Raw genomic sequence first — 57,671 nt, 5'->3', positions numbered from 1 at the left:
CGCGGTCACCCAGCGGCTCGACCGCCTCGAAGAACGCGGCCTGGTGGTCCGCGCGCCCGACGAGACGAACGGCCGCCGCGTGCTGGTCGACCTCACCGAGCGGGGCCGCGAACTCATCGACCGGGCGCTGCCCGACCACGTCGACACGGAGCATCGTCTCCTGAGCGCGGTCAGCCCCGGGGAACGGGACGAACTGGCCGTCTTGCTGCGAAACCTGTTGCAGTCACTGGGAGACGTCGCCCTGGAGGACTGACACCCGCTGCTCTGAGGGAACCCGTTTGACTTAGCGCTAAGCATTGAATAGCTTAGCGCTAAGAGGTTCGCGGGGCTGTCCCGCTTGCCGCAGGGGTTTCTTCGTCATGCTCGTGAATCGAGAGAAAAGAAAATGGTCAACCGAACCGAAAGCGCGCATTCCACCCTGAAGGGCTGGGCCGGGGTCGCCGCGATCACCGCCAGCCTGTTCGTCTTCCTCACCACCGAACTGATGCCCGTCGGCCTGCTCACGCCGGTGAGTTCCAGTCTGGGCATCTCGGTGGGCGTCGCCGGCCTGATGGTCACGCTCTACGGTGTCTCGGCAGGCCTTGGCGTGCCGTTCATCGTCGCGTGGACGCGGCGGATCAACCGGCGCGTCCTGCTCTCCACGTTGCTCGCGATCCTGGCCGTCGGCAACCTGATCACCGCCCTCGCGCCGAGCTATCCGCTGGTACTGGCGACGCGGCTCGTCATGGGCTTCGCCAACGGGGCGTTCTGGGCCATCGGCGTCGGCATGGCGATGCGGATCGTCCCGGACCGCCACGCGAACCGGGCGGCGGCGGTCGTGATGTCCGGTATCTCGATCGCCACGGTGCTGGGCATGCCGCTCGGCACCATCCTGGAAAGCCTCACCGGGTGGCAGACCACGTTCCTGATCTGGAGCGGGCTCAGTGTCCTGGTCTTCCTCGCCGTCGTCATCCTGGTTCCGTCGCTGCCTTCGGCGAACGCCGTTTCGGTCCGCGAGGTCTTCAGCCTGCCGCGGGTGAACGTCCGCCTGCGCTCGGTCCTGATCACCGTGGTGTTGTTCGTGCTCGGGCATTTCGGCGTCTACACCTTCATCCGTCCCTTCCTGGAAGGCGATTCCTCGGCGTCGCCCACCTTCATCACGGTGTGCCTGGTCGTTTTCGGCCTCGGGGGAGCGGCAGGGAACTTCGTCGCCGGCTATTTCGTGTCGAAGAACGTGCTGGCGAGTTTCACGGTCGGGGCCGTCTCGCTCGTGGTGTCGCTGGTACTGCTGCTCACCATCGGCCATGGCCAGGCCGGGGTGATGATCGCGCTGGTGCTCTGGGGTTTGTCCTACGGTGTCGTGCAATTGAGCCAGCTCACCATGACGCAGCAATCCGCACCCGACACGTTCGAGGCCGCGATGTCGCTCAACACTCTGGCGTACAACACTTCCATCGCACTCGGCGCGTTGTTCGCGGGACTGCTGGCGGACAACGCCGGCATCACCAGCGTGGTGTGGTTCGGCGTGGTGCTGACCGCGGCTTCACTGCTCTTCACGGTCGGCACCCGCCGGGTCAGGACCTAGCGTCAGAACCAGTGCAGGCAATGCGGGGAACGTTCGGCACGGAAGAGGGCGTCGGCGAGCGCGGGTGCGTCCGGGCGGTGGGCCCGGACGTGTCCGGCGCGAATGAGCTTGCTCGGGGTGGTTCCGCCGAGATAGATCGAGCCGAGGTCGCTCACGTCCAGGGACAGTCGGGCTCCAGGTTCGTCGGGACGCACTCGGCCTTGCCCTCCCGGCCGGGTCAGCAGACAGCGGCCGTGCTCGCCGAGCGCCGGGTCGTCGACGTCGAGGACGAGCTCGCCGTCGGTGAACCAGCCACGCGAGGTGAGCGCGCGAGGGATGTCCAGCAGCCGCACCCAGAGCCAGTCGGTGTCTTCGCTGACCTCCGCGGCACGGAAGTCCTCGAGCTGCCAGAGCAGCGCCTCCGAGGCCAGCAGGACGGAGACGTCGTAGTCCTCGTCGGTGGTGGCACGGATCTCCCTCGGCACAGTGCATCGCCGTCCCGTGGCCGGGTCAAGCGCTTTGCCGGGCCCGGCGCGGGGTTTCGCCGAGTTCGGCGAGCAGGGGATCGGGAAGAGTGTGGCCATCGACCTGACCGAGCCAGGCGGCTCGACCAGGCCCAGGGTCGGCCTCACCGCGTGGCGCCTGCGCGGCGGGTGAGGCACTACTCAATGATCTTCGCCGGATACTCAAAAAACGCCTTCGGCCGTCATGAACATAAATAGGTAGCCAACGCGAACTTTCGTCGGTTTCCGGCTTCCCTTGGCACGACACAGAATCAGCGCGTTCGTCCCCACTGACGCGGCTGTGAACCGGCCGCAGAAATGAGTCGGAACATGCGACTGCGCTCCCTCGTCCTGCTGGCCGGCACCGCCTTCATGGCGTTGCTCGGCTCGACCGCCCCCGCCGCGACCGCCGCCGAGCCTTCCGGCGCGCAGCCGATGATCATCGGTGGCCAGTACGCGCAGAGCGGTCCCTGGGCGGCCCGGCTGTTCGTGAACGGCCAGCAGAACTGCAGCGCGACGATCATCGCGCCGCAGTACATCCTCACCGCGAAGCACTGTGTCGCCGGCAGCGGCAGGTACACCTTCCGGATCGGCAGCCTCGACCAGCAGAGCGGTGGCACCATGGCCACCGGGTCGACCATCACCCGCCACTCGGGCGCGGACCTCGCCATCGTCCGGCTGACCAGTTCGGTCAACGCCACCTACGCGCCGCTCGGCACCACGAGCAATGTCGCGGTCGGCCAGAACGTGCAGGTCTACGGCTGGGGCGCGACCAGCCAGTGCGGTTCCGAGATCAACTGTCAGTCCCGTTACCTGAAGGTCGCCACCGTCCGGGTGAACTCGGTCAACTGCGGCGACTACCACGGCGGCGTCGCGGTGTGCGCGAACCGCGTCGACGGCATCACCGCCGGCGGTGACTCGGGCGGCCCGATGTTCTCCGGCGGCCGCCAGGTCGGTGTCGCCTCGACCAGTGACCGGTCGAACAACACCGCCTACACCAACATCACCCGCTACCGCTCGTGGATCCAGCAGGTCGCCGGCGTCTGACCCCGGTGAAAACGGAGCCCTCCCCGGCGCGGTCGGGGAGGGCCCCGTTCGTGGTGAGGAAATCACCGGCACGGTAATGGCTGACTTATTTGTCATCTGATACCCAACTCGGGGGCGATCGACGCGATAATGTGGCGGTCGGCGCCGGTGGGTCGGCGCCGTGGACCTTGGGAGGGGGCCAGTGGCGCAATCGACGCAGGCTCTCGACCGCACGATCGTCGTGGTGGACGTCGAGGGCTTCACCTCCCCGGACCGGAACCCCCTCGACAGGCTGGCCGTGCGCCAAGGCATGTACGAGGTGCTGAAGACCGCGTTCGGTGAGAGCGGTGTCGATTTCGATTCCTGTGCGGCGGAGGATCGCGGCGACGGCGCGCTGATCCTGTTACCGCCCGGCACGACCAAAAGCCTCGTCGTCGACCGGCTACCGGACCGCATGTCGGTCGCCCTCCTCCGGCACAACCACACGCGGACCCCGCAGGCGCAGATCAGGCTGCGAGTGAGCCTCAACTCCGGTGAAGTGCTGAACGACGGGAACGGATGGGTCGGCGAGGCGGTCGACACCGCTTTCCGCATCCTGGACGCCCAACTGGCGAAGGACGCGTTCGCGAGATCCGGCGGTATGATCGCTTTCATCTCTTCGAAGCGGTTTTTCGACGACGTCATCGCGTCGGATCCTGGCCTGTTGCCCGAGTTGTACCGACCGATACCGGTTTCGGTGAAGACTTTCACCGGAACGGCTTATTTGCGACTACACGGCGAGCTCGTCGAGCCGGTTCCGAAACTGCGCGCTTTCGAACCCGAACCGTCGGTTGGCCGGCTTCCCGTCGACCCGAACGGCGATGTTCTCGATTTGATCCCCCGCAAGGATCTGGTGGATTTGCACCGCCGGTTGACCCAAATGGATGTCCCCCATCTGGCGGTCATGATGAGTCGTGCGCTCGGACCCGCTATTCCGGTGCCCCGGTTGGACGGTGTCACCGACGCCTGGAGCGCGTTCCGTCTGCTCGCCGACTTCAACGCCGGCCCGGACGGAATTCCGCCCTCCGTAACGTTTCTGAGACTGCTGGCCGAACACGTCGGCGGCGAGGTGGGGGCCATGATCCTCAGCTGGATCGACGGCCAGGCTCGGTCGTTGCGCATCGTGCCCGCACTCGGTCATCAACGGCAGAGCAGGCCGCCGATTCCGGAAAACCCCCATCTTCATTTACTGATCATGCTGGAACCGGTTTCCGCGGATCCGACGCGATGCACTCTCGCATTCTGGCGTCAGGATGACCCGGAAGTGTGGCCTCCCGCGCTGGCCGGAGTTCGGGAAATCGCGATAGACAGGGTCGAGTTCGAGGTCGATGACGTCATCCTGGAGACTGAGAGAGTCTGGTCCGGTCAGAGCGTGTCCGCGTCGGTGGAATTCCTGTTGCCGCGCGCCTTGATCACCTTGCCGGTCCAGCGGTGGTCCAAAGAACACGGGACCGGCAGGCCACAGCCGCTGCGGTACGGGTACCGGCTGGGAATAAGATCACTGGAGAGGATGCGGGCGAAGCATTGGCATCGCGAATGGCGCGTTCGCTGGGACTCGATGGCGAAAGACCCCTCACCCGACCGGCTGCATTATTCCGGGGGCGCGGAGTCCGGGGATCACCCGATCGACGCGATACTGAGCGACGAACACTGGGTCGGAGTGGTGCTGGCGAAACCACCGTCCCCCCAAGCGGAACCGGATGCCGCACCGGACGAGTTGACGAGCGCCCTCCGCAGCGGCCTGCCGGTGATCCTGTGGCATCCGGACGCCGAGCCGGAGAGTCTGCGCGAGCTGCTGGACTGGGTATTGGGCACGAAGCACGGTTTGCGGGAACTGCCGCATCGCCGCAAACTCGCGAATTCGGGCGCGGCCGTACCGGTCAAGAAATCGCTGGCTCACGATCTGGTGGTAATATGGGACGATCCGGAGCGTGTAATTGTTCTCGACCAACCGTTGATCCCGACTCGACCGTAGGGGGATACCGCGGATGAGCGTGAACGATCAGGACGCGACCGTGCACGGCCGGGCGACGACACCGGACGCACCCGATTGGTGGATTTATCGGGGCACCGGCAGGCCGATCCACGACATCGACCTCGCGCAGATCCTCCCCGCACCACCACCCTGGCGTTCTTACCGCGGTGACCCGCCGCCGGAGCACGACGTGCCGCCGCCGGACGACGGTGAGGCGGAGCGCCGGCTCGGCACCGCGTTCACGCTTTCCGAGCAGGACATCGACGCGAGCGAATTGAACATGGTCAACGCCGCCCTCTACCTGCGGCGCCCGTTGCTGGTCACCGGGAACCCGGGCACCGGGAAGTCCAGCCTCGCCTATCGGATCGCCAGGGAACTCGGTCTCGGCCGGGTGCTGCGCTGGGCGATCACCAGTCACACGGCCTTGAGTTCCGGTCTGTACGGCTACGACGCGATCGGCCGGGTACAGGCGGCGGCGACCGAGCAGGCGCAAACCGGTGAAGAAGCGGAAGAGCCACCGATCGGGGATTTCGTCCGGCTCGGCCCGCTGGGCACCGCGTTCCTTCCCAGCAGGCTGCCGCGCGTGCTGTTGATCGACGAACTCGACAAGTCCGAAGCCGATCTGCCCAACGACTTGCTGTCGATCTTCGAGGACGGCGAATTCGCGATCGAGGAACTGGCGAGGGCGCGCAATCGCCATCCCGAGGCGATCGTGCACACCGCCGACCCGCAGCGCACCACCGTCGTCCGCGACGGCCGGATCGCTTGCCGCGCCTTCCCGATCATCATCATGACCAGCAACGGGGAGCGGGAGTTCCCGCCCGCGTTCCTGCGCCGGTGCCTGCAATTGCGGATCCAGAACCCGGATCACGACCAGCTCGCCGCGATCGTGGCCAGTCACCTGGTCGGCGAGGACGGCGAACACCGCGACACACTCATCCGCGACTTCGCCGAACGGAGCAAGGCGGAAGGCGGCCTGCCGACCGACCGGTTGCTCGATGCCGTCTACCTCGCGACGTCTGGCGCGTATCAGCCGGATCAGGAGGCGTGGCCGCGGTTGGTGGACGCTCTCTGGCAACGACTGACGGTGCGGTGACATGGGCGGGCCGGGCGGTGTCCCCGACTCGCGTGCTGCCGGTGCGGCGCGAACAGTCGACTTTCCCAGCGGTGCCAAGCGGTTCGAGTTCGAGGACCTGAGCTGGACCGATGTCGCGGACATCGTGTGGCTGGCCGCTGCCATCACCCCCGCGGACACGCCCGCGCCAGGCCCCGCCGAGGAACCGGAGCCCGCTGTCGAGAACGACGTTCGGATTCGCAACTCGCCTCCGGAACGCCGGGGCGACCCACCGCCCGCACCCAGACGATTCCAGGCTCCCGTGGTCCAGGAGACAGGATCGGGCGAAGGCGACGGGGTCGTGGAGATCGGCACCGTTCCCGCCGACCTGCCCGAACCGACGGTGGACGGCATGGGAACAGGCGGTGTCGCGCTACCCGAGTCGTTGAAGTACTTCCGCGCGCTGAGAACATTGAAACGCGAGACGATTTCCCGGCGATTCCACAAGGTGGTCCTGGACGAAGAGGCGACCGCCGTCCGGGCAGCCGAGACCGGCCGGTGGTGGCCGGTCACCCGACCGAAGACAGAGCGCTGGCTGGACCTGACGCTCGTCCTCGACAACGGGCCCTCGATGGCGTTGTGGCACCCCCGGGTGTCGGCGTTCATCGAATTACTCAATCGGGTGGGTGCTTTTCGTACCATTCAGGTCCGTCTGTTGGAAACCGCGAAGGGAAATGGCCGGGAGGATCTCGTTCTCCGTGGCGGCACGCCCGGCGCACCCGCCCGCGACCCGAACGAGATCCTGGATTCCTCGGGGCGGCGCGTGGTCCTCCTGCTGACCGATGGTGTCGGCGATGCCTGGCAGAAGAAGGATGTGCTGTACCCGCTTCTGGCCCGCTGGGGCCGGACGATCCCGGTGAGTATCGTGCATCTGCTCCCGCACTGGCTATGGGGACGCTGCGGCATGAGTCCCCGCAAAGCCCGGTTGCGGGTGCCGAACCCGTTGGCTCCCAACGATCTCTGGGGCCTCGACCTCGCCGACGCCTGGCTCGAACCCGATTCGGCGGTGCCGGCCGGGACCGTGCCGGTACCGGTGCTCGAACTGCGGCCGAGCGCGCTGGCCTGGTGGGCCGGGTTGATGACCGGCGAAAACGCCGGCGTGGCCGAAGGTACGGTCGTGCTTACCACGGAACGGATTTCTCCCGCCGAATCCGATGACCCGTCGGTAACTTTGTCATCTTTCGAGAGGGTTCGGCATTTCAGGAGCGTGGCTTCGCCCGCGGCGCTACGCTTGGCGCAATTGCTCGCGGCCGTACCGGTCCGGCTGGACGTCGTCAAGGTGGTGGGACAGCGCTTTGTGCCGGAAGCGGGCCTCGAGCACCTCCTTGAACTCCTCGTCTCGGGCATCATGTACTCTCCCGGACTTAAGGAAGGGCAGTCCACTTGGGACAAAGGTGGACTCTTCGCCTTTCCCAAGGCAGTCCGTGAATTGTTGCTCAGCGGTGCGAGGCGTTCGGAAACGGCGAGTGTCGTACGAGTGGCGGCCACCCATTTCGGTGAACGGATTCCGCTGCTCGGCCACCTCCGAGACGCTATCGCCGACCCGCACAACACCCCGGATCCGGTACTTACCCACGAGTCGTCGGCCGACGTTGAGCTGGAGAGCGCGCTCCTTCGCGCTCTCTCGGGCCCGTATCTTTCACGGGCCGATCGGATACAGCGGCAAGGTCCCCCTGCATTCGAATCCGAACCAAACAAGACCTCAATGAAGACTGAGAGCCCCAAGATGCCTGAGCTGGCCGAAAGTCCCCCCGTCTCGACGCAGAGGACGGAGGGTCGGTCGTCCCATCTCGGCGAACCCGATTCGAATGAACCGACGACCAGGATCGCGCATCCCTCCGCTTCGGACACGACTCGGAGTTTTCCGGCGCGTCAGGCCGATGATCCTCCCTTGGTGTTCGGGAACGTGCCTCCGCGTAATCCGAACTTCACCGGTCGCGACGAGTTGCTGGAACAACTGACCAGGCGGCTCAGCAGTGGCACCACCGCCGTACTGCCTTCGGCGCTCCACGGACTCGGCGGTATCGGCAAGACGCAGATGGCCGCCGAATACATTTATCGACATCTACAGGACTATGATCTCGTCTGGTGGATCGACGCCGCACACCCCACCCAGATCCGCGCCGGGCTGACGGAACTGGCCCGCCTCCTCGGCATCCCCGGCGCGTCGGAGGCCAACATCGCGGTGCCCGCGGTGATCGAGGCACTGCGCACCGGACGCCCGTTCCGCCGCTGGCTCTTGGTCTTCGACGCCGCGGAAAGCCCTGACTCCGTGCTGCCGTTCTTCCCCCGCAACGGGCCCGGCGAAATCCTGATCACCTCCCGGAACTCCGACTGGGCCGGTATCGCCCGCCCGCTCGAACTCGCGGTGTTCAAGCGTGACGAAAGCATCGAACTGCTCGGTCGCCGCGGCCCGGAAATCGCGCCAGGGGAGGCCAACGAACTCGCGGAGAAGCTCGGCGACCTGCCGCTGGCGGTCGAACAGGCGGCTGCCTGGCGAGCGGTGACCGGGATGCCCGTGCGGGAGTATCTGCGGCTGTTCGACGAATCGGTCGAAGAAATCCTCGACACCGCGACGGCGCCTGACTACGAGGTGTCCGTCGCCGCGGCATGGAACGTTTCGTTCGAGGAGCTGAAGACCCGCAACCCGGCGGCACATCAGATCCTGCACATTTGCGCGTTCTTCTCCCCGGAGCCGATCTCGCGTGATCTGCTCACCGGGGTCAGCCGGGTGTCCATTTCCCCGGAGCTGGACTCCGCGCTTCGCGAGCCGATCAAACTCGCGAGGGCCATCCGTGACATCAACAGGTACGGCCTGGCGAAGATCGACCACGGCAACAACACCCTTCAGTTGCACCGGCTGGTCCAGCTGGTGCTGCGTAACCGGGTGATGGCCCGGCAGGTGCACGCGCAAATGCAGCACGGTGCCCACCAGCTGCTCGCCGCGCTGGATCCGAACGACCCCGAGTCGAGCAGGCATTGGCCTCGCTACCGCGAATTGCTCCCCCACGCGTATGCGGCGAACGTGCTGGACTGTGACGACGGCTGGCCGCGTCAGCTCTACATCAACCTGATGCGCTATCTGTTCGATTACGGGGACCACGAGGAAGCCGCCCGGCTCGGTCTCCAGGCGCGGGAGCGACTCACCGAGACCCTCGGCCCCACGCATCCGCAGACACTGGACGTGTCGTCGAGGCTGGGGCTCTACCTGTGGGCGATCGGTCGCTATGTCGAGGCCGCGGAGCTCAACCAGCGGACCCTCGCGCTTCGTCTCCAGGTATCCGGCGAGGAGAACGAGGAGACCTTCGCACTGCAGCGGAACATCACCATCGATCTTCGCGCCAAGGGCGACTTTTCCGCGGCCGCCAAATTGAGCGAAGAGATCTATCACAAAGCCGTCCGCATGTTCGGCGAAGACGACCCCGAGACACTCAACGCCGCGTACCAGCACGCGATCAGCCTCCGGCTGTCCGGTGCCTACCGCGCGGCCGCGACATTGGACGAGGACACCCTCCGCAGGCGAGGCGAGGTGCTCGGCCGTGACCACGACCGCACTTCCAACTCGAACAGTTCGCTGATCGTGGACCTGCGTGAGGCCGGTGAGTACGGCCAGGCCCGGGTCCGGCAGGAGAGGCTCACGGAGAACTACCGGGCACGCCACGGCGAGGAGCGGATCGGCTGGGTGGTCAACTCCTTCCTGCTCGCGGTGACCCGCCGGAAGGACGGTGACCACACCGGTGCGCTCGCCCTGTCCGCGGAAGCGTTGCGGCGGCTGCGGCTCGCCTATGGCGACAACCACTCCGTCACGATGTGCTGCGCGCTCGCCCACTCGATCGATCTCCGCCACACCGGCGATCTCGCCGCGGCGAAGGAGCTAGGTGAACAGACGTTCGATCGGTACCGGAGTGGTCTCGGTGAGCGCCACCCGCACACCCTCACCACCAGCGTCGACCTCGCGGTGACGTTGCGGCTCCAGGGTGACGTCGCGGCCGCGCGGGACCTTGACGAGCGCGCTCTGGAGTACCTCCGGGCCAGTATCGGCCCGGATCATCCGTACGCGGTCATCACCACGATCAACCTGGCGAGTGATCTCGCCGCGTTGGGTGAGGTCGGCAAGGCGATCGAACTGGGCCGGGACGCGGTCGAGCGTGGTGGTCAGGTGCTCGGCGAGGAACACCCCACCGTGCTGGCGGCGATCTTCAACCTCGGCTCGGACCTCGTAGCCGACGGCCGGGCCGATGAGGCCGCGTCTCTCCAGGAATCGATCGTGGCCACGTACCGCCGGGTCTTCGGCGAAGCACACCCCGCGACACAGGGCGCGATCCGTGGTGACCGGGCGAACTGCGACATCGACCCGATGTTGATGTAGCGGCGGAGGCGGCGGTCAGCCCGGAACGAGCTGGCCCATCCAGGAGGCGAGCCGCTCCACGGCCGGTGGTCGCGGAGTGGTGCCGCGCAGATGCCGATGCACCGCCCGGACGAGTTCAGGACGGTGGAGCAGGGCTCGGGCGGCCGGGTGCGGGCCTCGTGCGGACAGCGCGAGGCCCAGCCCGGACAAGGAGGTCGGCCTGTCGGGGTCAACGGCCAGTTCGGCACGATAACCCTCGATCGCTTCACGGAAGTTTCCGCGTACGTAGGCGAAGTCGGCGGCCGTGGCATCGGGGACCGCCCGCTGTTCGTCCGGAGACAGGGGCGGGGTCGCGGCACCGACCGTCAGCCGGATGAGGTCCATTCGTGCGTGGGACCAGGATCCGTCCGGCACCGGCGTCGGTGGCAGGCCGGTCTCGTCGGCGGTGACGGGTGGCCGGGAACGGCCACTCAGCCAAGCCTCCGCCACTTCGGCGACCGTCGCCGGGTCCGGGCGCAGATGGCGGGCACGCCAGCCCGCGAGATGATCACGGCAGGCGGCCGCGGCGAGTTCCTTGGCCTCGGTTGATACGGTCTCGTCCTGCCACGGACCCAGGCGCTCGGCCACGCCATCGAGGAAACGACGTCCGGCATCGGTCAGGACCGGGTCGGCACGCAGTGCTCGCAGGGTGTGCCAGGTCTGCCTGCGCCAGTAGGCGAATTCGAACTCCGCGCGCCGGGAATCAAGGCCGGCTCTGGCGAGTGCTCGCCAGAACGCGGTGACACCGAAGAAGGCGTAGACGCCCTGCAGCGCGCCGCTTATGGGCCGCGGATCATCCCGCCACGCCACATAGATCCGCTCGCGGGGATCCGGCTCGGACAACTCGACCAGGTGCAGCAGACCGCCGAGCGTGATGTGCTGGAATTCGTGGATCAGGGTGGCGGCGAGCGCCGCGCCATCGGTTGGCAGGCCGACGACCGCGCTGCCGAACGCCTCCCCGGTCGACGCGCTCGGATTCCGGAACAACTCCGGTGGCTTCGGCACCAGCGACACCAGCCCGACCGGCATGATCCTGGCCAGCCCGGGCAGATGGACGGCGATCAGACGGCAGGCCTCGTCGATCAGCAGCTGCCATTTCGCGAAGTCCTTACCGGGGATCCGATCCGGTGGGATCGGTTCGTAGAGGCCGCGATAAGGGTCGAGATCGTCCAGCCACAGGGTGAACCGGCGTGAGCCCGCTTGGCTCCGCACCCGCCGGATGCTCCGCCAGCCGGGGCCGTCGGCGCCGGGATTGCTCGGAAGGCGGACCGTGGTTTCGGCGGCGGACACGAAGTACCGGCCGCCGACGCCGCGGACCGTGGCCACGGAGAACGGCTCGGTGGCGGGAAAACAGGCCATGCCGAGAGAAGGAAGTATGGTGTCGCCGTGCCACATCGGGACGCGGGCCTCGAAGTCCAGCTCCGCCCGGATCGCCGCGGCGGCCGCGATCGCGTGCGCGTGGCCGAGGTGGATCCACAGTGGACCGACACCGCCCGTTCCGTTGCGCAGCAGGCGGGTCGTATAGCCCGCCCAGCTCCCGGTGTACGGATTGGTGATCATTCTGTGCACTGCACGGGGCGCTCGGGCTTCGGCCCGCGCCAGGAGTTCCCAAGCGGAGTCGAGCGGTGGCAAGGGCCGCAGTTGATCTGGATTCTTCGCGGCTTCGGTCAGTAGCGCGTGGATCAACAGTTTGCGTCGGCTTCTTTCGGCGCGACGCAGGCGGCGAGCCATGTCCTCGTCGCCCTCGAGTCGCGCGAACGCGTCGAAATCACGCCAGGGAAGCCGGTGGAAGGCGAGGCGAGCCTCGGCCGGTGGAACCATCAGTCGATCCGCTCACCGCCGGAATTGCCCGCAGACCGATAACGCGCGCGAGATCGCGTTGTGCGTTCGACGACGTGGTGCGCCGAATGGCGGAAGGCTTCACTGTCCAGATCCCGTAACGCGGTGAACGAGACCGCGTCGAGATCGATCACCGTGGATTCGATGTCCGGTTCCGTGCTTGTCGAGAAAGAACTCATCGTGCCGATTCCCTCCACCCCGTGAAACGGTTGCGAGAGTCGAACCTTGACAAGGATAGCCGAGATTCCGTGACTGTTCAGGCCCCTCCTGCCGGTGGTGGCCGTCCGGCGGCCAGGTCTCGGAGTGCGCGAGGGCGGGTGATGGTGACGCGCTGGCGGGCGGTGCGCACCACGCCCAGTCGCCGGAGTTCTTCGAGGCCCCGGATCAGGGTGCTACGCGAGACACGGGCGAAGCCCGCCAGTTCCCCTTGGTTGAAATGGAGATCGACCTGTTTCTCGTCCGTCCAGTCGAGGGCGTGCTGGAGTGCCAGTTCCAGGAGTACCGCCGCGAGGCGTTGCGGGAAATCCGGCCCGCCGGATTCGAGACGCAGCCGATCGGACTGCTGGAGGCGGATCGCGGCGGTACGGAAGATCTCTTCGGCGATACGCGGCCGGTCGCGCAGCACGCCGAGGAATTTCTCCCTCGACACGACGAGGGTGTGCACCTCGTCGATCGCCGACATGGTGGCGGAACGGGGGAGTCCGCTGATCGGCGCCAGTTCGCCCACGATTTCCGCGGGCCCGCGGGCGGCGAGGGGGGCGTCTTCGCCGCGGTAGTTGGTGGCGCTGATCTTCACCCAGCCGCGCAGGACGATGAACATACTGGTGGGCGGACTGCCTTGGAGGGCGAGGATCTGGCCGGGGCGCCACACCTTCAGATGGCCCGCGTCGCGGAGAGCGGCTTGCTCGGTGGGCGTCAGCCGTCGCCAGATCCCGTACTCACCCGTGGCGGAACCGGTCATCCCGGCGCCGTCGGTTCCGCGGGAACCGGATCGGCGCTGTGTTCCATATGACGCATCAGTCACTCCCCCGATTCGTCAGCATGGTCAGTAGGCAGAACGACCCGGAAGTTTCGAACCGCAACCGGTAATTGTGCCAGGCAAGAGGTGACTTCACCAGGCCTCGGGCCGGCGACGGGGGAGGATGTCATGCGTAGTGCCGAAAGTGTCATGAAACGGCCGAAGGATCACCGCCACGCACCGGCCGGAGAGGATTTGCGGACGCCCAAGGCGTTCGGGCGAAGACCGGCTTTCTTCGCGCCGCACCCGCCCTTGATGTCCGGCGGGTGGTACCAGGGCGCCGACCACGAGGTCGCCGGCCCTGGCCGGTACCCGGTTCCCCGTCCGCCGGCCAAGTCCGTGAAGGCGGCGTTGTTGTGGGCTCTGTTCTTGGGGCCCCTGGGACTTTGTTATGTGTCACCCGTCGGTGGGTTGATCGCGACGGCGGCCGCGGTCACGGCGATCACGTTCGGGGGTGCCTCGATGGTGGCCGTGATCTGGGCGCTCGTCATGGCGCTCTCGCTGACGGCCTTGTCCCGGCGATCCGGGAATGGGAAATGAGTGCCACGAAGAGCGTCCGGCCGGTTTCGGCCGGGTGAAACCGGGTGGGGGCCGTTCAAGGGGGGCGGCCCCCACCGCGGTGTCGTCAGTCGAAAGTCGCGTCTTGTTGCTCCGATCAACCGAGTAGGCGACTGTGTTCTATCTGCTCGATAGTCGTGCTAAAGCCGCAGTTTCGAACACGATCGAACGGGTTCACGCAGCTTCTGGAGGGCCGGTCGCCACCAGAACCTCCCCCGACGACGGCGTCCCGAAGACCCTTCGTTTCTGGCCGGCGCGAGCCCGCTATGTTCGCTTCCGCGCCCTCACCGAGGCGGGCGGGCGCGGCCCGTGGACTTCCGCGGCGGAGGTCGCCCCGCTCGGCTGGGCCTGACCGATCGGGCAGAATTCCGTGCCCCAAAGGAAGATGCCTGACGACACTGAGGTTGCTTTTGTGAGGGCAGCGTCATCGTGACGCCTCTTTCCGGCCAACTGGCCGTCGGATCTGCCCGGCCGCGCCAGGACGCCGCCACCTAAGGCCCGAGAACGGAGCGATTTCGCGACGATGTGGAAGTCGGGAGATTTGACGTTCCGATTCCTGCATCGTCAACCCGCCAGTAGCTCGCCGGTGATGAAAGCTCATCCTGCCCCGTACCCCGCTCCCTTGTATCATGAGCTTGATACAAGGGAGGTTGATCGTGCCGTTCGACAACATCGTGGCCGTGGCCCTGTTCATGGGCCTGCTCGGGCTGCTGCTCCTGATCTTGCTGTGGCCGGGCGAAAAGCAGGGCGAGAAGGTGCTGCACCGGTGGGGCGTCGACGATCCCTCGCCGTCCGACGTCGCCGAAGCCGTGCGTTATCTGCGGCGCCGCCGGTTCTGGTACCCGTGGCTGTTCCTCGGTTTGCCGGTGCTGGCCGATCTCGCCGGAGTGCGCGGCGACACCACGTCGTTCTTCCTCTCCACCCTGCTCATCGGCGCGCTGATCGCCGAGGTGCTGGCGCAGCGGCCGCGGAAGAGTGCTCGCCGTGAGGCCGGGTTGGACCGGCGTTCGGTACGCGGGCTCATTCCCGTCTGGGGTCTGATCACTTACGCGGCGATCGTCGCGGCGGCTGCGGCCTGGCTCGTGGTCCATCGGTGGTGGGGGCTGCTCGGAATCGCCGCGGCCGTCTCAGCGGTCACCTGGCTGGTCATCCTGCTCGCGGTGCGCCGACCGTCCACAGGGGACAGTGTGGCGGACGGTGCGTTGCGGGTGCGCAGTGCCAGGGTGGCCGCGGGGCTGGGCCTGGCCGCCACCGTGACACTGGCGATCCCGGAAGTGACGAACCTGGTCTCGTGGATCCTGGTCGTCGCCGGCTTCGCCGGCTGGTACAACCTCGCCCACCGATCGCGGGCCGAAGCGGTCTGATGTCGCTGAAGGTCGTCGTCGACACGGATCTCGGGATCGCGCCGTGGCGGCAGGTCCGGGACCAGATCGTCCGGTTGATCACCACCGGCGCGCTGGCCCCGGGCACCCGGCTGCCGCCCATCCGGCAACTCGCCAGGGATCTGGCGCTGGCTTCGGGCACGGTGGCCCGGGTCTACCGGGAACTGGAAGAGGGCGGCTGGGTGCGCACCGCTCGCGCCAAGGGCACGGTCGTCGCCGAAACCGCCGACCGTCCCGGCAAAGCCGCGCTCCTGCGGGCCGCGGCGGACGAGTACGCCCGCGCCGCTCGTGAACTCGGCGCCGACCCCGCCGCCGCGCTGGCCGCTGCCGCCGCCGCGCTGGACGAGGCCTGAACCCGGCGTCCATCGAGTTGCACTTTCCGCTTGGAGACAGCAGATCACCGCACTCGCCCTGGCCGTTCGCGCAGGAGCTCGGCGAGTTCCGTGACGGTCGGGTGGTCGAACAGGACGCGTGCGGACAGCTCCAGTCCGGTCAGTCCACGGAGCCGGGTGGCCGAGGACCTCGGCGAGTTCGACGCGGAGCAGGTCCCGTAGCTGCTGTTCCGATGGCTACACGGTGGTTGCCCGATCGTGCAGTATTCGGTGACTCACGGCTCGTGCACGAGCCTCAGGCCCCGGCGCTCTCTGGAAGTACATGAGGGCCCCCTTCCTCGCGCCTGGCGCCAGGGTCCCGGCAAAGTCGCAGAGCTGCTGGTGGTGATCCGGGTTTGGCATCGCTAGTGCCGGTGAGGGTCGCTCGCGCGTAGGCCGGAGGGGGCATGTCCCTGAACCTCTGTTGATCAAGCTCCGGGATCGCATAGCGACGAATAACGCCTGTCCCGCAAGACCTGCGACTTTGCCGGGACCCTGCGCCAGGCGCTAGGAAGGGGCCTTCATGTACTGGGGAAGGAGGGTCTTCACGTGGCCCAGGTCACCGGCAATTCATGGACGCCGTAAATGTTCATGTCGGTCTTGAGTTTCACCTCGTCGGCGGGGACGGCGAGCGCGAGGGACGGAAAACGGCGCAGCAGGCCCTCGAAGCCCGCACGCATCTCGATCCGCGACAACTGCTGCCCGAGACACTGGTGGATACCGTGGCCGAAGGACAGGAGACCGCGGGCGTTGCGGTGGATGTCCAAGACGTCGGGGTCTTCGAAACGCCGCGGGTCGCGGTTGGCGGCCAGCAGCGACACGATGACGGTCGAACCCGCGTGGATCGTTTCGCCGCCGAGTTCGAGATCTTCCGTGGCGTAGCGGAAGAAGATGTCGGCGACGGACAGGTAGCGAAGAAGTTCCTCGACGGCACCGGGGAGCAGTTCCGCGTCGGCACGCAGTTCGGCCAGCTGCACGGGGTTTTCCAGGAGCGCGAAAGTGCCCAGCGCCAGCATGTTCGCGGTGGTCTCGTGGCCGGCGAGCAGCAGCAGGAACGCGGCGCCCGCCAGCTCTTCGACGGTGAGGTCGTCGTAGCGGCCCAGGTCGGACAGGATGTCTTCGCCGGGCGTCTCGCGTTTGCGCGTGACCAGTTCGGTGAGAACCGTGTTCATCCCGATGAACGCGGCCATCTTCTCTTCCAGCGTCTGGTCCCTGACCATGAGCTGGGCGGAGTTGGCCTGGAAGTTTTCCCGGTCCTCGTAGGGGACCCCGAGCAGTTCGCAGATCACCAGCGATGGCACCGGCAGCGCGAATTCCTTGACCAGGTCGACCGGCGGGACGAGGGCGGCCATCGCCTCCAGGTGCCGTTCGGTGATCTCGACGATGTGCTCTTCGAGCTGCTTCATCCGCTTCACGGTGAAGGCACCGGTGAGCCGCTTCCGCAACCGGCCGTGGTCCGGCGGGTCCATGGCCACGAACATGCCCGGCATCGGCGGGGACGGTTCGGTCTGGGCGGGCATTCCCGGGGTCTCGTACGGCAGGTGGAGGATGCCGATGTCCTGGCGGGAGCTGAACCGGGGGTCGGCCATCATCTGCCGGACCTCGTCGTAGCCGGTGACGAGCCAGCCCTCGTGACCGTCGGGGAAGACCATGGGACTCACCGGGCGGGCTTCACGCAGCCGGGTGATCTCGCGGGGCGGGTCGAAGGGACCCGCGTCGCGCTGCATGGGGAGGCCCTGCGGGACGGGAACCGGCTGAGTCATCGGGTCGCCTTTCGTGGTGGTTGTGACGACCACGATCACCGAGGGGCCTGACACCGGGCTGACACGGCGCTGACGTCGGCGCCGCTCGTGTCAGCGCCGTGGCGGGGGCGTGTCAGACCCGCCGTCCACTGTTGCTCCCATGACAGAAACAGCGATCGCGGTCTCCGGGCTGCGTAAGACCTTTGGAGACAAGGTCGTGCTCGACGGCATCGATCTGGAAGTCCCCGCGGGCACCATCTTCTCATTGCTCGGTCCGAACGGGGCAGGCAAGACGACCACGGTGAACCTCCTGACCACCTTGATGAAGGCCGACGGCGGGGCGGCCAGGGTCGCCGGGCACGACCTCGTGACCGAGGCCAAGGCGGTGCGCGCGGCGATCGGGGTCACCGGCCAGTTCGCGGCGGTGGACGAACTGCTGACGGGGCAGGAGAACCTGCGGCTGATGGTGGACCTGAACCGGAACTCCCGCGGTGGCGAACGGGTCGTGACCGAGTTGCTGGAACGCTTCGACCTGGTGGAGTCGGCGAAAAAGCAGGCGTCGACCTACTCCGGTGGGATGCGCCGGAAACTGGACTTGGCGATGACGCTCGTCGGGAACCCGCGGATCATCTTCCTCGACGAGCCGACCACGGGACTGGACCCGCGCAGCCGCCGCACGATGTGGTCGATCATCCGCGAGCTGGTGGCCGACGGCGTGACCATCTTCCTCACCACCCAGTACCTCGAAGAAGCCGACCAGCTCGCCGACCGGATCGCGGTCCTCGACCAGGGCCGCCTGGTCGCACAGGGCACCGCCGACGAACTCAAACGCCAGATGCCCGGCACGCACGTCCGGCTCCGGTTCACCACCGTCGCCGAACTCGACACGGCGGCGCGGATCTTCCCCGGCTCCACCCGGGACGACGAGGCACTGGCCTTGCGGGTCCCCAGCGACGGCGGGACGAAATCCCTGCGGGCACTGCTGGACCGGCTCGACGAGTACACGATCGCCGCCGACGAGTTCTCCGTCCACACCCCTGATCTCGATGACGTTTTCCTCGCCCTGACGGGCCACAGCAGCACGGAGGCAGCACAGTGACAACTCAGAACATGACCACTCGGACGAGCACCCCGACCAGGCGCGCCAAATCCCCCTCGATGGTGATGTTGCGCCGCAACTTCAAGCACCTCGCCCGCAACCCGACGTCGGTGTTCAACGCGATCCTGATGCCGGTCGTGATGATGCTGATGTTCGTGTACGTGTTCGGAGACGCGTTCAGCGTCGGCGTCGACTACGTCGACTACGCGACACCGGGATTGATGCTGCTGGCCGTTTGCTACGGGCTCGGGGCCACCGCGACGGCGGTGAACTCCGACATGACGAAGGGCATCATCAATCGCTTCAAGGTCATGGACGTCTCGCGGGGCGCGGTGCTGACCGGGCACGTCGTCACCAGTGTGCTGACCAACCTGGTCGCGATCGTGGCGCTCACCGGTGTGGCCTTCCTGCTGGGTTTCGCCCCGGCCGCGGGCTTCCTCGACTGGCTCGGCGTCGCCGGGATCATCGTGCTGCTCGGTTTCGCGGCGGGCTGGCTCACGGTGGCACTGGGCTTGGCGGCGAAGTCCCCGGAAACCGCGGGCATGGCCTCGGTGCCGCTGGTCATGCTGCCGTTCTTCAGCAGTGCGATCGTGCCGGCGGAGAAGATGGGGCCCGGACTCCGGGAATTCGCGGAGTACCAGCCCTTCACGCCGATCATCGAGACACTGCGGGGGCTCCTCGACGGGGCACCGGCCGCCGGCGACGTGATCCCCGCCCTCGGGTGGTGCGTCGGGATCGCGCTCGCCGGGTACCTGTGGGCGTCCTCGACGTTCAAGAAGCGAGCGTGACTTCGACCAACTCGGTCCAGCTCGTCCGTGCGCCCTCTCGCGCCGCCTCCGCGAACTTCGCTTCGCCGAGGCGGCGCAGCACTGCCTGCTCGATCCGGGCCACGTCCGGGCGCGAACGATCCGGCAGCCCGCGCAGCTCGTCGGCCGCGCCGAGCAGCCGCGCGGCCTGCCAGGGTTCGTCGCGGCGCAGCGCCAGGTCCGCGACCCCGACGAGCATGTGGGCGACCAGGGGAACGTGCCGCACCTCAGCCGCCGCCCGAAAAGCCGACTCACGGTGCGAGCGGGACTCCTCGACGTCTTCGGCGAGGTAACCCAGCAGGTCGTGGGTGATGGCGCGGACGTGCCCCAGATCCGCTTCCTCGCCCATCACGGTCGTCGCGAGGGCGAGTTGCCGCGCAGTTTCTTCCGTTTCGCCGCGCCAGTGGGCGAGTTCCGCCCTGGAAAGGGCCAGCATGCCCAGCGCCCCCGGCCAGGTGACCCGTTGGGCGTGCCGCTCCGCCTCGGCCGAAGCGGCCGCGCAGGACTCCTCATCGCCCATCAGCCAGTACAGCTGGGCCTGCCGCGACCACAGCCGGATGAGGTCCTCGACGGAACCGACCTCGGCCACGACCGCGACCGCCTGTTCGTAGTACTCGCAGGCGGTGGCGAAGTCTCCGCGCGTGGCGAGCCGGTCCGCCAGTTCGGTCAGCGCGAACGAGATCCCGAACCGTTCGCCGAGGGCACGGAACTCGGCGAGCGCCTGCTCGAGACACGTTTCCGCGTCCGGCCCGGGGTAGCCGAGCGTGATCCGCATCTTGCCGAGGTGCAGCCTGCCCAGCGCGCGGACCCAGGCGTTTTCGTCCTCCAGCACCGGTTCCCAGGCGGACAACGTATCGCCGCCCCGCAACATGCGTTCCAGCGGGACGATGAGTCCCAGCAGCGGGTGATTCGCTTCGTTGTTCCGGCCGAGCCGGTACGACTCGTGGATCCACTTCGCCGCGGTGTTCTCGTCGGCGAAACCGGAACTCACGAACAGCGAGACGAGTCCGTACACCACGGCCCTGACCTCGTCGGATACCTCGCCGGGCGTTCCGACGGCCGCGCTGACCAGCTCCATGCCTTCCGACCGGTGCCCGCTGAGCCACCAGTACCAGCCACAGGCCGCCGCGAGCCGCATCGCCGCCGGCGCCTCGCCCGCCGCGAGGGCGCCGCGCATCGCGGAACTGATGTTGTCGTTCTCGGCGTTGAGCTTGGCGAGCCAGTCCAGCTGCTCGGCACGGCGGAGCATCGGTTCCGCGGCCTCGGCGAGCTCGGTGAAATAGGCGAGGTGCGCGTGCCGCGCCAGCAGTGTTTTCTCCGCCTCGGCGAGCCGTTGCGCGGCGTACTCCTTGATCGTGCCGAGCATCCGGTAGCGCGGCGCTTCGTCGCCCGCGGCCACCAGCAGCGACTTTTCGGTCAGCGCGGTGAGCAATTCGAGTACCTCGTACTGCTCGACGGCTTCGCTGACGCAGACCCGCTCGGCCGCTTCCAGGCTCGCCCCGCCCGAGAACACCGAGAGCCTGCACAGGACCGTCCGCTCGGCGTCGGTCAGCAGCTCCCAGCTCCAGTCGACCATCGCACGCAACGTCCGGTGCCGGGGCAACGCGATCCGGCTGCCGCCGGTCAGCAGACGGAAGCGGTCGTCGAGCCGGTTGGCGAGCTGGTCGATGGACATGGTGCGCAACCTGGCCGCGGCCAGTTCGATCGCCAGCGGCATCCCGTCCAGGACCCGGCACACGCGCGCCATCGTGGCCATCGTGGCCTCGTCGGCCACGAAATCCGTGCGCACCGCGCTCGCCCGGTCCCGCAGCAACCGGACGGCGGGGGAGGATTCGATCTCGGCGGGATCCGCGTGCCGGTCCGGCAGGGCCAGCGGCACGACGTGCCACAACGCCTCACCGGTGATACCGAGCGGTTCCCGGCTCGTCGCCAGGATCCGCAGACGGCGGCATTCCCCGAGCACGCGGTGCGCGAAGGCCGCGGCCGACTCGATCACGTGCTCGCAGTTGTCCAGGATCAGCAGGACTTCCCGCTCGCGGATCGCGGCGATGACCCGGTCGGTGGGTTCGGCGCTCGGCGTGTCGCCGAGCAAGGCGTCCCTGAGCCCGAGTGCGGCAAGCGTGGACTGGGCGATATTGTTCCCGCCCCCCTGCCCTTCGGGCCCGCTCCCCGTGTCACCGTCCGCGCCGATGGCCGCGAGTTCCACCAGCCAGGCGCCGTCGGGCAGATCGCCGAGCAGAGCGCGCGCGGTTTCCGTGGCCAGCCGGGTCTTTCCCGAACCGCCGGGCCCGATCAAGGTGGTGAGGCGCTGTTCGGCGACCAGTTCGCGAACCCTGGCGACATCGGCGTCCTTGCCGACGAAGCTGGTCAGCTCGGCGCGCACGTTGGTCTTGCGGTTCTCCTGCCGCCGTCCCAGCTCGCCCCGCAGCAGCGCGACGTGCACGGCGGACAGTTCCGGCGAGGGGTCGACGCCCAGCGCGTCGGCCAGTGCTTCCCGTGTGCGCTGGTACACGAGCAGCGCTTCGGTGTCGCGCCCTGTCGCCGCGAGAGCCCGCATCAGCGCGGCGACGAGCCGCTCGCGCAAGGGATGCGCGGCCACCAGATCGGTCAGTTCGGTGACCAGTTTCGCACCGTGGCCGAGGGCGATCTCCGCGTCGAACCGCTCTTCCATGGCCGTCAGGCGAAGCCCTTCGAGCCGGGTGACCGCCGCGTCGAACGCGCCGCTGTCGGGCAGGCCGACGTCCTGCATGGCCGCGCCGCGCCACAACGCGAGGGCTTCGCGCAACCGCCGTGTCTCGTCGCCGCCTGCCTGGCCGAGGAGACGTTCGAACCGCACGGCGTCGACGGCGTCGGGGTCCACCATCAGCCGGTAGCCGTCGGTCTGAGCTTCGACGACCCCTTCCGGAAGCACCTTCCGCAGCCGGGAAACCAGGCGCTGCAAGGCATTCGTCGCGTCGGCGGGTGGTTGCTCGCCCCAGATCCAGTCGACGAGCGCCGACTTCGGGACCACCCGGCCCGGTTCGAGCGCCAGGGCGATCAGCAGCCCGCGCAACCGGGCGCCCGGAACGTCGGCGAGGACGCCGTCGGCCGTGCGAACCTCGAAGGGGCCGAGCATCCCGATCTGCATTGCGCCGATTTTGCCACGGGTGATCAGCGGGCCTCCGGCCGCGGACGTGGGATGGCTCTGGGTATTCCGCCGACGCCACCGCGCTACGACTCGCCGCTGATCCTGGCCGAGCCGATCGAGGCCGCGGTGATCGCCCTGGCGGCCGTCTGGGTCGACGAACTGGAGTTCAGGCCGGTGAGCGACGTCTGGTTGAGGGCGTGCGCGACGAACTCGTAAGTGTTCACTGTCGAGGGTGAGCACGGTCCCTGGTAGCCGTAGAGGCTCGCGCTCCCGCGGTAGTAGATCTGCCTCGCTCCCGCGGGAACCGAAGGCCGGTAGGCGTGCTGGACGTTCTGGGGGAGCGAGGCCGTGGCCACCGGGATGTCGTAGATGACCCAATGGATGAGGTTGGCGTTGTCGAGGTCGCGCATGACGATCGCGTAGCTCTTGGCCGCGGCGGGCGCGCCCGACCAGGCCAATGGCGGGGACTCGTTCTTCTTGGCGGGGTCGTTCCCGCCGCCGCTGGTGCACTCGTGGACCTTGGGCAGCACGCCGCCGTTGGCGAACGCGGTGCTGGACAAGGTGAACGCGTGGTGCTCCGCTGACGCGGACGGCGCCGAAACAGCGGCCAGGCCGGTGACGAGTAGAGCGCAGAACACGATTCTCGTGCTTCTCACTGAAGTCTCCCGACGATACGTGGTCCGTGAGGCGAAGGGGTGCACGCGCGCTCAACTCAGCGTAGGCACTCCGGATTCCGGCGGCTAGCGCACTTTCGGGGCCGAACGAGGTGAATTCACCGGCTCCCGGCCCCGCCGCCCACCGGCGAACGGACGACACGCGTGATCAGACGGACGACACACGTGATTAGACAGACGACACGCGTGATCAGATGGATGACACGCGTGATCAGGCGCGTCGTGACACTGCGGGGCTGGACGCTCGACGACGTCCCGATGGGCACCGCGCCGGACTACTTCGCCGCGTGGAAAGCCGCCCTCGGCGAGGCCCGGAACCTCTGACCGGCTCAGCCGGCGGGGAAGCCGACGACCGGGGCATCCCCGTCGCGGGCGGCGACCAGGGCACCAGGGGCGGGGACGAGCGCGTGGCGTGCCCTTCCGGTGAGCAGACCGACGGTCGTTTCGGTGGGCGGCGGCCAGCCGATCGGGAGGGTCGACGGCGCCGAACCGTCGAGTTCCTGCCGATGCAGCACCATCCCGCCGCCGGGCGAGGCGCACAGGCGCAGGTAGGCCGTCGGCGTGGTGGCGTGCGCCCGCCGGTCCGGGCACGCGGCGAGGTCGACCGCCATCCCGCCGTCCAGGGTGGCCGAGGTGACCTTGCCGTTCTCGTCGCGTTCCGAAACGGCCACCGGGCCGAGCGTGATTCGCTTCGGCGCCCTGGGGTCCATTGTGGACACGATGGTGCCGGTGGCGGCGTCGAGGACGACGTCAGTGTTGGCGCCGGTCGCCAGCCCGGCATACCGCAGCGTCAGGGAAACGGTGCCGCCGCCGGGGGCGGAGCGCAGGTAGTAGTCGGCCTTCTCGTCGGAGGGCCGCGTCACCGGCAGCCGATGCTCCCAGCGCGGCGTGCCGGTGCGTTCGTCCAGGCCGAGCACGCTGAGCCGGTCCTGGCACAGCAGCGGCGCCAGCACCACGTCGCGGCCACTCGCGGGCAGCGCGAACGGCGAGACACAGCCCTCGGGCGCCTGCCAGGACCACCGCTGGTTCCCGCCGCGAAGGTCGAGCGCGTCGACGCGGAAGTTGTCGTCTCCCAAGTTGGCGAGGCTCGGCAGCACGGTGGAGGTCGGTGCCACCGGATCCGCGCCGTGTACGTCCTCGATCAGGGTCTCCCTGACCGGTTCGCCGGTGAACGCGTCGAGAACCGCGAGGTGGTGGCGGTCGGTACCGCCGTCGCCGGGGGCGTGGACGGCCAGCAGCAAGAGCCGGTCCGGCGTGGGGACGAGCGCGCGTACGTGGGCTCCAGGGCGGGCGTAGGTCCAGCGCACCGCGCCGGTCGGCCCGTCGAGCGAGGTGACCTCACCGCCCGTCCCGGCGACCGCCACCCCGGCGCCCGCCGCGACCACGTCCAGCACCTTGGTCGGCGAGGTCCAGGTCCACGGTGAGGGCACCACCCGGTCGGCGAGCGCGGGCGCCGCGATGGCAACGGCCGTCGTGGACCGCACCGCCAGCGTGGGCACGACCGTCACCGCGGTCACCGTCCCCGCCGCGAGCACGACGACCAGCGGGACGGCGAGCCACCACCGAACCGGTCGGGGGAGCCCCGTCGCCACCAGCGACACGATGGCCGCGACCGCGAGTACCGCCGTCGAAACACCCGGTGTGCCGCTGCCGAGATCGGCACTGAGGCAGTAGATGGCCCAGCCCGTGGCACCGGCGGCGAGAACCACCGCGGAGATCTTCGCCCCTTTGGACTTCCCGAATGTCAGCAGTGCCGCGAGTACCAACGCCGCCGCGACCAGTGCCACCTCGAGATCCGGCCGGTCCGGGCGGGCCGCCCCGCCGGAGAGGAACACCGCCGCCACCGCGCAGCCCGCGGCGAGCGCCGCGACCACCGCCCCCATGTTCCGCCCCTCAGCCTCCGCCTGCCTCGACCGGGAAATCCTCCCTCGGCCGGACTCCCGGCGGGACCGTCGAAATGACCACACCTCGCGCCGACTCGCTCACCCGCTCTGCTGTTCCTCGATGGGCTCCACCCGGCGGCGGGTGCGCGCGACGCCGATCCACAGCAGAACGGAGACGACGGCGCTCGGCACCGCCGTCAGATAGACCGGCCACGCTCGGAATCCCGACACCCACAGCATCGTGGCCAAACCGAGGGTGATCAGCGTCCAAGCCAGCGCGTGAGTGTTCCCTCTCCGCTTCCAGCGCGCGATGAGGCTACGCATCCTGCTCCCTCCTCGCGATACCAAGGTCACGGTGGTGGGTACCCGTTCAGCGCCTGGTCAACCCACGAAAATCAGACGCGCGACGACATCGGTGCGCAGCCGGGGCGAATGTACTGCCGTGTCTCCCGCCTCGACCTCTGACCCGGCGTATACGGTTTGTCGGCACCGCGTGGCCAGGCTCGGACGGATGGTGGAGCCCGCACACGATCGAACTCGCCGCCCTGCTGCCCGTGTCGGCGGAGCAGCTGGAGCGCTATCGGGCGATGGAGTTCCCGTCCATCGGGGAGCAGGTCGGTGCCCGGTTACGGCGCCGAGCAGGGTCTCGGTCCTCGCGCGTGCGGGTCACCGCGGCCGCGGGCTGGGGATCTACCCCGTGCACGGCGGCGGATGGTGCGTCGGTACGTCGCTCACCGAATGGGTGATGAAGTACGACGCCGTTTCGGCGGGAGCGGCGGGGCGCACCCGACGTCTCGCCGTATGCCGCCGCGGCCCGCGCCACGGATCTCGGCGGGTCGCCACCGATGTTCATCGACGCCGGCGCGGTCGAGGTGTCCCGCGACGAGGCCGTGGCCTACGCCAGTGCCATCTTGGCCGCCGGAGGCGAAGCGGAACTGCGTGCCTGGGGCGCTTTTCACGGCTGTTACGACCTCGCCCCCGAACGGCTGTCACCCGAGCGTGTCTCACCGCGAAGAAATCCTGGCTGGAACGGCTGCTCGCCAGACATGAACGAAATTCCCGAATTGCCACGGCAACGGGCCGGTGTAACCCTGGTCATACCGAACGACACCACCACCACGAAACACAGGAGTCGTTATGACCACCACTGAAATGCCCGCTGTCCACGAATGCACGGTCAGCGGATGTTCTTACAACCACGACGGCTGTCACGCTTTCGCCATCACGGTGGGCGGAGGCAACGGGTCGGCCGATTGTGGAACCTTTGTCCCGCTGAACACGAAAGGCGGGCTCGATCGGGTGACCGCGCAGGTCGGCGCCTGCTCCCGGTCCGATTGCCGTCACAATTCCGCCCTGGAATGCACCGCGTCGAGTGTCCGTGTCGGACCCGGCGAAGGTGACCACGCCGCCAATTGCCTGACCTACGCCCCGTAACGGCGCCGGTGACTCGTGCGTGAAGGCCTCGTTCCCTCGATTCAGTCGAGGGAGGAGGCCTTCACGCACGTCAGGCCTCAGTGGGGAACGCGCAATTCGGTGTTGCCGTTGTAGAACACGCATTCGCCGTTGGGGAAGTAGAGAATCCTCAGGCCCTCGCAGGTTCCCGCTTGTTCGTTTCCGGTTCCGGCCCACCTGCCGACGACCGTGTAGGATTCCTCCGCGGCGGAAGCCGGCGCGGCCACGGAAACCGCGGCGCCGAACGCGACGACGGTAATGCCGAAACCGGCTGCAAGCTTGCGCAACATCACTGTTCTCCTTGGTCATAGGGTTTGTTTTCGCTTGCGTGGAAACGTAACAAGGTCACGCGCCGGGCTTCGGATGGAAGGCGTTTGCGGGCAGAGGGGCTGCCCGAACTACCTTCGCCGGGGAGGGTCAGCTACCGGCCTGGGCGCAGGTCGCGGCGTCGGCACCGAGCACCGGGTCGGTGACCGGGCGGGAGGTGATCGGCAGGCTGCGCTGGGCGGTCAGCGCGCCGTCGCGAAGGGTGTAAACGGTGCGGGTTCCGCTGTAGGTGAGCGGTTCCGCGCTGACGTCGTCGGCCTCGGAGGCGACGATTTCCATGGTGCGCCCGCCGCCGTTGAGCGGGGTGCACTGGTAGCCGAGGTGGGCGGCGACTCCGCCGCCTTCGGCGACCGAGAGAGGCTTGCCGTTCTCGTCGACGACCTGGCTGAGGTTACGGCCGTCGTAGTGCAGGGCGGTGAAGAAGGTGGTGTTCGCCCCCACCGACTGGGTGACGATGAGTTCCGCGCGGCCGTCGCCGTTGAGGTCGGCGACGCGCGGGGCCGCGAGGGGGACGGAGCCGTCGGCGCCGAGGTGGATCGAGGTGAACGCCCTGTTCACGGTCGCGGAGATCACCTGATCGTTTTCGCCGGTGAGCTGGGCGGAGACCGTCTCGATCTCGCCGTCGCCGTCGAGGTCGGCCACCGTGGTGACCGGGTCGGCGGCCGGGGCGGCCGACGGGTTGGACAGCGGGCTGGGTTGCGGAGTGGCCAGGGCCGGGACGATGGCGGCGAGGCCCAGGGCGGCGGTGATACCGGTGATGGTGGCGGTGCGGACGATGCCCGTGCGGTTCATGATGATCTCTCCCTCCACTCGTCCGGTGAACTTTTCACCGAAAGTGTTCTCGTAAGGGGAGACGGCCACGAGGCCGGGAAGTGCAGTGAAGGTGTGATGGGCCACACAGACGCAACCCGAGGCTGAAGGACGCGTGTGGCCCGCCCCGGATCACAACCCCTTTCAAGAGGGAGTCGCGCGGGATCACGCGGCCACTAATTCCTGCGTCGACACGCGGGCCATCAGCCTCGCGGATCCTGGTGTTCTGGAATGTCCAAGGTGCGCGAAGGGGACTTTCCCCGGATGACATGCGGGGAAAGTCCACTTCGCGCCTCAGGAAAGTGGGGACCGGTACGCCGTCCGCCTCAGGCCGGTCACCGTGCTCGCCCACCTCGTCGCGACACGACCTCCTGACGCACAGCGAAATCCATTGCCGGGGTCCGGTGCCTGCGACACCGCCGGAAGTTCCGGTATACAAGGTCATTTATCCGGAACTCGGCTGGTCACCCCAGTAGCCACGACGGCGAGTGAAGGCTCCTTTCTTGCGCCAGGCGCAAGCAAGGAGCCTTTATGTACTTCAGGTGGGCAAGGCCGCGCCGGGAACTGTTCACTCGATCCGGTCACCAGCGCCATCGTGCGGCGGTCCGTGGGTACTCATCGGGAAACGGAGGAGGCAACGATGCCCGACAACGAGCTTCCGGGGTTCCTGATCATCGGCCTGATCTTCATCATCGCGGACGGCCAGATCCTCTATCGCGGCGCCCGTCGCTTCCTGAGCGCGCCGGACGCCCGCGAGGGAGGCGGATCGGTGGCCTGGATGGTGGTGACGGTCTTCCATCTGGTCGCGATCGGGGTGCTGGCCCTGCTCTCGGTCGTGGCCCCGGACTGGTCCGGTTCGGCCGCCGCGTTCATCGGCAGGCTGGGCGTCTTCCTGCTGCTCATGGCCGTGGCCCACGTCCTCACGCTGTCGGTGCTCTCCCGCCGGCGACAGGACCACGTCGTCGAATCCCGCTATCGCGGACGCAAGACCGAGCGGCCGGTGCGGGCCGACCGGTCGGTACGGGCCGACGCGGCCGCGCAGCCGACGGTCACCCCGGTGCCGGGGCAGGACGGGCGGGCTCCGCAGGTGAGCCCGGATCTCAGGGATCAGGGTCCTTATCGAGCTTGAGGCCGAGCGCGAGGTGGAGCTGGCGCGCCCACCAGCGCACCTGGGCGGCTGACTCGTCCGAAGCGGGACCCGTGACTCCGGCACTGCGCCGAAACGCGCCTCCGTACTGGGCCTCCATCGCCATCGCCTGATGCAGGGCCGCGACGGCCAGCCGGGTGTCGTCGATGGAGTAGCCGGGTGGCCGGAGCCGGTGGAGGGCGTCGACGACCGGGGTGAGCATGCCGCTGCCGGGGTCGCGCCATCCCGCCGCGTGCAGTGCCACCGCGAGTTCGCCGTATCCGTGCCGGTAGAGCGACTGGAGAGCCTCGACGAGTTCGAGCAGGTCGGCGTCGCGGTCCAGCCAGCGCGCGAGGAGGTCGTGGAGCCCGTCTCGAAGGCGGCGGCCGCCGTGCCGGAGCAGTTCTGCGAGCAGCTTTTCGCGATTGCCGAAGTGGTGGGCGACGCCGGCGTCGGTCATGCCGACCCGCGCGGCCACCGCGCGCATCTGGACGGCGGCGACACCGGACTCGGCGAGCAGCGAGGCCGCGGCGTCGAGGATCAGGCGTCGCGCCTCCTCCGGAGTCCTTCTGGCTCGAGGTGTCGTCACGATCGGCATCGTACCTTGATGCGCCAAGGTATGTGGGTTACCTTGGCATCTCAAGGTAACTGGGGCAGGAGAAGACAATGACCGAAATCAGCCTCACGCTGGGCGATGTGACTCTGCGGGGTACGGTGACCGGCTGCGGCCCGACGGTCCTGCTGCTCCACGCGGGCGGGGAGCGGCGGAGCGTCTGGGAGCCGGTCGCGGCGATATTGGCCCGGCAGGGGCTGCGGACGGTGGCCTACGACCTGCGTGGTCACGGTGACAGTTCCGGCAAGGCGACCACGCTCCGGACCCTCGCCGACGACGTGGTCGAAATGATCGGCCGCGAGCCCGTGCCGATCGTCCTCGTGGGTGCCTCGATCGGCGGGATGGCCGCCATCGCCGCCCTCGCGGAACCTGCCGTCGCGAAACGCGTCGCCGGTCTCGTGCTCGTCGACGTCGTACCGGACCTCGCTCCGGCACGGGCGCGCTCGTGGCTCGACTTTCACGGACTCGGCGGCTGCCACACCCACCTCGTGGACGACGTCCTCGGGTCGGGGCCCGCCCTTTTCGCGACGGCCGGGGCCTTGGACCTGCCCATCCTGGTGGTGCACGCCGGGCGGGAATCGCCGCTCAGCGAGTCGGATGTGCGCCGTCTGCGCGCGGCCAACCGCCGGGTCACGGTCGCCAGGGTTCCGGCCGCCGGTCATCTCGTGGCGCGGGACGCGCCGGAAGAGCTCGCGCGCCTCGTATCGGCACACGCCGTCGCGTGGCAGAGCGCGGTGCCGACGGTTGAACGGTGCTAAGGTTGCCCTGGAGCGAGGGTGTCCTCCGTCACGGGACGGTTCCGGGACGCGGGCCGGGCGGGCAAGATCGGTTGTCAGCGGCCATCGCGCAGGTGAGCGGGGACGCCGGGCAAGGGTTCGCCTCCGGGGATGAGCACAGCGTGCACGCGGCGCTACCTACCGGTAACCTACCGTCGGCGCGTCGAAAACCCCGTCCAAGGCGACCTCGGCACGCTGCCTACAATGTCCGCCATGACCTACAGCGAACCAGCGCGATCAGAGGCACGTCGCACCCGATCGCTGGCGTCCGCGTCCTCCTCGGCCGAACAGGCCTGTGGGATCACGATTTATGGATGTGGGCAGGACGAGGCCGTCCTGTTCAAGGAGATGGCGCCTCGTTTCAGCATAACGCCGACCATCGCGGAAGCGCCGGTATCCGAAGCAAATATCGAATTGGCGTCCGGTAACCGGTGTATCAGTGTCGGTCACAAGACTCCGATCTCGAACCCCCTTCTTCTCGCACTCGGCGAGGCAGGCGTGGAGTACATCTCCACGAGGAGCATCGGGTTCAATCACATCGATGTGAAATACGCCGAAAGCGTCGGCATCACCGTCGGAAACGTCGCGTACTCGCCGGACAGCGTCGCCGACTTCACGCTGATGCTGATGCTGATGGTGGTGCGCGACGCCAAATCCATCATCCGCCGTACGGAAGTTCATGACTACCGGCTGAACGCCGTACGCGGGAAAGAGCTGCGCGACCTGACCGTCGGGGTGGTCGGAACAGGGCGCATCGGTGTCGCGGTCATGGACAGGCTGAAGGGTTTCGGCTGCCGGGTACTGGCCTACGACACGATGCTCAACGCCTCCGCCGATTACGTCCCGCTCGACGAATTGCTGCAGCAGAGCGATATCGTGACACTTCACGTGCCACTCAACACGGACACGTATCACCTCCTCGACCGTCGGAACATCGAGGAGATGAAGGGTGGCGCGTACATCATCAACACCGGGCGCGGCCCACTCATCGAAACCGAGGCCCTCATCTCGGCCCTGGAAAGCGGAAACCTCGGCGGCGCGGCGCTGGATGTCCTCGAAGGGGAGGAAGGAATCTTCTACGCCGACTGCCGGGACAAGACCATCGACGGCAACAAGCCCTTGCTGCGGCTGCAAGAGCTGTCGAACGTGATCATCAGCCCGCATACCGCCTATTACACGGACCACGCTCTGAGCGACACTGTCGAAAACTCCATCATCAATTGTCTCAACTTCGAAAGCGGGAAGTAGTATGGATAGGTTGAAAATCGGAATTCTGTTCGGCGGCCTTTCCGAAGAGCACCCTATCTCCATCAAGTCTGCGCTGGAGGTCCAGAAGCACCTCGATCTCGGTAAGTACGAGCCGTACTACATCGGGATCACGCAGGGTGGCGCCTGGATGCTCTGCGACGGCCCCGCCGCGGATTGGGAGACCAGCGGGAACTGCCGTCCGGCCGTCCTGTCGCCGGACCGGGGGGTGCACGGGCTGCTGGTCCTGGACGAGGGCAAGTACGAGACGATCGCCCTCGACCTGGTGCTGCCCGTCCTGCACGGCAAGCTCGGTGAAGACGGTGCGATGCAGGGCCTGCTGGAGATCTCCGGCATCCCCTACATCGGCTGCGATGTCCAGAGTTCGGCCCTGTGCATGGACAAGTCCCTCACCTATTCCGTCATCAAGGGCGCGGGAATCCCCACGCCGAACTTCTGGATCGTCACGGACGACAACGACGTCGACCCCGGCGAACTCAGCTACCCCGTCTTCGTGAAGCCGGCCCGGTCGGGTTCGGCCTTCGGCGTCAGCAAGGTGTCGAGCAAGGAAGAACTGTCCGCCGCGCTGGCGGAGGCACGCGAGTACGACTCGAAGGTGCTGATCGAAGAAGCCGTCATCGGCAGCGAGATCGGCTGCTCCATTCTGGGCAACGACGACGATCTGCTGGTGGGCGAGTGCGACCGGGTCGCGCTGACCCACGGATTCTTCAAGATCCACCAGGAAGAGAGCCCCGAGACCGGCTCCGAGAACTCGAGCTTCATCGTTCCCGCCGACATCTCGGCGGAGTCGCGCGCGGTCGTCCAGGAGACCGCGAAGGCCATCTACCGCGCCCTGGGCTGCCGGGGACTCGCGCGGGTCGACCTGTTCCTCAAGGAAGACGGAAGCGTGGTCCTGAACGAGGTCAACACCCTTCCCGGCCTGACCTCGTACAGCCGCTACCCGCGGATGATGGCGGCCGCCGGCCTCTCGCTCGGCGACGTGATCGACAGGCTGGCGACGCTGGCCTTGGCGGGGCGCAACGGATGAAAGACGATTTCGTCTTCGTCGACGAGGTTGTGCCCGGGATCCGCTGGGACGCCAAATACGCCACCTGGGACAACTTCACCGGTAAACCGGTGGACGGCTACCTGGTGAACCGCGTCGTCGGTACCCGCGCCTTCTGCGCGGCGTTGGAGAAGGCACGAGAGAAGGCCGAGGCTCTCGGCTTCGGCCTGCTCCTTTGGGACGTCTACCGTCCGCAGCGCGCCGTGGATTGCTTCATGCGCTGGGCGGAACAGCCCGAAGACGGCCGGAAGAAGCTCAGGCACTACCCGAACATCGACCGGCCCCAGATGTTCGAAAAGGGTTATGTGGCCACCAAATCGGGCCACAGCCGGGGCAGCACGGTGGACCTGACGCTGTACCGCCTGGACACCGGCGAACTCGCCGACATGGGCGGCGACCATGATGTGATGGACGTCGTTTCGCACCACGGGGCGGCGGGAATCACGCCGGAGCAGGAAAAGAACCGTGAGCACCTGTGTTCCATCATGGTGGACAGCGGTTTCAATCTGTACGAGTGCGAGTGGTGGCATTACAGCCTGAAGGATGAACCTTATCCGGACACCTATTTCGACTTTCCCATCGCAAGCTCGTGAGTGTTCTGGGCCGTTAGAACGACCCGGAACACGGGTTTGAGTACATGAAGGACCCCTTCCTTGCGCTAGACGCAGTGAAGGGGTCCTTCGCGTACCTGCCCGGGGATGTGCCACGGACCGGTTCGTGAAGGCCGCCTTGCCTACCTTGAGGGTGCAGGGTTCCGGCGAACTCGCGGAGATGTTGGTCAAGCGGGTCGCGTGTGGCGATTCGGGTTCTGACGGACCTGTATTTGCCTACGGGGACGTTGATCGAGGCCCGACGCCCTGCGCCGTCGGGCTGACCATACGTGGGTACGCAACTACCACCCCCGACCGAAGCGTGACTCAGACGTCAAGCGCGGCCGCCCCCCGGTGTCGCGAAAGCCACTTTCGCGACGTCAGATGTCCCGAAAAGTGGCTTTCGCGACACCGGCCAGCCGATAGTAGGTACCCAAGCCACCCCTTGGTTCTACCCGAATTGCCACTCAAGGCCACCCCGACCCACCTCCTTTCGGGCACTTGACGAAGGCGGGCCCGGTTCGCCAAGAGCGGACTGAACGGCAGCTCTGCGACTTCGCCGGTCGAGGTAGGGAAGGGGGCCTTCACGTGCTTCAGGCGAGCAGCGCCCCCGCAGTGTTGCCGTGGGCGGCCTCCTCAGGCGCGTCGCCGCACTGTCTGACTGGACGCTTGACGGGGGCCGCCCACCGCGTTCGGCACCCCTCCCGCTACCGCGCCGAGCGGGTTACCCGTCGGCTTCGCCGCTTTGTCCTCGCACGGCAAAAGAGGTGTGCGGTAGTGGGATTCTTTTTCAACTCGCGTCCAGGTGACGACCTCACCGCCGCAACCGCCATCAGGATGAAGGCGCTCTTTTTCTCTTGGCGAGTCCATTTGTGTTGGCTACCCACTAATGGGCCTTGACGTCGTACTTCGCGGTGAGTAACAGGTGACGATTGAGAGAGCAAAAGGAGAACTTGTCGATGGCGAATGCCCTTAGTTGAAATTCCCCATACCAGCCGCCTCGGCTTCTCTGTATCACCCACACGGAGGAGACTTCCGCAAACGTCGACCGGGAACCGTTCGGGTGGACCAAGAACGCCGCGGCCGAATCCGCGAGAGCGGAAACGCGAGCTGCGAACGGACTAGCTGGATCGGCGAACAGCCTAGCCCGTTTCCCTCGTGCTGATACGAAAAGCGTAGGTTCGCGAGTCGATCTTGAACGAAGACCTTGGACGGCGACCTTCACTGTGAGGTATCCCCATTGTTCGTCAATTGCCGACAAGGATTGGTCGTGCCATGCTGACCAGGTGTGCACTCACTGGGGACTGAGGGGGCGCGAGGTTCACTCGCGACCACAAGGCAATCGCGGATTCCGACCGGCTGAGCGACTGAGCCGATCCCGACATGTCCCCACCTGGTGCGTCGAAGTGGACCTTGGTTTTGTTCTGGCCGAAGTCGTCGAGCAAAACTCTCGGTAGTTCGCCGGAGCACACGCCACCGCCGGTCATCTCGGAGGCGGCCCGCCGTCAGGCGGGCCTGCCGGTGGCGCTCATGGGGATCCTCAGTGTCGAGGACGCCCGCCACACGGCACAGGGCTGGTGCGGACGGGCTCGTGGTGTCCAACCATCGTGGCTAAGCAGTTGGACGGTGCGGTTCTCTGCCGTATCGCAAAGTGGACGGATAAAGATCCAATGGGGCTAGGTGGATCCGATGAGGGTTGACATATTCGCTCTCCCGGTCGTCGAAATCGAGCTGTCCCGGCTGTCTTCCGTATCTTCGCCGAGAACTTCAGGTGAAGATCCGGAGCACGTCGAGACACTGTTGTCGGCCGAGGGGGAACTTCCGCCAATTCTCGTTCACCGACCGACGATGCAGGTCGTCGATGGCCTGCACCGGCTCAAGGCGGCGCGGGTCAGAGGCGACACGACGATCGTGGCGAGGTTCATCGACGGAGCCGAATCCGACGCGTTCGTCCTGGCCGTCGAGGCGAACATCCGGCACGGTCTGCCGCTCTCACTCGCCGATCGCAAGCGTGCGGCCCTTCAGATCATCGGGACGCATCCTCAGTGGTCCGATCGGCGGGTGGCGTCGGCGACCGGTATCTCCGCCGGCACGGTGGCCGACCTGCGCAGGTGTGGAGGAGACGCCGGAAACGAGGCCAGAATCGGGCGGGATGGGCGCATCCGTCCCGTCGACAGTTCGGAGAGGAGAAGACACGCCGCCGACCTCATTCGCAGTGATCCGGGCCTTTCGCTCCGGCAGGTCGCCAAGCAGGTCGGCATCTCGCCGGAGACGGTCCGGGACGTGCGCGGCCGGTTGGAGCGTGGTGAGAGCCCGACTCCGGACGGGGGCAGGAGGTTACGGACCAAGCCGCTTCCGCTGGGCCGGACGGAACCCGACATCGGCCGTGCCGTGGATCGAGAGCGTCTCGCCGTGCTGGAGCAGCTCAAGGCCGACCCCGCGCTGCGGTTGAGCGAAGTCGGCCGAATCCTGCTGCGAATGCTCTCCATGCATTCCATGGACGGGCAGGAGTGGGAGAAGATCCTCCACGGCGTACCGCCGCATTTGTACGGTGTGGTCGCCGGGTTCGCCAGAGATCACGCCAGGGTCTGGGCGGGGTTCGCGGATCACTTGGAGAACCGGGCGACCGATCTCGCCGCGGGATGACCCGGTGAACGGTATAAGGAGCAGAGGTGCCCATCGAGAAGGCGCTTGTGGTCGGCACTGGTCTGATCGGTACCTCGGCCGCGTTGGCCCTTCGCGAGAAGGGCGTGGCGGTCTACCTCTCCGACGTCGACGCGCACGCCGTCCGGCTGGCGTGTGAACTCGGCGCGGGCCAGGAGTGGGCCGGTGAGGAAGCGGACCTGGCGTTGATCGCCGTGCCGCCGCATCTGGTGGGGGAGCGGCTGGCCGGGCTGCAGAAACAGCGGGCCGCGCCGGCGTACACCGACGTCGCCAGTGTCAAGGCCGAACCGATCGCGGACGCGGAGCGGCTTGGGTGTGACCTGACCTCCTATGTGCCGGGTCACCCGCTCGCCGGCCGGGAGCGATCCGGACCGGCCGCGGCCCGCGCCGATCTGTTCTTGGGTCGTCCCTGGGCGCTCTGCCCCGGGTCTGAGACGGGAGCGGATGCCTTGCGGCGGACGCGGGAGCTGGTCTCGCTGTGCGGGGCGAACGTGGTCACCGTCGGCGCCGGCGAGCACGACTCGGCGGTGGCGCTGGTGTCACACGCCCCGCACGTGGTGGCGTCGGCGGTGGCGGCGAGCCTGGTGAGCGGGGGCGACGTCCCGCTGAGCCTCGCCGGGCAGGGGCTGCGCGACGTGACGCGCATCGCCGCCGGGAATCCCCTGCTGTGGCGGAAGATCCTTGCCGGGAACACCCTGCCGGTGGCCGGCGTGCTCGAGCGGATCGCGGCCGATCTCGCCTCGGCGGCTTCAGCCCTGCGGTCCGGTGAGCTGGATGACGTGCTGGATCTGCTGCGGCGGGGTGTCAAAGGCCACGCCCGGATCCCCGGCAAGCACAGCGGGCCGGGGATCCGGGCGTTCGCCGTGGTACAGGTGGTGTTGCGGGACAGGCCGGGAGAGCTGGCCAGGTTGTTCAACGCGGCGGAGCTGGCGGACGTCAACATCGAGGACGTCCGGTTGGAGCACTCGACGGGTCTGCCGGTCGGTGTCGCCGAGATGTCCGTGCGCCCGGAGGACACCGGCAGGCTCGCCGAGGCACTCCGCTTCCATGGCTGGCACGTTCCGCCCGTGCCCGTCGGGACCCCTGCGGGGCGTTAGGTTCCTGTGCCGGGCAAGGTGCGAGACCGGCGCTGCCCTCGTGACGATGTGGGCGGTCCGGCGTAGGCAGACGAACACCAGTGTCGCTTGTGGACGGTCATGGCCGCGGATCCCGAGTGCTCGCGGAGATGGTCGCTTGGACCCACTCGTGGACATCGACACGATTCAGCACGATTGAGATCGCGGACTTCGCGCGTGGGAGGAATGACGGTATGGACGTAGTGATGCGCTTCGGCGCACCGAACCCGAGGGATGACGACCCCGATCCCTGGTCGACGAAAATCCGCCGGGGGACGGTGCGCAGAGTGCTCGGCTACTTTCGCCCGCATATCGGGAAGGTGGCGCTCTTCGTTCTCATCGCCGTGTTGGAGGCCGTCGTCATCGTCGCGACCCCCTTGATCATGCGGGAGCTCATCGACAACGGCATTCTGAAGAACGACCTCGATGTCGTGCTCTGGATGGCGGGCCTGACCGGCATCCTCGCCCTACTGGCCGCGGGCTTGTCGCTGGTGTCGGCTTACATCGCCGGGAAGATCGGGGAAGGGGTCACCTATGACGTCCGGACCCAGGTGCTCGACCACGTCCGGCGGCTGCCGATCGCGTTCTTCACCCGGACCCAGACCGGGGTACTGGTGAACCGGCTGCACACCGAAGTGATCATGGCGCAGCAGACGTTCGGCCACCTGCTGCTGGTAGCGACCAGCGCGGTCGCGGTCGTGCTGGTACTGGCCGAGCTGATCTACCTGTCGTGGCTCGTCGCCGTCGTCACGCTGGTGGTGGTCGCGCTGTTCCTCGTGCCATGGGTCTACGTGGGACGGCTCATCGGGCAGCGCACCGGAAAGATGATGGATGCCAATGCCAGCCTCGGCGGCCTTCTCCAGGAGCGGTTCAACGTCCAGGGGGCGATGCTTTCCAAGCTCTACGGCCGTCCGGACGAGGAGATGGCCGACTACCAGCAACGTGCCGGGGGGATCCGCAAGCTCGGGGTGAGCCTTTCCGTCTGGGGCCGGATGTCCTTCGTCATGATGACGCTGATGGCCTCGCTCGCCACGGCGATCGTCTACGGCATCGGTGGCGGACTCGTGCTCGACGGTGCGTTCCAGCTCGGCACGCTGATCGCCATCGCCACCCTGCTCGCGCGGCTGCTGGGACCGATCACCCAGCTGTCCGGGATGCAGGAGACCGCGCAGACCGTCGTGGTGGCCTTTTCCCGGTTCTTCGAGTTGCTCGATCTGAAGCCGCTGATCAAGGAAAAGCCCGAAGCGGTGGAGCTCACGAAGGACGTGGCACCGGAGATCGAGTTCGACGAGGTGATGTTCCGCTATCCCACCGCGGACGAGGTCTCGCTGTCGTCGCTGGAGCATGTGCGGGCCGCGAAGGGACGCGGGGAAGTGACGTCGGATGTCCTTCGCGGGGTGAACTTCCACGTGCCCGCCGGGACCCTCACCGCGCTCGTCGGCCCGTCCGGCGCCGGGAAGAGCACCATCACCCATCTGGTGACCCGGCTGTATGACCCGACCTCCGGAACCATTCGCATCGGCGGACAGGATCTGCGGGACCTCACCTTCGATTCGCTCCGCGAATCGGTCGGGGTGGTCAGCCAGGACTCCTACCTCTTCCACGACACGATCCGGGAAAACCTGCTCTACGCCCGCCCGAGCGCCACCGAGGACGAGCTGATCGAGGCCTGCAAGGGTGCCCAGATCTGGGACCTGGTCCAGTCCCTCCCCAGCGGGTTCGACACCGTCGCCGGCGATCGCGGCTACCGCATGTCGGGCGGGGAGAAGCAACGGCTGGCGATCGCCCGGCTGCTGCTGAAGGCGCCGTCGGTCGTCGTGCTCGACGAAGCCACCGCTCACCTCGACTCCGAGTCGGAGGCCGCGGTCCAGCGGGCGCTCAAGACCGCCCTGCGCGACCGCACTTCGCTGGTGATCGCCCACCGGTTGTCCACGATCCGCGAGGCCGACCAGATCCTCGTGATCGACGGCGGCGGGGTCCGGGAGCGCGGGACGCACGACGAACTGCTGGCCGCCGGCGGTCTTTACGCGGAGCTCTATCACACGCAGTTCGCCAATCCGGAAAGCAACGGAACCAAGGCGGACGGCAACGGAACCGGGTTCGACGACGAGCCCGAGCCTGAGCCGGTGTTCTACGGCCTTCACGGAGGATGACGATGAGTTCCGCAGCGGGGGCCACACCGACGGTGCTGGATCTGTTCGCCCGGCAGGTGGACCGGACGCCCGGCGCGGTGGCCGTGTCCGACGGGGATCGGGTTCTGACGTATCGGGAACTCGATGAACTCGCCTGCCGGTTGTCCGGTCGGTTGACCGGCAGGGGCGTCCGCCTCGGCGACCGTGTCGCGGTCATCATGGACCGTTCGGCGGACTTACTGGTGTCACTGCTCGCCGTCTGGAAGGCGGGAGCGGCGTACGTACCGGTGGACGCCGCCTACCCCGCGCCGCGGATCGCTTTCCTGCTGGCGGATTCGGGCGTTTCCCTGACGGTGTGCTCGATCGCGACGCGTGATCGCGTACCGGAGGGGATCGAGTCGGTCGTCGTCACGGACGAGGACCCGGGCGACGCACCCGTTGTCACGGTGCGCCCGGAACACCTGGCGTACGTGATGTACACGTCTGGTTCGACGGGTACCCCGAAGGGGGTGGCCGTTCCGCATGGGAGTGTCGCGGAACTGGTGGGGGATCCAGGCTGGGGGATGGGTTTCGGTGACGCTGTCCTCATGCACGCGCCGCATTCTTTTGATGCGTCGTTGTGTGAGATCTGGGTTCCGTTGGTGTCGGGGGCCAGGGTGGTGGTCGCCGGGCCGGGTGCGGTGGATGCCCGCCGTTTGCGGGAGGCGGTCGCGGCGGGGGTGACGAGGGCGCATCTGACGGCGGGTAGTTTTCGTGTGGTGGCGGAGGAATCGCCGGAATCGTTCGCGGGGCTCCGCGAAATCCTGACCGGTGGTGATTCGGTGCCGGTGCGCGCGGTGGAGCGGGTGCGGGAGGTTTGTCCCGGGGTGCGGGTCCGGCATTTGTACGGCCCGACGGAGACGACGTTGTGCGCGACGTGGCAGGTGCTGGAACCGGGTGATGTGCTGGGTCCGGTGCTGCCGATCGGCCGTCCGCTCCCGGGGCGCCAGGCCCACGTGCTCGACGCGTCGCTGCGGCCGGTGGGGCCGGGAGTGACCGGCGATCTGTACCTTTCCGGCGCCGGTCTGGCGCACGGTTACCTGGACCGGGCGGGACTGACGGCGGAGCGGTTCGTGGCCGATCCCTTCGTCCCGGGTACGAGGATGTACCGGACCGGGGACCTCGCCCAACGGACCATCGACGGCGAGTTGCTGTTCGGGGGCCGGGCCGACGATCAGGTGAAGATCCGCGGGTTCCGGGTCGAACCCGGCGAGATCGAGGCCGCGATGACCGCCCAGCCGGACGTCCACGAGGCCGTGGTGGTGCCGATCGACGGCCGCCTGATCGGTTATGTGGTGGCGGACGCGGACCCCGCTCTCGTTCGCGAGCGTCTCGCGGCCGTGCTACCGGAGTACCTGGTCCCGGCCGTGGTGCTCCCGGTGGCCGCGCTGCCGCTGACCGGAAACGGCAAGGTGGACCGGGCGGCGTTGCCCGCGCCCGACTTCACGGCGAAAACCGGCGGTCGTGAGCCTGTCACCGAGGCGGAACGCGTCCTTTGTGGACTGTTCGCCGAGGTGCTCGACGTGGCACGAGCCGGTGTCGACGACGGTTTCTTCGATTTGGGCGGGGATTCGATCCTCGCGGTGCGCTTGGCGGCTCGTGCGGCCAAAGCGGGCCTGCTGGTGACGCCGTCCCAGATCTTCGGGGAGAGGACCCCGGCCCGGCTCGCCGCCGTGACGAGTGCCGTACCGGTCGACAGGCCGGTCGACGGCCCCTTGATCGACCTGACCGCGGAAGACGAGGCGGAGCTGGCGATCGCCGTCCCCGGCGTTCGGGAGGTCTGGCCACTGGCGCCGCTGCAGGCGGGACTGCTCTTCCAGTCGACCCTCGATGACCAGGGTCTCGACATCTACCAGACGCAGTGGATCGTGGAACTGGCCGGACCGCTGGACGTGGCTTTGCTGCGGTCCGTGTGGGAAGCGGTTTTCGCCCGGCACGCCGAGCTTCGGCTGACCTTCCACCGGCTCGCGTCGGGAAAGACGGTGCAGGCCGTCGCCGGGCACGTCGACCTGCCGTGGCGCGAGGTCGACCTGACGGGGGCAGGTGACATCGAGGCGGCCGTCGAGGCCGTGGCCGCGGAGGAACAGCGGGAACGGTTCGACCTCACCAAGGCGCCGCTGTTCCGGCTGGTGCTGGTCCGGGTCGGCGAGGACCGGCACCGCCTGCTGGTCGTCAACCATCACATCCTGACCGACGGCTGGTCGGTGGCGGTCATCCTCAACGAGGTGTCCGCGGCCTACACGTCCGGTGGACACTTCCCGGACCGGACCGGTGCCGCCTCCTACCTGGACTACCTGGCCTGGCTCGAGCGGCAGGACAAGGACGCGGCACGCGCGGCGTGGCAGGCGGAACTGTCCGACATCGACGTACCGGCGCTGGTCGCCAAGTCGGACTCCGTGAGTGACTACGACTACCGCGTCACCCATCTTTCGCCGGATCGCCACACCCGCCTGACCGAGTTCGCCCGCGACCACGGGCTGACGCTGAACACGGTGGTGCAAGGCGCGTGGGCGATCGTGCTGGCGCGGCTCGCGCGGCGGACCGACGTGGTGTTCGGCACCACCGTCGCCTGCCGTCCCGCGGAACTCCCCGGTGTGGAGTCGATGCCGGGGCTCATGATGAACACGGTGCCGGTCCGGGTCTCGCTGGACGGCGACGCGTCCATTGTGGACATGCTCACCGGGCTGCAACGCCGTCAGGTGGCCTTGATGCCCCACCAGCACCTGGGACTGACGGACATCCAGAAGACGGCCGGACCGGGCGCGATGTTCGACACGCTGCTGGTGTTCGAGAACTACCCGCGGGACTTCGCCGACCAGTTCACCTATCTGGGCACGATCGAGGGGACCCACTACCCGGTGACCGTCGGCGTCATCCCTGGCGAACGGTTCAGGATCCAGCTCGCCTACTGGCGGGGGCAGATCGACGAGGCCGTCGCCGATTCGCTCCTGGAGTGGTTCGTCGGTGCCCTCGGTGCGGTGGCCGCCGATCCGTCCGGTCTAGTCGGGCGGACCGGCATGGGCGAGATTCCGTTGCCGCACTGGAAATCCGCGGTGGTGGCGGATGAGCCGCTACCGTCGTTGATCGGGCGGATGGCGGCGGAGCGGCCGAACGCGGTGGCGGTCGCGGACGGCGACGGCGAACTGACGTACGAGGAACTGTGGGATCGGGCGGAGAGGTTCGCCGCCGTCCTGCGGGCCGGCGGGGTCGAGCGGGAGCGCCGCGTCGGGCTGGTGGTCGGCCGGTCCGCGTGGTGGCTGATCGGGATGCTGGGGGTGTCGCTGGCAGGCGGCGTCTTCGTCCCGGTGGATCCCGCGTATCCGGCCGAGCGCGTGAAGCTGATCTTCGGCAGCGCGAATCCGATGCTGGTGGTGTGCCAGGGAAAGACACGCGAGGCGGTGCCGGAGGAGTTCGCCGACCGGATCGTGGTGCTCGACGAGCTGGACCTGGCGGCGGCCCCGAGCGTGGTATCACCGCGGGTGGGGATGCGTGACGCGGCGTACGTGATCTACACGTCGGGATCCACCGGAACGCCCAAGGGTGTCGTCGTCACCTACTCGGGCCTCGGCAACCTGGCGATGGCGCATATCGAACGGCTCGCCGTGACGCCGTCGTCCCGTGTCCTGCAGTTCGCGGCGCTCGGCTTCGACACCATCGTGTCCGAGGTGATGATGGCGTTGCTGGCCGGGGCGACGCTGGTGATGCCGCCGGACCGGGATCTGCCGCCGCACGCGTCCCTGACCGACGCGCTGGAACGGTGGGACATCACGCATGTGAAGGCCCCGCCGTCGGTGCTGGCCACCGCCGACGCGATCCCGGACAGGCTGGAGACGGTGACCGCGGCGGGAGAACTCTGCCCGCCCGGCCTGGTGGACCGCCTGTCGGCCGACCGCCGGATGATCAACGCCTACGGGCCGACCGAGACCACGATCTGCGCGACGGTGAGCATGCCGTTGGCGCCGGGCGGAGAGGTGATCCCGTTCGGGGCGCCGATCGCCGGGGTCCGCGGCTATCTGCTGGACGCGTTCCTGCGCCCGCTGCCGCCGGGTGTCACGGGTGAGCTGTACCTGGCCGGGATCGGGGTGGCCCGCGGCTATCTCGGCCGCTCGGCGCTGACGTCCGAGCGGTTCGTCGCAGATCCCTTCGTACCGGGTGAGCGAATGTATCGGTCCGGGGATCTGGCGTACTGGACGGACCAGGGTGAACTGGTGTCCGCCGGGCGGGCCGACGACCAGGTCAAGATCCGCGGGTTCCGGGTCGAACCCCGCGAGATCGAGTTCGCGTTGTCCAACCACCCCAGGGTCACCCAAGCCACGGTGACCGTCCGCGAGGGCCGCCTGGTGGCCTACGTGTCACCTGGCGACGTCGATCCGCAGGCGCTGCGGAAGGAACTCGCGGAACGGATGCCCGCGTACATGGTGCCCGCGGTGGTGATGGCGCTGGACGTCCTGCCACTGACTCCGCACGGGAAAATCGACCGGAAGGCGTTGCCCGAACCGGATTTCTCCTCGAAGACGGCCGGCAGGGAGCCGTCGACCGAAGCCGAGCGGCTCCTGTGCGAGGTGTTCGCCGAGGTCCTCGGTCTGGCGCGGGTCGGGGTCGAGGACAGCTTCTTCGAACTGGGCGGTGACTCGATCTCGTCGATGCAGGTCGCCGCACGTGCCCGTCGCGATGGGATGTCCCTGACCCCGCGGCAGGTGTTCGAGCACCGGACCCCCGAGCGGCTCGCGCAGCTGGTGGGGGAAACACCGCTGCCGCACCGTGCGCACGCCACGGTGGCCGACGGTGTCGGTGAAGTCGCGTTGACGCCGGTGATGCGCATGTTCGGGGACGGTGTCGTGGCGCCGGGGTTCGCGCAGTGGGTGGTGGTGTCCACGCCGTCGGATCTGACGGAGAAGGCCTTGGTGACGGCGTTCACGGCGGTGGTGGACACGCACGACATGCTGCGGGCACGGGTCGTCGACGGCGAGCACGGCCGCCGGATGGTGGTCGGTGAGCCCGGGTCGCTGGAGGTGGCCGGCTTGGTCACCCGCGTGCAGGTCGACGCCGGCTCGCTGGACGAGGCGGTGAGGGCCGCGGAGCGCGACGCCGTCGGCCGGTTGGATCCGGCGGCGGGCGTGCTGGTCCAGGCGGTCTGGGCGGATGCCGGGCCGGGCAAGGTGGGCAGGCTGGTCGTGGTGGCACATCACTTGGTGGTCGACGGGGTGTCGTGGCGGGTGCTGCTGTCGGACCTGCGGCTGGCGAGTGATGCGGCGACCGCGGGCCGGGATCCGGTGCTGGAGCCGGTAGGAGTGTCGTTCCGGCGGTGGGCGAGTCTGCTTCAGGAGTGGGCGGTCTCCGCCGAGCGGGTAGGGGAATTGCCGGCGTGGAAGGCGATTCTCGGCCAAGAGCGGCCGGAGCGTGCCGCCGTCGCGGGTGCCGATTTGCGCTCGCGGTCGTGGGTGATCCCGGCGGCCGAGGCCTCGGTGCTGGTGGGGCGGGCTCCGGTGGTGTTCCACTGCGGGGTGCACGAGGTCCTGCTGGCCGGGCTGGCTGGAGCGGTGGCGCGCTGGCGCGGCGAGGACACGGTGCTGGTCGACGTGGAAAGTCACGGTCGCCATCCCGTCGAGGGGATGGACCTGTCCAGGACGGTCGGCTGGTTCACCAGCACGCGTCCGGTGCGGCTGGACGTGGCCGGGATCGATCTGGCCGGTGCGCTCGCCGGTGAACCGGCGGCCGGGACGTTGCTGAAGGTGGTCAAGGAGCAGTCGCGGGCGGTGCCCGGCGACGAACTCGGCTATGGATTGTTGCGTTACCTCAACGCCGAGACAGGGCCGGTTCTGGCGGCGCTGCCGTCTTCGCGGATCGGTTTCAATTACATGGGCCGGTTCGTCGCCGGTGACCAGCGTGACCGGCAAGCGTGGCACCTGGTCGGGGAAATGGGCAGTTCGATGGAACCGGGTATGGAACTGCCACACGCGGTCGAAGTCAACGCGATTGTCCAGGATCTGCCGAATGGTCCTGAATTGACGCTCGTCGTGGAATGGCAGGGCGCGCTGATCGACGAGCCCGAAATCGAACGACTGGTCCAGGAACTGCTGGACATGTTGTCCGGGCTCGCCCGCCAAGCGGATGATCCCACCGCGGGTGGACATACCGTATCCGACTTCGGCCTCCTCGATCTGGATCAGGACGAGATCGAGAGCTTCGAAGCACTGGCGGCGGAACTCAGTGAGGGGCAGACATCGTGACCACTTCGACCACATCCTCCGGATCGGCGCTCGACGAAGTCTGGCCGTTGTCGCCGATGCAGGCGGGAATGCTCTATCACGCCTCATTCGACGACGACGCTCCCGATATCCACGTCATTCAGCAATCGCAGATCATCGACGGGCCACTGGACACGGAGCGGTTCCGAATCTCTTGGGAAGCCCTCCTCAACCGCCATGCGGCGCTTCGCGCGAGTTTCCAGCGCCGGAAGAACGGCGAGTCGGTCCAGCTCATCACCCGGAAAGTGAAGCTCCCCTGGGCCGAATTCGATTTGTCCGGCCTGGCCGAGGAAGACGCGCAGGCCGAGATCAGCGTGATCGCGGAGAAGGAGCGCTTCAGGAGATTCGACCTGAAGAAGCCGCCGCTGCTGCGGTTGACGCTGATCCGGCTCGGCCGGGACAGACATTGTCTGGTGACGACGAGTCATCACCTGCTCATCGACGGCTGGTCCCGGGCGATCATCGAGGCGGACCTTCTCGAGATCTACGCGGCGGGTGGCGTCGCCACGATGCCGCGGTCCGCGGGGTCCTACGGGGACTACTTGGCCTGGTTGGGCCGGCAGGACAAGCAGGCGGCGCGCGAGGCGTGGCGCGCGGAACTGGCAGGTGCCGACGAATCGACACTCGTGATCCGCGAAAGGCGAGGGAAGGCTTCGGGACTGCCGGAGCGCGAGGTGTTCCGTCATTCACCGGACTTCATGTCCGCCCTCGTCGAGTTCGCCCGAGGGCACGGGTTGACGCTGAACACGCTGGTGCAAGCGGCGTGGGCGGTGGTGCTGGCCCGGCTGGCGCGTCGTCGTGACGTGGTGTTCGGCGCGGTGGTTTCGGGGCGCCCGGCGGATCTTCCCGGCGCCGAACAGGTCGTGGGGCTGTTCATCAACACCGTGCCGGTGCGCGTGCGGTTGGACGGCGGGCAGTCGGTCCTGCGGCTGCTGACCGGGCTGCAGGAGCGGCAGTCCGAGCTGATCTCGCATCACCACCTCGGCCTGCCGGAGATCCAGAAGTTGGACGGGGCGAACTTCGACACGATCGTCGTGTTCGAGAACTACGCCGACCCGGCGAGGAAAGCGGACTCCCCGAGCGGTCTCAGCCTGACCCTGCGGGAGTTCCATCAGGCGACGCCGTACGCGCTCACTCTGGGTGTCCTGCCAGGCGAGAGTCTGGACACCGTCCTGGAGTATCAGCCAGAGGCGGTCGACGCCGAAGTCGCCAAGCAAGCGCTGCGCCGGATCGCCAAGGTGCTGGAGCGGATGATCGCGGAACCGGAGGCGCCGGTCGGCCGGTTGGACGTGGTGGACGACGCCGAGCGTGAACTGGTCGTCGAGCGGTGGAACGAGACCGGCGACGCGGTGGCCGCGGCCTCGGCGGTGGAGCTGTTCCGACAGCAGGTGGAAAGGACACCTCAAGCGACCGCGGTGATGGCCGGGGACCGGGTCTGGTCGTTCGAGGAACTCGACGAGTGGTCCGGCCGGGTGGCGGGGGCGCTGACGGAGCGGGGTGTGCGACGCGGCGACCGCGTCGGGGTGGTGCTGGAACGATCGGCCGAGGTGACGGCGGCCTGGCTCGGGGTGTGGAAGGCGGGCGCGGCGTTCGTGCCGGTCGCGCCGGACTACCCGGCGGACCGGGTGGCGTTCATGCTGGCCGACTCCGCGGTCGCGGTGGTGCTGTGCGGAGTGGAGACCGCGGGTGTGGTGCCGCCGGACCATGCGCGGATCATCGTGGACGAAGCCATCGAGGGCGCGGTTTCCCCGGTCCCGATCGGGGCGGACGATCTGGCGTACGTGATGTACACGTCTGGTTCGACGGGTACCCCGAAGGGGGTGGCCGTTCCGCATGGGAGTGTCGCGGAACTGGTGGGGGATCCAGGCTGGGGGATGGGTTTCGGTGACGCTGTCCTCATGCACGCGCCGCATTCTTTTGATGCGTCGTTGTGTGAGATCTGGGTTCCGTTGGTGTCGGGGGCCAGGGTGGTGGTCGCCGGGCCGGGTGCGGTGGATGCCCGCCGTTTGCGGGAGGCGGTCGCGGCGGGGGTGACGAGGGCGCATCTGACGGCGGGTAGTTTTCGTGTGGTGGCGGAGGAATCGCCGGAATCGTTCGCGGGGCTCCGCGAAATCCTGACCGGTGGTGATTCGGTGCCGGTGCGCGCGGTGGAGCGGGTGCGGGAGGTTTGTCCCGGGGTGCGGGTCCGGCATTTGTACGGCCCGACGGAGACGACGTTGTGCGCGACGTGGCAGGTGCTGGAACCGGGTGATGTGCTGGGTCCGGTGCTGCCGATCGGCCGTCCGCTCCCGGGGCGACGGCTGTATGTGCTGGATGTCTTCCTGCGGCCGTTGCCGCCGGGCATCGCGGGCGATCTGTACATCGCGGGCGAAGGGCTGGCACAGGGCTACCTGAGTCGCGCGGCGTTGACGGCTGAGCGGTTCATCGCCGATCCGTTCGCCCAGGGTAAGAGGATGTACCGGACGGGAGACGTGGCGTACTGGACCCAGCAAGGCGAACTGGTCTTCGCCGGCCGGGCCGACGACCAGGTCAAGATCCGCGGCTATCGCGTGGAGCCGGGCGAGATCGAGGCGGTGTTGGCGGCACAACCGGGCGTCGACCAGGCGGTGGTGGTGGCCCGTGACGGACGGTTGATCGGCTACGTCGTGTCCGATGACGACGTGGATCCGGTACGGCTACGCGAGCGGATCGGCAAGGTGCTGCCGGACTACCTGGTACCGGCGGCGGTGCTGGCGCTGGACGCCCTGCCGGTGACGGCGAACGGGAAGATCGACCGGGCGGCGTTGCCGGATCCCGACTACGGCGGACGCGTTTCCGACCGGGAGCCGGTCACGGAGATCGAGCGGATGTTGTGTGCTCTCTTCGCCGAAGTGCTCGGTGTGGAGCAGGTCGGTGCGGACGACAACTTCTTCGAGCTGGGCGGCGATTCGATCACGTCGATGCAACTGGCGGCGCGGGCCCACCGCGACGGAATGGTCTTCGGCACGCCGGAGGTATTCGAGTACAAGACCCCGGCGGGAATCGCGATGATCGTCGAACCGGAAGTGGAGAAGCCCGACGACCCGGGCGGACCCGCCACATCCGACGTCGAACTCCTCGATCTGGGCAAGGACGAGATCGAGGAATTCGAAGCCGAATTCGACGCTTCTTAACCGGGTCGTGAATGGCGTTTCATGTTCTAGAGGGTGAGGCAAAGGTGTCGTGTTCGAGCTCACGCCACCCATGCCGGACACCCACGTCTGACGAGAGCCGCGGTGCCGGTGACCGGCCCGATGCTGGACCGTGTGGCTCACTGTGTGGATTTTGGGACGTCAGGTGACCCAAAATCCACACGGTCCCGCACGAAAGTCCCTGTGCACACCGGATCCGGAGGGGTGTGTGGAAACAGGGACACCCGACGTCCCTGTTTCCACACACCCCTAACCCGGCGTTGCCTTTTCCTTACCTCTCAATAGAACCCGAATCGCCACTCGCGACCCCACGATCGACGAGAGCCGCTGTCCCCAATGTCGGTTCCTTGGACATGTTGTCCGGGGCGGCTCGTCGGGCGGATGATTCCTTCACCGGGGACATCTCGCATTCGACTTCGGCCTCTCGGCTTGGACCAGGACGAGATCGAGGAATTCGAGGCTGAGTTCGACGACGAACTTCAAGCCCTTCGCAGATCGAGGGAGATATTGATGGCTCAGTCGCGGATCGAGGAAATCTGGCCGCTGTCGCCGCTGCAGGCCGGGTTGCTCTTCCACGCGGTCTACGACGGCGAAGGGCTCGACGTCTACATAGGACATTGGATCCTGGACCTGGAAGGACCGGTCGACGCGGCCAGGCTGCGTGCGGCTTGGGAGGCGCTGCTGAACCGGCACGCCTCGCTCCGGGCTTGCTTCAGGCAGCGCAAATCCGGTGAGACGGTGCAGATCATCGCCAGGCAGGTGGAACTGCCGTGGCGCGAGGTCGACCTTTCCCACCTCGACGATCCCTCGGAGGCCGTGCGAAAGCTGGCCGAAGAGGATCGGACGAAGAGGATCGACCTCGCGACGGCGCCGTTGCTGCGGCTGACCTTGATCCGTCTCGGCGACACCACGCACCGCCTGGCGGTGACCTGCCATCACACGATCATGGACGGCTGGTCGATGCCGATCGTGCTCGACGAGCTGTCGGCGCTGTACGCGGCCGATGGCGGCACGCCGGATCTGCCGGAAGTGACGTCGTACCGGGACTACCTCGAATGGCTGAGCCGCCAGGACAAGACGAGGGCGCTGTCGGCATGGGCGGCGGAGCTGAGTGGCGCCGAGGAGCCGACGCTGGTGGCGCCCGCCGATCCGGCGCGAGCGCCCTCCGTGCCGGAGAGCGTCGAAGTCGAGCTGCCCCAAGACCTCACGCGATCGTTGGACGAGCTGGCTCGCCGCCACGGGTTGACGCTGAACACGGTGGTACAGGGCGCGTGGGCGCTGGTGCTGTCGCAGCTGGCAGGCCGGACGGACGTGGTGTTCGGGGCGGTGGTCTCGGCGCGTCCGCCGGGGTTGCGCGGTGTCGAGGGGATGGTGGGGCTGTTCCTCAACACCGTTCCCGTGCGCGTGCGGTTGCGTGGCTCGACGCCGGTCGTCGAACTGCTGGCGGAGTTGCAGAAACGGCAGTCGACGCTCGTCCCCGACCAGTTCGTGGGGTTGGCGGACATCCAGCAGGCGGCGGGCCCCGGCGCGGTCTTCGACACTTTGCTCGTCTTCGAGAAGTTCCACCGTGAGCCCGGCGGATCGGACTCCGCCAAACCTTTCGAACTCCAGGTGAATCAGGGCAGGGAAGCCGCCCACTATCCGCTCACGCTGGTCGCGGTTCCTCGCGAATCGCTGCTCCTCAAACTCGACTATCTGACCGATCTCTTCGACCGGGGAACCGCCCTCTCCATTGTCGAGCGGTTCAGTGGGGTGCTGCGTCAGCTGACGGCGGCGAGCGGGATCACGGTGGCCGAGGTCGAGGTGACGACCGCGGCCGAGCGTGCCTTGGTGGTGCGGGAATGGGGCGCGTCCCCGGCTGAAGCGCCGAGCGTGCCTGCCCTGGATCTGTTCGACCGCCAGGTGGAGCGCCACCGTGACGCGACAGCGGTTTTCGACGGCGATCGGGCGGTGTCGTACGGAGAACTGGCCGAGCACGCGGAGAGGCTCGCCGGTTATCTGAGCGGCCGGGGTGTCCGGCGCGGGGATCGCGTGGCCGTGGTGATGGAACGGTCACGCGACCTGATCGCGACGTTGCTCGCGGTGTGGAAAGCGGGCGCGGCGTACGTGCCGGTGGATCCCGCCTACCCGGCGGAACGGGTGAAGTTCATGCTGGCCGACGCGGAGCCGTCGGCGGTGGTGTGCACGGAAACGTACCGGGACGCCGTGCTGGACGGCGGACTCGATCCGATCGTCCTCGACGATCCGGAGACGCGGCGGGCGGTGGCGGAATCCACTCGCCTGTCGGTCGGGGTGAGTGACGGCGACCTCGCGTACGTGATGTACACGTCGGGATCGACGGGGACACCCAAGGGTGTCGCGGTGTCCCACGGCAATGTCGCGGCGCTGGTCGGTGAGCCAGGCTGGCGGGTGGGCCCCGGCGACAGTGTGTTGATGCACGCCTCGCACGCGTTCGACATCTCCTTGTTCGAGATGTGGGTGCCGCTGCTGTCGGGTGCCAGGGTGGTACTGGCCGGATCGGGCGCGGTCGACGGCGAAGCACTGGCCGGATATGTGGCGGGCGGGGTCACGGCCGCCCACCTGACCGCCGGCTCCTTCCGGGTGCTGGCCGAAGAGTCACCGGAGTCGGCCGCCGGTCTGCGCGAGGTGCTGACCGGTGGGGACGCGGTGCCGCTGGCGGCGGTGGAGCGGATGCGGCGGACGTGCCCGGACGTGCGGGTGCGGCATCTCTACGGGCCGACGGAGGCCACGCTGTGCGCGACGTGGTGGGTGCTCGAACCCGGTGACGAGACGGGATCGGTCCTGCCGATCGGACGTCCGCTCGCGGGGCGGCGTGTCTACGTCCTCGACGGCTTCTTGCGACCCGTGCCCCCGGGAGTGGCCGGCGAGCTGTATGTCGCCGGAGCCGGTGTGGCGCAGGGCTATCTGGGCCGTTCGGCGTTGACGGCCGGGCGATTCGTCGCCGACCTGTACGCCGCCGACGACGCAGCGGCGCGAAGCGCCTCCGTGGGGGGTGGTGGTCGGGTGCCGGGTGGGAGGATGTACCGAACCGGTGACCTGGCGTACTGGACGGATCGGGGCACGCTGGCGTTCGCCGGTCGAGCGGACGACCAGGTGAAGATCCGCGGCTACCGGGTGGAGCCCGGTGAGGTGGAGGTGGCGCTCGCCGCCCTGCCCGGTGTCGGTCAGGCCGTGGTGTCCGCGCGGGGCGAGCAGCTGATCGGTTACGTGGTCGCGGAAACGGGGCACGAAGTCGACCCGGCGCGGCTGCGCGAACAGCTCGCCGAGACGCTGCCCGAGTACATGGTGCCCGCCGCGCTGCTGGTGCTGGACGAGTTGCCGTTGACAGTCAACGGAAAGGTCGACCGGCAGGCCCTGCCCGAACCGGACTTCGCCTCGAAGGCGGTGGGCAGGGAGCCCGCCACCGAGGCCGAGCGAGTCCTTTGTGGAGTGTTCGCCGAGGTGCTCGGCCTCGACCAGGTCGGGGTCGAGGACGACTTCTTCGAACTGGGCGGGGACTCGATCTCGTCGATGCAGGTGGCGGCCCGCGCCCGCCGGGAGGGATTTTCCCTGACGCCGCGGCTGGTGTTCGAGCACCGGACCCCCGGCAAACTGGCGGCTCCGGCCAACGTCGCCCAGCCGAAGCAGCCGTCCACAGTGGACGCTGGTGTGGGGGAGATCCTTCGGACGCCGGTGATGCGTGCCCTCGGGGACGACGCGGTGCGCCCCGGCTTCGTGCAGGCGCGAGTCGTCGTCACCCCGGCGGGCTTCGACCAGGACGCGCTGGTGACCGCCCTGCAAGCCGTTCTGGACGCGCATGACCTGTTGCGGGCACGGGTGGAGCCCGATGGACGGCTGATGGTGGCCGAGCCGGGTGCGGTGACCGCGGCGGACCTGGTCTCGCGAGTGGCCGCCGGGTCCGAAGATCTCGACGAGGCCGCCGAACGCGAGGTCAGAGCGGTGACGGGCGAGCTGAACCCGTCGAAGGGAACCATGCTGCGGGCCGTCTGGGTCGACGCCGGAGCCGCCGCGCCGGGCCGGTTGGCCTTGGCGGCGCATCACCTGGCCGTCGACGCGGTTTCGTGGGGGATCCTGTTGCCGGATCTGCGCGCGGCGTACGACGAGGTGATCTCCGGCGGGACCCCCGCCCTCGAACCTGTGACGACGTCGTATCGCCAGTGGGCGCGACGGCTGACCGAGCAGGCGTTCAGCGAGCGTACCGTCGCCGAAGCCGAGCACTGGGTCGCCGTGCTGGATGGGGCGGAGCCGGTGCTGGAGCAGGATTCCGGGGAGTCGCACTCGTGGTCCCGGACGCTGTCCGGAGCCGAAGCACGCGGCCTGGTTGCCCACGTTCCGGGGGCTTTCCATTGCGGGGTCCAGGAAGTCCTGCTGGCGGGCCTGGCGGGTGCGGTCGCGCGACCGGACGGCGCCGGGGTCCTGGTGGACGTGGAAGGCCACGGCCGCCACGCCGCCGACGGCGAGGATCTGCTGCGCACCGTCGGCTGGTTCACCAGCGTGCACCCGGTCCGCCTCGATGTCTCCGGCGTCGACCTTTCCGCCGCGGCAGCGGGGAAAGCGGCGGCGGGGGAGTTGCTGAAGGCCGTGAAGGAACAGGTCCGCGCCGTCCCCGGCGAGGGTCTCGGCTACGGGCTGTTGCGCCATCTCAACCCCGAGACCGGGGCCAGGCTGGCGGCCTCGCCGTCCGCGCGGATCGGTTTCAACTATCTCGGCCGGTCCGGCCTCGCCGCCGCCGCCGGGGACACCGCGTGGCAGGTCGCGGAAGGGGCGCTCGGCGGCGGCCCGGACCTGATCCTGGCCCATGCCGTCGAGGTCGGGGCGGACGTTCAGGACACACCGGACGGACCCCGGCTGAGGCTCGCCATCGACAGCAGGGATCTCGACCCCGCCGTGGTGGAGCGGCTCGGGGAGGCCTGGGTCGGCATGCTGACCGGCCTCGCGGCCCTCGCCGGAACCCCCGGCGCGGGCGGACACACCCCGTCCGACTTCGAACTCGTCACGGTGACCCGGCGGGACGTGGCGGACCTGGAGGCCGCGGCGCCGGGACTGACCGACATCTGGCCGCTGTCGCCCCTGCAGGAAGGCATGCTCTTCGAGCGAGCCTTCGACGAGGACGGCGTCGACGTCTACCAGAGCCAGCGGATTCTGGACCTCGACGGGCCACTCGACGCGGACCGGCTGCGTGCGGGATGGAACCAGGTGGTCGCCCGGCACGAATCGCTCCGGACGAGCTTCCATCAGCTGGGCTCCGGCGAGACGGTGGCGGTCGTCGCGGACGAGGTCGACCTCCCGTGGCGGACGGCGGATGTTTCACACCTCGATGAGGCGGACGCGAACGCGGAGGTCGAACGCCTTCTCGCGGAGGACCAGGCGGAGCGGTTCGACGTGACCAAGCCGCCACTGCTCCGGCTGTCGCTGATCCGCCTCGGCGAGGGGCGGCACCGGCTCGTGGTGACGTCGCACCACGTTCTGCTGGACGGCTGGTCGACACCGCTCATCCTCGGCGAGATGTCGGCAGGCTACGCGGGTGGGCGGGGTTCGTCGATGGCGCCGTCCTATCGGGACTACCTGACGTGGCTGAGCCGTCAGGACCTGGAGGCGACCAGGGCGGCGTGGCGGTCCGAGCTGGCCGGGTCGGACGAACCGACCGTGGTGGACGCCGACGCGGGCAAGACGATGGTGATGCCGGACAACCATTCCGAATGGCTGCCCGAGGAGGCGACCCGGGCACTCGCCGACTTCGCCCGAGGTCATGGCCTGACGGTGAGCACGATCGTGCAGGGCGCGTGGGCGCTGGTGCTGGCCCGGCTGGCAGGCCGGACGGACGTGGTGTTCGGGACGGTGGTTTCGGGGCGTCCGGCGGAGGTGCCGGAGGTCGAGCGGATGGTGGGGATGTTCATCAACACCATCCCGGTCCGCGTGCGGCTCGAAGGCGACCAGCCGCTGGTGGAGATGTTGCGGGACTTGCAGGGGCGCCAATCGGCGCTGACCGAGCACCAGTACCTCGGGCTGCCGGAAATCCAGAAGGTGGCGGGGACGAGCGCGGTCTTCGACACCATCGTGATGGTCGAGAACTACCCGCACGGCGCCGCCGGTCTCGGCGACGACGGCGGGGTCGTGATCAGCTCGGTCGTCACCAGGACCGGTACCAGCTATCCGCTGACCATGAACGTCAGTCCCGGTGAGCGCCTGCGGATCAACGTGGCCTACCGGCCCGATCGGATCGGCGGAGAGACGGCGGCCGAGGTGGCCAGGCAGGTCGTCCGGGTACTGGAACGGGTGGTGCCGGATTCCGCGCTGCCGGTGGGCCGCTTGGGCGTGACGAGCGACGCGACGCGCGTGTCCGTCGTGGAGCGCTGGAACGCGACGGGTGACGCGGCGGCCGCGTCGTCGGTGCTGGAGTTGTTCCGGCGTCAGGCGGGCCGGTCCCCGGACGCGGTGGCGGTCGTGGACGGCGGACGCACCCTCTCTTACGACGGCCTCGACCGGGCATCGGATCGGCTGGCGGGCTACCTGGCCGGGATCGGCGTGCGGCGTGGTGACCACGTCGGCGTGGTGCTGGAGCGCGGCGCGGATCTGTTCGTCGCCCTGCTCGCGATCTGGAAGGCGGGGGCCGCGTACGTCCCGGTGAACGTGGACTACCCCGCGGACCGGATCGAGCGGATGCTGGCCGACGCCGGAACCTCGGTGGCCGTCTGTGTGGAAGCGACCAGGAACGCGGTGCCGGACGGCGTCGAGCCGGTGGTCATGGACGCGCCCGCGATCGAGGGAGCGCGCCGCGATGCGCCGCCGCTCACCGTCGGGTCACACGACGTGGCCTACGTGATGTACACGTCGGGATCGACCGGTGTGCCGAAGGGCGTCGCGGTGCCGCACGGAAGTGTGGCGGCACTGGCAGGCGACCCTGGCTGGTCGCAGCGCCCCGGCGATGGCGTGCTGCTGCACGCGTCGCACGCGTTCGACGCGTCGCTGGTCGAGATCTGGGTGCCGCTGGTCAGCGGGGCCCGCGTGCTGGTCGCGGAACCGGGCGCGGTCGACGCGCAGCGGCTGCGGGAAGCGATCGGACGTGGCGTGACCACCGTCCACCTGACGGCCGGGACCTTCCGGGTGGTGGCCGAGGAATCGCCGGAGTCCTTCAGCGGGCTGCGAGAGATCCTGACCGGTGGGGACGCGGTGCCACTCGCCTCCGTCGCCCGGATGCGCCGGGCCTGCCCGGACGTGCGCGTGCGGCAGCTTTACGGCCCCACCGAGATCACCCTCTGCGCCACCTGGCTCGTTCTCGAGCCGGGGGCCGAAACGGGCGACATCCTGCCGATCGGCGGACCGCTGGCCGGCAGGCAGGCGTATGTCCTCGACGCGTTCCTCCAGCCGGTGGCCCCGAACGTGACCGGTGAGCTCTACCTCGCCGGTGCCGGGCTGGCGCACGGTTACCTCGGCGCCAACGGTTCGACGTCGCAGCGGTTCGTCGCCAACCCGTTCGCGTCCGGTACGAGGATGTACCGCACCGGCGACCTGGCCCGCTGGACGGATCAGGGCGAGCTGGTGTTCGCCGGCCGGGCCGACTCCCAGGTGAAGATCCGGGGCTACCGCGTCGAGCCGGGGGAGATCGAGTCGGCGCTGGCCGAGGTCCCCCACGTCGCGCAGGCGGTCGTGGTGGCGCGGGAAGAGCGTCCCGGCGAGAAGCGGCTGATCGCTTATGCGACCGCCGAAGCGGGGCGGGAGCTGGATTCCGGGGTGGTCCGCGAGCACCTCGCGGCGCGGCTGCCGGAGTTCATGGTGCCGGCGGTGGTGCTGGTGCTGGACGGCTTCCCGTTGACCCTCAACGGAAAAATCGATCGCGCGGCCCTGCCTGCCCCCGAATTCACCGGGAAGCCCGCCGGTCGCGAGCCGCGCACCGAGACCGAACGAGTGTTGTGCGGCCTGTTCGCCGAGATCCTCGGTGTGGACCGGGTCGGCGCCGACGACGGTTTCTTCGAGCTGGGCGGGGACTCGATCCTCTCGATGCGGTTGGCCGCACGGGCACGACGCGAGGATCTCGTCTTCGGTGCGAAGCAGGTCTTCGAGCAGAAGACGCCGGCGGCGATCGCGGCGATCGCCGAACGTGGCGGGGAGGCACCGGCCGACGTCGCGGACGGCGTCGGTGAGGTCGCCTGGACGCCGGTGACGCGGGCACTGCTCGAACGCGATCCCCAGGCGATGACCCGAGGCGCGCCCGCGCAGTGGGTGACCGTCGGCGCGCCCGGCGATCTGTCGCTGGAGGCGCTGACGGCCGGTTTGGGTGCGGTGATCAACGCACACGACTTGCTGCGGAGCCGGGTCGTCGTGACCGAGGGGCAAGAGCCCCGGCTGGTCGTGGCCGAGGGGGGAACGGTCGACGCGGTGAGGCTGGTCGAGCGGGTCGAGGCAGGCAAGGCCGACCTGGACGAGATCGCGGAGCGGTGCGCCGGTGAGGCGGTCGGACGACTGGATGCCGCGGAAGGCGTGCTGGTACAGGCGGTGTGGGTGGACGCGGGACCCGGCCGTGTCGGACGGCTCGTGGTGGCGGCGCATCACCTCGCGGTCGACGTCGTGTCGTGGCGAATCCTGCTGCCGGACCTGCAGCAGGCCTGTGAAGCCGCGATCGACGGCCAGGAACCGGCGCTCGACCCACCCGCCGTTTCGTTCCGGCGCTGGGCACGGACGTTGACCGAGCAGGCGATGATCCGGACCGCCGAACTGACGACGTGGACGGAGATCCTCGACGGCGCGCAGGCGCGGCTGGGCGAACTCGACCGCGCACAGGACACCGTCGCGACCGCGGGACGCAGGTCGTGGACCTTGCCGCGGGACCGGGCGAGCGTGCTCGTGGAGAAGGCCACCTCTGCCTTCCACTGCGGTGTCCACGAGGTGCTGCTGGCCACCCTGGCGGGCGCGGTGACCCGCTGGCGCGGCGGCACCGCCGTCGTGGTGGACGTCGAAGGTCATGGCCGCCAGCCCGTCGAGGAAATGGACCTGTCGCGGACGGTCGGCTGGTTCACCGACGTACATCCGCTCCGGCTGGACGTGACCGGGGTCGACACGGCCGAAGCGATCGCCGGTGGCGCCGCCGCGGGCAGGTTGCTGAAGAACGTCAAGGAGAACGTGCGAGCAGTGCCCGACGGCGGGCTCGGCTACGGGATGCTGCGGTACCTCAACGCCGAGACAGGGCGGGCACT

Annotated in this window: 37 protein-coding genes (2 of these 37 cut by a window edge); 25 read left to right on the top strand and 12 right to left on the bottom strand. The window is 68.2% G+C overall.

Going from position 1 to position 57,671, the window contains the following annotated elements; all coding sequences use genetic code 11:
• Window positions 1-253 carry the 3' portion of a MarR family winged helix-turn-helix transcriptional regulator gene (locus ACM6LU_RS23975; protein ID WP_414939998.1) on the top strand. It extends 242 nt beyond the left edge of the window, so only the last 253 of its 495 coding nucleotides appear in the window; the start codon falls outside the window, past its left edge; the stop codon is at window positions 251-253.
• A gap of 132 nt (window positions 254-385) precedes the next feature.
• Window positions 386-1,564 (top strand): MFS transporter, encoded by a 1,179-nt coding sequence (locus tag ACM6LU_RS23970; protein ID WP_414939997.1) that lies wholly within the window; start codon window positions 386-388, stop codon window positions 1,562-1,564.
• Window positions 1,565-1,566: 2 nt separating this feature from the next.
• Here the strand turns inward: ACM6LU_RS23970 and ACM6LU_RS23965 are convergent, their stop codons facing one another.
• Window positions 1,567-2,028, bottom strand: coding sequence for a sterol carrier protein domain-containing protein (locus tag ACM6LU_RS23965; protein ID WP_414939996.1), 462 nt, complete (start codon window positions 2,026-2,028; stop codon window positions 1,567-1,569).
• Between the two features lie 16 nt (window positions 2,029-2,044).
• Here ACM6LU_RS23965 and ACM6LU_RS23960 point away from each other — a divergent pair, with 16 nt between their 5' ends.
• From ACM6LU_RS23960 to fxsT, 5 genes are all read left to right on the top strand, one after another.
• Complete coding sequence (locus ACM6LU_RS23960) at window positions 2,045-2,200, top strand: hypothetical protein (RefSeq protein WP_414939995.1); 156 nt, start codon at window positions 2,045-2,047, stop codon at window positions 2,198-2,200.
• Between the two features lie 176 nt (window positions 2,201-2,376).
• Window positions 2,377-3,093 carry a S1 family peptidase gene (locus ACM6LU_RS23955; protein ID WP_414939994.1) on the top strand — a complete coding sequence of 239 codons (717 nt, stop codon included), beginning with the start codon at window positions 2,377-2,379 and terminating at the stop codon, window positions 3,091-3,093.
• A 181-nt stretch (window positions 3,094-3,274) separates the two neighbouring features.
• Window positions 3,275-5,086, top strand: coding sequence for a hypothetical protein (locus ACM6LU_RS23950; RefSeq protein ID WP_414939993.1), 1,812 nt, complete (start codon window positions 3,275-3,277; stop codon window positions 5,084-5,086).
• Between the two features lie 13 nt (window positions 5,087-5,099).
• The gene (locus tag ACM6LU_RS23945; RefSeq protein ID WP_414939992.1) at window positions 5,100-6,182 is read left to right on the top strand and encodes an AAA family ATPase; all 1,083 of its coding nucleotides are present in this window, start codon (window positions 5,100-5,102) and stop codon (window positions 6,180-6,182) included.
• A 1-nt stretch (window position 6,183) separates the two neighbouring features.
• Entirely contained in the window at window positions 6,184-10,569 is a 4,386-nt protein-coding gene (gene fxsT / locus ACM6LU_RS23940) for an FxSxx-COOH system tetratricopeptide repeat protein (protein ID WP_414939991.1), read from the top strand.
• Between the two features lie 15 nt (window positions 10,570-10,584).
• Here fxsT and ACM6LU_RS23935 read toward each other — a convergent pair whose 3' ends face one another.
• The 3 genes from ACM6LU_RS23935 to ACM6LU_RS23925 form a co-directional block, all read right to left on the bottom strand.
• Window positions 10,585-12,147, bottom strand: a complete 1,563-nt coding sequence (locus tag ACM6LU_RS23935) for an aKG-HExxH-type peptide beta-hydroxylase (protein WP_414939990.1) — start codon at window positions 12,145-12,147, stop codon at window positions 10,585-10,587.
• A 260-nt stretch (window positions 12,148-12,407) separates the two neighbouring features.
• The gene (locus ACM6LU_RS23930; RefSeq protein WP_414939989.1) at window positions 12,408-12,605 is read right to left on the bottom strand and encodes a hypothetical protein; all 198 of its coding nucleotides are present in this window, start codon (window positions 12,603-12,605) and stop codon (window positions 12,408-12,410) included.
• A gap of 77 nt (window positions 12,606-12,682) precedes the next feature.
• The gene (locus ACM6LU_RS23925) at window positions 12,683-13,387 is read right to left on the bottom strand and encodes a Crp/Fnr family transcriptional regulator (protein ID WP_414939988.1); all 705 of its coding nucleotides are present in this window, start codon (window positions 13,385-13,387) and stop codon (window positions 12,683-12,685) included.
• Window positions 13,388-13,699: 312 nt separating this feature from the next.
• Between ACM6LU_RS23925 and ACM6LU_RS23920 the strand changes: the two genes are divergently transcribed.
• The 3 genes from ACM6LU_RS23920 (at window position 13,700) to ACM6LU_RS23910 (ending at window position 15,737) form a co-directional block, all read left to right on the top strand.
• Complete coding sequence (locus tag ACM6LU_RS23920) at window positions 13,700-13,984, top strand: hypothetical protein (RefSeq protein WP_414939987.1); 285 nt, start codon at window positions 13,700-13,702, stop codon at window positions 13,982-13,984.
• A gap of 674 nt (window positions 13,985-14,658) precedes the next feature.
• Window positions 14,659-15,366 (top strand): hypothetical protein, encoded by a 708-nt coding sequence (locus ACM6LU_RS23915; protein WP_414939986.1) that lies wholly within the window; start codon window positions 14,659-14,661, stop codon window positions 15,364-15,366.
• Complete coding sequence (locus tag ACM6LU_RS23910) at window positions 15,366-15,737, top strand: GntR family transcriptional regulator (RefSeq protein ID WP_414939985.1); 372 nt, start codon at window positions 15,366-15,368, stop codon at window positions 15,735-15,737. The genes ACM6LU_RS23915 and ACM6LU_RS23910 overlap by 1 nt, the downstream gene beginning before the upstream one ends.
• 563 nt (window positions 15,738-16,300) lie before the next feature.
• Here ACM6LU_RS23910 and ACM6LU_RS23905 read toward each other — a convergent pair.
• On the bottom strand, window positions 16,301-17,518 hold the full coding sequence (locus ACM6LU_RS23905; protein ID WP_414939984.1) for a cytochrome P450: 1,218 nt from the start codon (window positions 17,516-17,518) through the stop codon (window positions 16,301-16,303).
• Between the two features lie 139 nt (window positions 17,519-17,657).
• Here ACM6LU_RS23905 and ACM6LU_RS23900 point away from each other — a divergent pair, with 139 nt between their 5' ends.
• Entirely contained in the window at window positions 17,658-18,596 is a 939-nt protein-coding gene (locus tag ACM6LU_RS23900; protein ID WP_414939983.1) for an ATP-binding cassette domain-containing protein, read from the top strand.
• 11 nt (window positions 18,597-18,607) lie between these two features.
• On the top strand, window positions 18,608-19,384 hold the full coding sequence (locus tag ACM6LU_RS23895) for an ABC transporter permease (protein ID WP_414939982.1): 777 nt from the start codon (window positions 18,608-18,610) through the stop codon (window positions 19,382-19,384).
• Here the strand turns inward: ACM6LU_RS23895 and ACM6LU_RS23890 are convergent.
• The 4 genes from ACM6LU_RS23890 to ACM6LU_RS23875 form a co-directional block, all read right to left on the bottom strand.
• Window positions 19,368-22,529: a BTAD domain-containing putative transcriptional regulator gene (locus ACM6LU_RS23890; RefSeq protein WP_414939981.1), complete on the bottom strand. Its 3,162-nt coding sequence runs from the start codon at window positions 22,527-22,529 to the stop codon at window positions 19,368-19,370. The genes ACM6LU_RS23895 and ACM6LU_RS23890 overlap by 17 nt on opposite strands.
• A gap of 83 nt (window positions 22,530-22,612) precedes the next feature.
• Window positions 22,613-23,167 carry a YbhB/YbcL family Raf kinase inhibitor-like protein gene (locus ACM6LU_RS23885; protein ID WP_414940195.1) on the bottom strand — a complete coding sequence of 185 codons (555 nt, stop codon included), beginning with the start codon at window positions 23,165-23,167 and terminating at the stop codon, window positions 22,613-22,615.
• A gap of 365 nt (window positions 23,168-23,532) precedes the next feature.
• On the bottom strand, window positions 23,533-25,086 hold the full coding sequence (locus ACM6LU_RS23880; RefSeq protein WP_414939980.1) for a PQQ-binding-like beta-propeller repeat protein: 1,554 nt from the start codon (window positions 25,084-25,086) through the stop codon (window positions 23,533-23,535).
• A 99-nt stretch (window positions 25,087-25,185) separates the two neighbouring features.
• Complete coding sequence (locus ACM6LU_RS23875; RefSeq protein WP_414939979.1) at window positions 25,186-25,410, bottom strand: hypothetical protein; 225 nt, start codon at window positions 25,408-25,410, stop codon at window positions 25,186-25,188.
• Window positions 25,411-25,931: 521 nt separating this feature from the next.
• Here ACM6LU_RS23875 and ACM6LU_RS23870 point away from each other — a divergent pair.
• Together ACM6LU_RS23870 and ACM6LU_RS23865 are read left to right on the top strand one after the other, a co-directional pair.
• Window positions 25,932-26,237, top strand: coding sequence for a hypothetical protein (locus ACM6LU_RS23870; RefSeq protein ID WP_414939978.1), 306 nt, complete (start codon window positions 25,932-25,934; stop codon window positions 26,235-26,237).
• Window positions 26,224-26,520 carry a DUF1540 domain-containing protein gene (locus ACM6LU_RS23865; RefSeq protein WP_016331847.1) on the top strand — a complete coding sequence of 99 codons (297 nt, stop codon included), beginning with the start codon at window positions 26,224-26,226 and terminating at the stop codon, window positions 26,518-26,520. The genes ACM6LU_RS23870 and ACM6LU_RS23865 overlap by 14 nt, the downstream gene beginning before the upstream one ends.
• Before the next feature lie 77 nt (window positions 26,521-26,597).
• Here the strand turns inward: ACM6LU_RS23865 and ACM6LU_RS23860 are convergent, their stop codons facing one another.
• Both ACM6LU_RS23860 and ACM6LU_RS23855 read right to left on the bottom strand, forming a co-directional pair.
• On the bottom strand, window positions 26,598-26,828 hold the full coding sequence (locus tag ACM6LU_RS23860) for a hypothetical protein (protein ID WP_414939977.1): 231 nt from the start codon (window positions 26,826-26,828) through the stop codon (window positions 26,598-26,600).
• A 127-nt stretch (window positions 26,829-26,955) separates the two neighbouring features.
• A complete protein-coding gene (locus tag ACM6LU_RS23855; RefSeq protein WP_414939976.1) occupies window positions 26,956-27,657 on the bottom strand; it encodes an FG-GAP repeat domain-containing protein in 702 nt (233 codons plus the stop codon).
• A gap of 658 nt (window positions 27,658-28,315) precedes the next feature.
• Here ACM6LU_RS23855 and ACM6LU_RS23850 point away from each other — a divergent pair.
• Window positions 28,316-28,804, top strand: a complete 489-nt coding sequence (locus ACM6LU_RS23850; protein WP_414939975.1) for a hypothetical protein — start codon at window positions 28,316-28,318, stop codon at window positions 28,802-28,804.
• Here ACM6LU_RS23850 and ACM6LU_RS23845 read toward each other — a convergent pair.
• A complete protein-coding gene (locus ACM6LU_RS23845) occupies window positions 28,776-29,390 on the bottom strand; it encodes a TetR/AcrR family transcriptional regulator (protein ID WP_414939974.1) in 615 nt (204 codons plus the stop codon). The genes ACM6LU_RS23850 and ACM6LU_RS23845 overlap by 29 nt on opposite strands.
• Before the next feature lie 77 nt (window positions 29,391-29,467).
• On the opposite strand from ACM6LU_RS23845, the gene ACM6LU_RS23840 reads away from it, so the two are divergent.
• From ACM6LU_RS23840 to ACM6LU_RS23795, 10 genes are all read left to right on the top strand, one after another.
• The gene (locus tag ACM6LU_RS23840; RefSeq protein ID WP_414939973.1) at window positions 29,468-30,172 is read left to right on the top strand and encodes an alpha/beta fold hydrolase; all 705 of its coding nucleotides are present in this window, start codon (window positions 29,468-29,470) and stop codon (window positions 30,170-30,172) included.
• A gap of 222 nt (window positions 30,173-30,394) precedes the next feature.
• Complete coding sequence (gene vanH-Ac1 / locus ACM6LU_RS23835) at window positions 30,395-31,438, top strand: D-lactate dehydrogenase VanH-Ac1 (RefSeq protein ID WP_414939972.1); 1,044 nt, start codon at window positions 30,395-30,397, stop codon at window positions 31,436-31,438.
• Window position 31,439: 1 nt separating this feature from the next.
• On the top strand, window positions 31,440-32,483 hold the full coding sequence (vanA, locus tag ACM6LU_RS23830) for a D-alanine--(R)-lactate ligase (RefSeq protein ID WP_414939971.1): 1,044 nt from the start codon (window positions 31,440-31,442) through the stop codon (window positions 32,481-32,483).
• Entirely contained in the window at window positions 32,480-33,094 is a 615-nt protein-coding gene (vanX, locus tag ACM6LU_RS23825) for a D-Ala-D-Ala dipeptidase VanX (protein WP_414939970.1), read from the top strand. The genes vanA and vanX overlap by 4 nt, the downstream gene beginning before the upstream one ends.
• Window positions 33,095-34,771: 1,677 nt before the next feature.
• Entirely contained in the window at window positions 34,772-35,737 is a 966-nt protein-coding gene (locus ACM6LU_RS23820) for a helix-turn-helix domain-containing protein (RefSeq protein ID WP_414939969.1), read from the top strand.
• Window positions 35,738-35,763: 26 nt separating this feature from the next.
• Window positions 35,764-36,852 carry a prephenate dehydrogenase gene (locus ACM6LU_RS23815; RefSeq protein WP_414939968.1) on the top strand — a complete coding sequence of 363 codons (1,089 nt, stop codon included), beginning with the start codon at window positions 35,764-35,766 and terminating at the stop codon, window positions 36,850-36,852.
• A 212-nt stretch (window positions 36,853-37,064) separates the two neighbouring features.
• Complete coding sequence (locus tag ACM6LU_RS23810; protein ID WP_414939967.1) at window positions 37,065-39,023, top strand: ABC transporter ATP-binding protein; 1,959 nt, start codon at window positions 37,065-37,067, stop codon at window positions 39,021-39,023.
• A 2-nt stretch (window positions 39,024-39,025) separates the two neighbouring features.
• Window positions 39,026-45,271 carry an amino acid adenylation domain-containing protein gene (locus ACM6LU_RS23805; protein WP_414939966.1) on the top strand — a complete coding sequence of 2,082 codons (6,246 nt, stop codon included), beginning with the start codon at window positions 39,026-39,028 and terminating at the stop codon, window positions 45,269-45,271.
• Window positions 45,268-48,441, top strand: coding sequence for an amino acid adenylation domain-containing protein (locus ACM6LU_RS23800; RefSeq protein WP_414939965.1), 3,174 nt, complete (start codon window positions 45,268-45,270; stop codon window positions 48,439-48,441). Before ACM6LU_RS23805 ends, ACM6LU_RS23800 begins: the two co-directional genes overlap by 4 nt.
• 528 nt (window positions 48,442-48,969) lie before the next feature.
• On the top strand, window positions 48,970-57,671 hold the 5' portion of the coding sequence (locus ACM6LU_RS23795; RefSeq protein WP_414939964.1) for an amino acid adenylation domain-containing protein. Its footprint extends 3,556 nt past the window's final position; 8,702 of the gene's 12,258 nt are visible here — the first part of the coding sequence; the start codon lies at window positions 48,970-48,972; its stop codon lies beyond the right edge, outside the window.

Origin of the sequence: Amycolatopsis sp. cmx-11-51 (genome assembly GCF_047608665.1) — a bacterium.
GTDB lineage: Bacteria > Actinomycetota > Actinomycetes > Mycobacteriales > Pseudonocardiaceae > Amycolatopsis.
Note: the sequence above shows the minus strand (reverse complement) of the source record. Positions and strands in the feature narration are given on the sequence as shown.

Excerpts from the sequence above, each read along its gene's own strand:
- ACM6LU_RS23970 (WP_414939997.1), top strand. The coding sequence starts at position 386 with ATGGTCAACCGAACCGAAAGCGCGCATTCCACCCTGAAGGGCTGGGCC.
- ACM6LU_RS23955 (WP_414939994.1), top strand. The coding sequence starts at position 2,377 with ATGCGACTGCGCTCCCTCGTCCTGCTGGCCGGCACCGCCTTCATGGCG.
- ACM6LU_RS23945 (WP_414939992.1), top strand. The coding sequence starts at position 5,100 with ATGAGCGTGAACGATCAGGACGCGACCGTGCACGGCCGGGCGACGACA.
- fxsT (WP_414939991.1), top strand. The coding sequence starts at position 6,184 with ATGGGCGGGCCGGGCGGTGTCCCCGACTCGCGTGCTGCCGGTGCGGCG.
- ACM6LU_RS23935 (WP_414939990.1), bottom strand. The coding sequence starts at position 12,147 with ATGATCACCAATCCGTACACCGGGAGCTGGGCGGGCTATACGACCCGC.
- ACM6LU_RS23930 (WP_414939989.1), bottom strand. The coding sequence starts at position 12,605 with ATGAGTTCTTTCTCGACAAGCACGGAACCGGACATCGAATCCACGGTG.
- ACM6LU_RS23925 (WP_414939988.1), bottom strand. The coding sequence starts at position 13,387 with ATGACCGGTTCCGCCACGGGTGAGTACGGGATCTGGCGACGGCTGACG.
- ACM6LU_RS23920 (WP_414939987.1), top strand. The coding sequence starts at position 13,700 with ATGTCCGGCGGGTGGTACCAGGGCGCCGACCACGAGGTCGCCGGCCCT.
- ACM6LU_RS23910 (WP_414939985.1), top strand. The coding sequence starts at position 15,366 with ATGTCGCTGAAGGTCGTCGTCGACACGGATCTCGGGATCGCGCCGTGG.
- ACM6LU_RS23905 (WP_414939984.1), bottom strand. The coding sequence starts at position 17,518 with ATGACTCAGCCGGTTCCCGTCCCGCAGGGCCTCCCCATGCAGCGCGAC.
- ACM6LU_RS23900 (WP_414939983.1), top strand. The coding sequence starts at position 17,658 with ATGACAGAAACAGCGATCGCGGTCTCCGGGCTGCGTAAGACCTTTGGA.
- ACM6LU_RS23895 (WP_414939982.1), top strand. The coding sequence starts at position 18,608 with ATGACCACTCGGACGAGCACCCCGACCAGGCGCGCCAAATCCCCCTCG.
- ACM6LU_RS23890 (WP_414939981.1), bottom strand. The coding sequence starts at position 22,529 with ATGCAGATCGGGATGCTCGGCCCCTTCGAGGTTCGCACGGCCGACGGC.
- ACM6LU_RS23880 (WP_414939980.1), bottom strand. The coding sequence starts at position 25,086 with ATGGGGGCGGTGGTCGCGGCGCTCGCCGCGGGCTGCGCGGTGGCGGCG.
- ACM6LU_RS23875 (WP_414939979.1), bottom strand. The coding sequence starts at position 25,410 with ATGCGTAGCCTCATCGCGCGCTGGAAGCGGAGAGGGAACACTCACGCG.
- ACM6LU_RS23870 (WP_414939978.1), top strand. The coding sequence starts at position 25,932 with ATGTTCATCGACGCCGGCGCGGTCGAGGTGTCCCGCGACGAGGCCGTG.
- ACM6LU_RS23865 (WP_016331847.1), top strand. The coding sequence starts at position 26,224 with ATGACCACCACTGAAATGCCCGCTGTCCACGAATGCACGGTCAGCGGA.
- ACM6LU_RS23860 (WP_414939977.1), bottom strand. The coding sequence starts at position 26,828 with ATGTTGCGCAAGCTTGCAGCCGGTTTCGGCATTACCGTCGTCGCGTTC.
- ACM6LU_RS23855 (WP_414939976.1), bottom strand. The coding sequence starts at position 27,657 with ATGAACCGCACGGGCATCGTCCGCACCGCCACCATCACCGGTATCACC.
- ACM6LU_RS23850 (WP_414939975.1), top strand. The coding sequence starts at position 28,316 with ATGCCCGACAACGAGCTTCCGGGGTTCCTGATCATCGGCCTGATCTTC.
- ACM6LU_RS23840 (WP_414939973.1), top strand. The coding sequence starts at position 29,468 with ATGACCGAAATCAGCCTCACGCTGGGCGATGTGACTCTGCGGGGTACG.
- vanH-Ac1 (WP_414939972.1), top strand. The coding sequence starts at position 30,395 with ATGTCCGCCATGACCTACAGCGAACCAGCGCGATCAGAGGCACGTCGC.
- vanA (WP_414939971.1), top strand. The coding sequence starts at position 31,440 with ATGGATAGGTTGAAAATCGGAATTCTGTTCGGCGGCCTTTCCGAAGAG.
- vanX (WP_414939970.1), top strand. The coding sequence starts at position 32,480 with ATGAAAGACGATTTCGTCTTCGTCGACGAGGTTGTGCCCGGGATCCGC.
- ACM6LU_RS23810 (WP_414939967.1), top strand. The coding sequence starts at position 37,065 with ATGGACGTAGTGATGCGCTTCGGCGCACCGAACCCGAGGGATGACGAC.
- ACM6LU_RS23805 (WP_414939966.1), top strand. The coding sequence starts at position 39,026 with ATGAGTTCCGCAGCGGGGGCCACACCGACGGTGCTGGATCTGTTCGCC.